51 protein-coding genes (1 of these 51 cut by a window edge) are annotated in these 56,314 nt (G+C 75.1%); 26 read left to right on the forward strand and 25 right to left on the reverse strand.

Going from position 1 to position 56,314, the window contains the following annotated elements; all coding sequences use genetic code 11:
- Positions 1-65: 65 nt before the first annotated feature.
- Positions 66-1,574 (reverse strand): HEAT repeat domain-containing protein, encoded by a 1,509-nt coding sequence (locus ACFVYI_RS32140; RefSeq protein WP_387892114.1) that lies wholly within the window; start codon positions 1,572-1,574, stop codon positions 66-68.
- Between the two features lie 300 nt (positions 1,575-1,874).
- Here ACFVYI_RS32140 and ACFVYI_RS32145 point away from each other — a divergent pair, with 300 nt between their 5' ends.
- Positions 1,875-2,327, forward strand: a complete 453-nt coding sequence (locus ACFVYI_RS32145) for a hypothetical protein (protein WP_387892116.1) — start codon at positions 1,875-1,877, stop codon at positions 2,325-2,327.
- 116 nt (positions 2,328-2,443) lie between these two features.
- On the opposite strand, the gene ACFVYI_RS32150 is transcribed toward ACFVYI_RS32145, so the two are convergent.
- Entirely contained in the window at positions 2,444-3,925 is a 1,482-nt protein-coding gene (locus tag ACFVYI_RS32150) for a hypothetical protein (RefSeq protein ID WP_387892118.1), read from the reverse strand.
- A 475-nt stretch (positions 3,926-4,400) separates the two neighbouring features.
- Between ACFVYI_RS32150 and ACFVYI_RS32155 the strand changes: the two genes are divergently transcribed.
- A complete protein-coding gene (locus ACFVYI_RS32155; RefSeq protein ID WP_387892120.1) occupies positions 4,401-5,615 on the forward strand; it encodes a phosphotransferase in 1,215 nt (404 codons plus the stop codon).
- A gap of 72 nt (positions 5,616-5,687) precedes the next feature.
- On the opposite strand, the gene ACFVYI_RS32160 is transcribed toward ACFVYI_RS32155, so the two are convergent.
- The 3 genes from ACFVYI_RS32160 to ACFVYI_RS32170 form a co-directional block, all read right to left on the reverse strand.
- Positions 5,688-6,929 carry an acyl-CoA dehydrogenase family protein gene (locus ACFVYI_RS32160; protein WP_387892122.1) on the reverse strand — a complete coding sequence of 414 codons (1,242 nt, stop codon included), beginning with the start codon at positions 6,927-6,929 and terminating at the stop codon, positions 5,688-5,690.
- Between the two features lie 337 nt (positions 6,930-7,266).
- Positions 7,267-7,761, reverse strand: a complete 495-nt coding sequence (locus ACFVYI_RS32165) for a hypothetical protein (RefSeq protein ID WP_360639615.1) — start codon at positions 7,759-7,761, stop codon at positions 7,267-7,269.
- Positions 7,762-8,532: 771 nt separating this feature from the next.
- Positions 8,533-8,772, reverse strand: a complete 240-nt coding sequence (locus ACFVYI_RS32170) for a DUF397 domain-containing protein (protein WP_387892203.1) — start codon at positions 8,770-8,772, stop codon at positions 8,533-8,535.
- Between the two features lie 334 nt (positions 8,773-9,106).
- On the opposite strand from ACFVYI_RS32170, the gene ACFVYI_RS32175 reads away from it, so the two are divergent.
- Entirely contained in the window at positions 9,107-9,646 is a 540-nt protein-coding gene (locus ACFVYI_RS32175; RefSeq protein ID WP_387892123.1) for a PTS-dependent dihydroxyacetone kinase phosphotransferase subunit DhaM, read from the forward strand.
- 119 nt (positions 9,647-9,765) lie between these two features.
- The gene (locus ACFVYI_RS32180; RefSeq protein ID WP_387892124.1) at positions 9,766-10,695 is read left to right on the forward strand and encodes an NAD-dependent epimerase/dehydratase family protein; all 930 of its coding nucleotides are present in this window, start codon (positions 9,766-9,768) and stop codon (positions 10,693-10,695) included.
- 56 nt (positions 10,696-10,751) lie between these two features.
- Here the strand turns inward: ACFVYI_RS32180 and ACFVYI_RS32185 are convergent, their stop codons facing one another.
- The 7 genes from ACFVYI_RS32185 to ACFVYI_RS32215 form a co-directional block, all read right to left on the reverse strand.
- The gene (locus ACFVYI_RS32185) at positions 10,752-11,855 is read right to left on the reverse strand and encodes a GDSL-type esterase/lipase family protein (protein WP_387892126.1); all 1,104 of its coding nucleotides are present in this window, start codon (positions 11,853-11,855) and stop codon (positions 10,752-10,754) included.
- A complete protein-coding gene (locus tag ACFVYI_RS32190; RefSeq protein ID WP_387892127.1) occupies positions 11,852-12,340 on the reverse strand; it encodes an NUDIX domain-containing protein in 489 nt (162 codons plus the stop codon). The genes ACFVYI_RS32185 and ACFVYI_RS32190 overlap by 4 nt, the downstream gene beginning before the upstream one ends.
- A gap of 55 nt (positions 12,341-12,395) precedes the next feature.
- Entirely contained in the window at positions 12,396-13,022 is a 627-nt protein-coding gene (locus ACFVYI_RS32195; RefSeq protein WP_387892129.1) for an acetyltransferase, read from the reverse strand.
- A gap of 26 nt (positions 13,023-13,048) precedes the next feature.
- Positions 13,049-13,768, reverse strand: coding sequence for a sugar transferase (locus ACFVYI_RS32200; protein WP_387892131.1), 720 nt, complete (start codon positions 13,766-13,768; stop codon positions 13,049-13,051).
- A gap of 42 nt (positions 13,769-13,810) precedes the next feature.
- Positions 13,811-15,031 (reverse strand): glycosyltransferase, encoded by a 1,221-nt coding sequence (locus ACFVYI_RS32205; protein WP_387892133.1) that lies wholly within the window; start codon positions 15,029-15,031, stop codon positions 13,811-13,813.
- On the reverse strand, positions 15,024-15,875 hold the full coding sequence (locus tag ACFVYI_RS32210) for a polysaccharide deacetylase family protein (RefSeq protein WP_387892134.1): 852 nt from the start codon (positions 15,873-15,875) through the stop codon (positions 15,024-15,026). Before ACFVYI_RS32210 ends, ACFVYI_RS32205 begins: the two co-directional genes overlap by 8 nt.
- A 274-nt stretch (positions 15,876-16,149) precedes the next feature.
- Positions 16,150-16,374 (reverse strand): hypothetical protein, encoded by a 225-nt coding sequence (locus ACFVYI_RS32215; RefSeq protein WP_329490825.1) that lies wholly within the window; start codon positions 16,372-16,374, stop codon positions 16,150-16,152.
- A 400-nt stretch (positions 16,375-16,774) separates the two neighbouring features.
- Between ACFVYI_RS32215 and ACFVYI_RS32220 the strand changes: the two genes are divergently transcribed.
- Positions 16,775-17,983 (forward strand): polysaccharide deacetylase family protein, encoded by a 1,209-nt coding sequence (locus tag ACFVYI_RS32220; RefSeq protein ID WP_387892136.1) that lies wholly within the window; start codon positions 16,775-16,777, stop codon positions 17,981-17,983.
- 178 nt (positions 17,984-18,161) lie between these two features.
- Here the strand turns inward: ACFVYI_RS32220 and ACFVYI_RS32225 are convergent, their stop codons facing one another.
- The gene (locus tag ACFVYI_RS32225) at positions 18,162-18,941 is read right to left on the reverse strand and encodes a glutamate racemase (RefSeq protein ID WP_387892138.1); all 780 of its coding nucleotides are present in this window, start codon (positions 18,939-18,941) and stop codon (positions 18,162-18,164) included.
- Between the two features lie 57 nt (positions 18,942-18,998).
- Between ACFVYI_RS32225 and ACFVYI_RS32230 the strand changes: the two genes are divergently transcribed.
- Both ACFVYI_RS32230 and ACFVYI_RS32235 read left to right on the forward strand, forming a co-directional pair.
- Positions 18,999-20,138: a glycosyltransferase gene (locus ACFVYI_RS32230; protein ID WP_387892140.1), complete on the forward strand. Its 1,140-nt coding sequence runs from the start codon at positions 18,999-19,001 to the stop codon at positions 20,136-20,138.
- Positions 20,139-20,163: 25 nt separating this feature from the next.
- Positions 20,164-20,907: an SAM-dependent methyltransferase gene (locus ACFVYI_RS32235; RefSeq protein ID WP_387892141.1), complete on the forward strand. Its 744-nt coding sequence runs from the start codon at positions 20,164-20,166 to the stop codon at positions 20,905-20,907.
- Between the two features lie 9 nt (positions 20,908-20,916).
- On the opposite strand, the gene ACFVYI_RS32240 is transcribed toward ACFVYI_RS32235, so the two are convergent.
- The 5 genes from ACFVYI_RS32240 to ACFVYI_RS32260 all read right to left on the reverse strand — a co-directional run bounded on the left by ACFVYI_RS32240 (position 20,917) and on the right by ACFVYI_RS32260 (position 26,348).
- A complete protein-coding gene (locus ACFVYI_RS32240) occupies positions 20,917-22,116 on the reverse strand; it encodes a glycosyltransferase family 4 protein (RefSeq protein WP_387892142.1) in 1,200 nt (399 codons plus the stop codon).
- Positions 22,117-22,119: 3 nt separating this feature from the next.
- Complete coding sequence (locus tag ACFVYI_RS32245) at positions 22,120-23,319, reverse strand: polysaccharide ABC transporter ATP-binding protein (protein WP_387892143.1); 1,200 nt, start codon at positions 23,317-23,319, stop codon at positions 22,120-22,122.
- Positions 23,309-24,214 (reverse strand): ABC transporter permease, encoded by a 906-nt coding sequence (locus ACFVYI_RS32250; RefSeq protein WP_387892145.1) that lies wholly within the window; start codon positions 24,212-24,214, stop codon positions 23,309-23,311. The genes ACFVYI_RS32245 and ACFVYI_RS32250 overlap by 11 nt, the downstream gene beginning before the upstream one ends.
- A gap of 156 nt (positions 24,215-24,370) precedes the next feature.
- Positions 24,371-25,048 carry a thiol:disulfide interchange protein DsbA/DsbL gene (locus tag ACFVYI_RS32255; RefSeq protein WP_387892146.1) on the reverse strand — a complete coding sequence of 226 codons (678 nt, stop codon included), beginning with the start codon at positions 25,046-25,048 and terminating at the stop codon, positions 24,371-24,373.
- Positions 25,049-25,235: 187 nt separating this feature from the next.
- On the reverse strand, positions 25,236-26,348 hold the full coding sequence (locus ACFVYI_RS32260; RefSeq protein WP_387892148.1) for a glycosyltransferase family 4 protein: 1,113 nt from the start codon (positions 26,346-26,348) through the stop codon (positions 25,236-25,238).
- 292 nt (positions 26,349-26,640) lie between these two features.
- On the opposite strand from ACFVYI_RS32260, the gene ACFVYI_RS32265 reads away from it, so the two are divergent.
- The 11 genes from ACFVYI_RS32265 (at position 26,641) to ACFVYI_RS32315 (ending at position 41,284) form a co-directional block, all read left to right on the forward strand.
- Entirely contained in the window at positions 26,641-27,780 is a 1,140-nt protein-coding gene (locus ACFVYI_RS32265) for a glycosyltransferase family 4 protein (RefSeq protein WP_387892149.1), read from the forward strand.
- 328 nt (positions 27,781-28,108) lie between these two features.
- Positions 28,109-29,950, forward strand: coding sequence for a CpsD/CapB family tyrosine-protein kinase (locus ACFVYI_RS32270; protein ID WP_387892151.1), 1,842 nt, complete (start codon positions 28,109-28,111; stop codon positions 29,948-29,950).
- A complete protein-coding gene (locus ACFVYI_RS32275; protein ID WP_387892153.1) occupies positions 29,947-31,086 on the forward strand; it encodes a glycosyltransferase in 1,140 nt (379 codons plus the stop codon). The genes ACFVYI_RS32270 and ACFVYI_RS32275 overlap by 4 nt, the downstream gene beginning before the upstream one ends.
- 68 nt (positions 31,087-31,154) lie before the next feature.
- A complete protein-coding gene (locus tag ACFVYI_RS32280) occupies positions 31,155-32,303 on the forward strand; it encodes a GNAT family N-acetyltransferase (protein ID WP_387892155.1) in 1,149 nt (382 codons plus the stop codon).
- Entirely contained in the window at positions 32,303-33,964 is a 1,662-nt protein-coding gene (locus ACFVYI_RS32285; RefSeq protein WP_387892157.1) for a hypothetical protein, read from the forward strand. The genes ACFVYI_RS32280 and ACFVYI_RS32285 overlap by 1 nt, the downstream gene beginning before the upstream one ends.
- Positions 33,961-35,154: a DegT/DnrJ/EryC1/StrS family aminotransferase gene (locus tag ACFVYI_RS32290; protein WP_387892159.1), complete on the forward strand. Its 1,194-nt coding sequence runs from the start codon at positions 33,961-33,963 to the stop codon at positions 35,152-35,154. The genes ACFVYI_RS32285 and ACFVYI_RS32290 overlap by 4 nt, the downstream gene beginning before the upstream one ends.
- A gap of 128 nt (positions 35,155-35,282) precedes the next feature.
- Positions 35,283-35,738 carry a large conductance mechanosensitive channel protein MscL gene (mscL, locus tag ACFVYI_RS32295; RefSeq protein ID WP_387892160.1) on the forward strand — a complete coding sequence of 152 codons (456 nt, stop codon included), beginning with the start codon at positions 35,283-35,285 and terminating at the stop codon, positions 35,736-35,738.
- A 354-nt stretch (positions 35,739-36,092) separates the two neighbouring features.
- Positions 36,093-36,905: a DUF6643 family protein gene (locus tag ACFVYI_RS32300; protein WP_387892162.1), complete on the forward strand. Its 813-nt coding sequence runs from the start codon at positions 36,093-36,095 to the stop codon at positions 36,903-36,905.
- A 212-nt stretch (positions 36,906-37,117) separates the two neighbouring features.
- The gene (locus ACFVYI_RS32305; RefSeq protein ID WP_387892164.1) at positions 37,118-37,996 is read left to right on the forward strand and encodes an MOSC domain-containing protein; all 879 of its coding nucleotides are present in this window, start codon (positions 37,118-37,120) and stop codon (positions 37,994-37,996) included.
- A 423-nt stretch (positions 37,997-38,419) separates the two neighbouring features.
- Positions 38,420-40,822: a right-handed parallel beta-helix repeat-containing protein gene (locus ACFVYI_RS32310; RefSeq protein ID WP_387892166.1), complete on the forward strand. Its 2,403-nt coding sequence runs from the start codon at positions 38,420-38,422 to the stop codon at positions 40,820-40,822.
- A gap of 96 nt (positions 40,823-40,918) precedes the next feature.
- On the forward strand, positions 40,919-41,284 hold the full coding sequence (locus ACFVYI_RS32315; protein WP_387892168.1) for a DUF6191 domain-containing protein: 366 nt from the start codon (positions 40,919-40,921) through the stop codon (positions 41,282-41,284).
- 29 nt (positions 41,285-41,313) lie between these two features.
- On the opposite strand, the gene ACFVYI_RS32320 is transcribed toward ACFVYI_RS32315, so the two are convergent.
- On the reverse strand, positions 41,314-41,910 hold the full coding sequence (locus ACFVYI_RS32320; RefSeq protein ID WP_387892169.1) for a TetR/AcrR family transcriptional regulator: 597 nt from the start codon (positions 41,908-41,910) through the stop codon (positions 41,314-41,316).
- A gap of 118 nt (positions 41,911-42,028) precedes the next feature.
- On the opposite strand from ACFVYI_RS32320, the gene ACFVYI_RS32325 reads away from it, so the two are divergent.
- Positions 42,029-42,514 carry a DUF4267 domain-containing protein gene (locus tag ACFVYI_RS32325; RefSeq protein ID WP_387892171.1) on the forward strand — a complete coding sequence of 162 codons (486 nt, stop codon included), beginning with the start codon at positions 42,029-42,031 and terminating at the stop codon, positions 42,512-42,514.
- Between the two features lie 72 nt (positions 42,515-42,586).
- On the opposite strand, the gene ACFVYI_RS32330 is transcribed toward ACFVYI_RS32325, so the two are convergent.
- Positions 42,587-43,705 carry a PLP-dependent cysteine synthase family protein gene (locus tag ACFVYI_RS32330; protein ID WP_387892173.1) on the reverse strand — a complete coding sequence of 373 codons (1,119 nt, stop codon included), beginning with the start codon at positions 43,703-43,705 and terminating at the stop codon, positions 42,587-42,589.
- A gap of 154 nt (positions 43,706-43,859) precedes the next feature.
- Positions 43,860-45,041 (reverse strand): ROK family protein, encoded by a 1,182-nt coding sequence (locus ACFVYI_RS32335; protein ID WP_387892204.1) that lies wholly within the window; start codon positions 45,039-45,041, stop codon positions 43,860-43,862.
- 116 nt (positions 45,042-45,157) lie between these two features.
- On the opposite strand from ACFVYI_RS32335, the gene ACFVYI_RS32340 reads away from it, so the two are divergent.
- Both ACFVYI_RS32340 and ACFVYI_RS32345 read left to right on the forward strand, forming a co-directional pair.
- The gene (locus ACFVYI_RS32340; RefSeq protein WP_387892175.1) at positions 45,158-46,459 is read left to right on the forward strand and encodes an MFS transporter; all 1,302 of its coding nucleotides are present in this window, start codon (positions 45,158-45,160) and stop codon (positions 46,457-46,459) included.
- Positions 46,460-46,592: 133 nt separating this feature from the next.
- Entirely contained in the window at positions 46,593-47,168 is a 576-nt protein-coding gene (locus ACFVYI_RS32345; RefSeq protein WP_387892177.1) for a HutD family protein, read from the forward strand.
- 140 nt (positions 47,169-47,308) lie between these two features.
- Here the strand turns inward: ACFVYI_RS32345 and ACFVYI_RS32350 are convergent, their stop codons facing one another.
- Positions 47,309-48,190, reverse strand: a complete 882-nt coding sequence (locus ACFVYI_RS32350) for an esterase/lipase family protein (RefSeq protein WP_387892205.1) — start codon at positions 48,188-48,190, stop codon at positions 47,309-47,311.
- Between the two features lie 201 nt (positions 48,191-48,391).
- Between ACFVYI_RS32350 and ACFVYI_RS32355 the strand changes: the two genes are divergently transcribed.
- On the forward strand, positions 48,392-49,669 hold the full coding sequence (locus ACFVYI_RS32355; protein WP_387892179.1) for a PucR family transcriptional regulator: 1,278 nt from the start codon (positions 48,392-48,394) through the stop codon (positions 49,667-49,669).
- Positions 49,670-49,788: 119 nt separating this feature from the next.
- Here the strand turns inward: ACFVYI_RS32355 and ACFVYI_RS32360 are convergent, their stop codons facing one another.
- A complete protein-coding gene (locus tag ACFVYI_RS32360) occupies positions 49,789-50,547 on the reverse strand; it encodes an acyltransferase (protein ID WP_387892181.1) in 759 nt (252 codons plus the stop codon).
- 120 nt (positions 50,548-50,667) lie between these two features.
- Here ACFVYI_RS32360 and ACFVYI_RS32365 point away from each other — a divergent pair, with 120 nt between their 5' ends.
- Entirely contained in the window at positions 50,668-51,480 is an 813-nt protein-coding gene (locus tag ACFVYI_RS32365) for a maleylpyruvate isomerase N-terminal domain-containing protein (protein WP_387892183.1), read from the forward strand.
- A gap of 57 nt (positions 51,481-51,537) precedes the next feature.
- Here the strand turns inward: ACFVYI_RS32365 and ACFVYI_RS32370 are convergent, their stop codons facing one another.
- On the reverse strand, positions 51,538-52,311 hold the full coding sequence (locus ACFVYI_RS32370) for an enoyl-CoA hydratase family protein (RefSeq protein ID WP_387892185.1): 774 nt from the start codon (positions 52,309-52,311) through the stop codon (positions 51,538-51,540).
- A gap of 222 nt (positions 52,312-52,533) precedes the next feature.
- Between ACFVYI_RS32370 and ACFVYI_RS32375 the strand changes: the two genes are divergently transcribed.
- Entirely contained in the window at positions 52,534-53,331 is a 798-nt protein-coding gene (locus ACFVYI_RS32375) for an ATP-grasp domain-containing protein (protein ID WP_387892186.1), read from the forward strand.
- Between the two features lie 58 nt (positions 53,332-53,389).
- A complete protein-coding gene (locus ACFVYI_RS32380; RefSeq protein ID WP_387892187.1) occupies positions 53,390-53,806 on the forward strand; it encodes a RidA family protein in 417 nt (138 codons plus the stop codon).
- Positions 53,807-53,843: 37 nt separating this feature from the next.
- On the opposite strand, the gene ACFVYI_RS32385 is transcribed toward ACFVYI_RS32380, so the two are convergent.
- A complete protein-coding gene (locus ACFVYI_RS32385) occupies positions 53,844-55,280 on the reverse strand; it encodes an MFS transporter (protein WP_387892189.1) in 1,437 nt (478 codons plus the stop codon).
- A gap of 82 nt (positions 55,281-55,362) precedes the next feature.
- Here ACFVYI_RS32385 and ACFVYI_RS32390 point away from each other — a divergent pair, with 82 nt between their 5' ends.
- A protein-coding gene (locus ACFVYI_RS32390) for an ArsR/SmtB family transcription factor (RefSeq protein ID WP_387892190.1) crosses the window boundary here: on the forward strand, positions 55,363-56,314 show its 5' portion. It continues 41 nt past the right edge of the window; only the first 952 of its 993 coding nucleotides appear in the window; it begins with the start codon at positions 55,363-55,365; the stop codon falls past the right edge of the window.

Genomic DNA, 56,314 nt, shown 5'->3' on the forward strand with positions numbered 1-56,314 from the left:
GCACCTGATCAGGTGCCCGGCCCGCTTCGTCGTACCGGAGTATCGGTGTACCGGAGTACCGGGGTCTACCGGCTTCGCTCGCGGGCGGCGGTCAGCCGGCCGCGCACGGCGGCGTGGACCTCGGCCTCCTCGGCCGGGTCGGCCGCGAGGCGGCGCAGGCGCTCCAGCACGCGGGCGTCGCCGGTGGTGGCGACGTGCCTCGCGGCGAGCTCCCGGGTCGACTCCTCGCAGTCCCAGAGGCACTCGACGGCCGGGCCCTCGGGGAAGGCCACGTCGGTCGCGGCGAGCGCGCGGGCCGCACGGCCGCGCAGCTCGGACGAGGCGGCCTCGCCGTAGATGTGACGCAGGACGGGGACGGCCTCGGCGGCGGCCAGCCGCCCCGCACCGTCGACCAACGATCCGAGCCCGGGGCCGCCGACCCCGCGGACCGAGATCCAACGGCGCAGCCCGGCCACCACCAGCGCCTCGTCGCCGGGCTCCCCGGCGTCGGCGAGCAGCTGGACGGCGGCCTCGCCGAGGGCGCTGTCGGCGCCACCCGTCGCCGGGTCGGCCCAGCGACGGGCGTGGGCCAGGGCCTCGGGGCCGCGCATCCGGCCGAGCAGCTCCAGGGCCGCGCGCACCGTCCGGTCGTCGACATCGGCGGCGGCGGCCTCGATCAGGCCGGCGGCGGCCGGGTCCTGTTGGTCGACCAGGTAGCGCAGGGCGGCCCGGCGGGCGCCGGGCAGTCCGCCGCGGGCGGCCTCCAGCACGGCGGGGCGGTCCTCGGGGCGCACCACGGCGGCCAGGCAGCGGGCGGCCGCGGCGGCCCGGCGGTCCACGGCGTCGGGGCCGGCGGGATCGCCCGCGTCGCGGGCGGGCTCCGGGCGGTCGGGCCGGCCGGCGAAGGCGGCGGCACCGAGGCCGCCGAGCTCGCCCTGGTCGGCCCAGGCGAGGACGTCGGCGGTGGACCAGCCCGGGGTCACACCGCTGCGGTTCAGCTGGCGCTGCCAGAGGTCGAACGGGGACTGCTCGCTCGCCGCGGCGACCCGTGGGTGGTAGGCCGCCCAGAGCCGCCAGGGCCGTGGCTCGTACGCGCCGCGGATGAACTCACGCAGCTCGGCGTCGCCCTCGGGGCCCGGCGGGAAGTGGTCCAGCACGGCGGTACCGAGCAGCAGCAGGCCGCGGTCGTCGTCGCGCAGCGCGAGCTCGTCCAGCGCCCAGGCCCAGTTGGTGCCGGTGGCGGCGTACTCGCGCAGCATCAGCAGCGCGTCGCGCCGGCCGTACGCGGCGAGGTGGCCCAGTACCGAGAGGGCGAGACCGGTGCGGTACTCGTCGTCGTCGAGGAGGTCCTCCGGGTCGTGGAGGTGGTCCTCGATGCCGTCGAGCGGCGCCTCCAGTTCCATGTAGAGGCGCGCGTAGTAGAGGGAGCGGTTCTCGAGCTGCCAGTCGGCTCTCGGGTCCCTGGTGACGCACTCCTCGAGCGCGGCGAGGGCTTCGGTTCGGTCGGCGGCCAGCGCATGGAGCTGCCCGTCACCGCGGCCTCGCTGGAGGAGGCCGAGGAGGCTGGCACTGGGTGCTATCACTGGCTCGAACATGAGGTCAGCATCCGTTGCGGCGGTCGTAGTGGCAACGGGATTTCCGTCGCCGGGGTCACTGGTCGGTACTGCGGTGGGCGCCCGGGCGCCGGAATCACCGAAGGTTACCGCCTCGGACACCTCGCCGCACACAGGGCAATCGGCCCTCCTGCCGCACTGGCATATGCCGGAGGAATTTTGCCAGAGATCTGCCCAAATCCCCCACAGGGGTGACTCCGCTGTGCGACAGTCTTCTCACTGATTCGACAGTCTCCCACCCCACGACCACCCCCTCCGCCCACCTCGACCGATGGGTTCGCCATGAGCATGCCTGCCCCCACCGCCCGCCGGGCCGTGCGCCCCCGCGACGCCCGACGGACGGACGCCGGGGCGGACGACGGCTCGGTGGGCGGCAGAGTGGACGGCACGGCACAGGCGCCGTCCGGCCCCGTGGTCGGCTCCGCCGAGTGGGATCTGCTCACCGACGACGTCCGGTGGTCCGCCGAGATGTTCCGCCTGCTCGGCTGCGACCCCGGGCACGGCCCGCTCAGCCTCGACCGGCTGCCCGACCGGCTCGCCGAGGCGGACCGGCCGCAGCTGCGCCGGATGATGACCGACGCGCTGGTGCACGGACGGCACGCCTTCGGCACCCTCCAGGTCTGCCACCCCGACGGCGGGCGCGGCACGGTCGAGTGTGCGGGCGAGCCCGTCCTCGGGACGGACGGCACCGTGACGGCGCTGCGCATGCTGCTGCGCCCCGCCGACCCCGCCTGACGGCGGAACCGGACGACGGCGAACCCGGACGGACCGGACGAACCCGGCAGACCCGGCAGACCCGGCAGACCCGCACGAGGTGACCGGACAGGTCGGCGGACCCCGAACCGACCGGCTCAGGCGAGCTTCGGCCGGTTCTTGGCGTCCGCCTGCCGCAGCTCCCGCCCGAGCTGCGCGCGCAGCTCGTCCACCACCGGCAGACCCCGGTAGCGGGCGGTCAGCCGGTACATCTCGCGCAGCCGGTCCCAGGTGCGGTGCGAGGAGTTCTGGCCGATCAGGTTCATCACCATCTTGGCCTGGAACTCCGCCGCGTCGGGCTCCCCGGTGAGCCAGTGCACCGAAGCGAGCGTGATCCGGTCGAACAGCGCCGAGCGCAGCTGGCCGGTGCCCTCGCGCAGACTGATCACCCGCTCGGCCTGACGGCGCGCCTGCGGGGCCGCCGTCGGATCGTGCTCCGCGAGAGTGCGCAGCACCAGTGCCTGCATCCCGCGCAGCTCTGCCTCGTCGAAGACCTGCATCCACGACGGCGGCGGCTCGGACACGTCCTCGGCGAAGAGGTCCTCGGCCTCGCCGAGCAGTCGCCAGGTGTCCTGCGAGTGCCCGATCGAGGCGTGCGCCCAGGCCTCCACCGTGTTCAGCATCGCCCGGGTTCTGGGCAGCACCCGGCCGCCGCTCGCCCTGGCCGCCGACATCAGGTCGAGCGCGTCGTCGGCCCGGCCCAGGTGCACCATCTGCCGGGCGGCCCGGGAGATCGCCTCGCCGGCCCTGGGGCGGTCGCCGGCCTCCTTGGCCGACTCGGCGGCGATCATGAAGTACTTCTGCGCGGTCGGCTCCAGGCCGACGTCGTGCGACATCCAGCCCGCCAGCACCGCGAGGTTGGCCGCGACCAGCCACAGCCGCTGCTCCGCCGCCGGGTCGTGGCGGTGCGTCAACAGACCGCCCACCTCGTTGAGCTGGCCGACCACCGCCTTGCGCTGGAGGCCGCCGCCGCGCGCCGCGTCCCAGGCGCGGAACACCTGCACCGAGCGCTCCAGCGCCTCCACTTCGTCGAGCCCGACCGGGCCCGCGTCGTACACGTCCACCACCGGGCGGGCACCGCCCTGGGTGACGACCTGTCGGGGTCCGGGTGCGGACGCCGCGTACGCGACGGCGTCCCCGCCCAGCCAGCCTTTGAGAGTGTCGGCGATGACCGCCCCGGCCGTGAGCGCGGCGCCCGCACCCACCAATCCACGTCGGTTGAGCATGAGGTCCATTCCCGTGAACTCGGTGAGGACCGCGGCCGTACGATCCGGCTCCCATGGAGGTGCTGCGGGCTGCGCCGCTCCGGTCCTGGTGGGCCGGTGTCGTTCCAGACCGAGGTCCTCAGTGGTGACGACACGGCCGAGCCGCTCCGTGAACACGGACGCCAGTACCCTCGGCACCGGATCGCGCGGGATCTCTCCCTGCTCGATCCACCGCCGGACCCGCGAGGTGTCGGTGGACAACTGCTGCTGTCCCATCGCGGCACCACGCCGGTTGACCAGCCGCGCGAGCTCGCCCTTCGACCATCCGGTCAGGACGAACAGATCGGCGAGTCGGGTGTTGGGTCCCCTGCTCACGTGAAGCCCCCAGGTTCCTCGGCTGGTTCGAGGCTAGAGGCTCCGTCATGTGCCAGGCGAGCATTCGCCAGGCTTCGCCAGGGTCCGCCACATTACCAACCAGTGCCGTCCGGGTGTGATGTAGAGGTGCGCCACCTCGCCCCTCGGGTCGGGCGGCGCACCGGGCAGGTCGGAGGCACTCCCCCGACCGTGTCACGGGGCGTCCCCGGTCCTCACCCGAGGGGGTGGCGCGGCCGGGTGGCGCGGGGGCGCCGGGCACGGCCACGGCAGTCCGGTCGTCCGCATTCCCCAGGGTGCGGACGGCCGGAGCACCGCCGTAGCAAGGGGCTCCGGCCCCCGCGTCCGTGCCCGGCGCCCGCGCTCCACCCACCGCACCGAGACAGGGCCGCCGTCACGCCAGGAAGCACGCGGCACCGGCCCTCCCCGCACCGCGGGGCGCACCCGCCGACGGACAGAAAGGGACCACCCTCACCCCATGTACTCATCAGCGACCTCCCCCACGCCCACCGCGACCCGCACCGCGCTGCGCCCCCCGGGCGCGGCCGCCGGCCGTCCCGGTCCGAAGCAGGTGCCGGCGCCGAGCCGCCCCGCGGTGCCGCGCGGCGCCGACGGCCGGACCACGGACGCGCGGGGCCAGGCCGCCCGGACGGCGCTGGGGCTGCGCGGCCCCGAGTCCGTCCTGCCGGTGGGCGCCCGGATCCCGGGTGTCCGGCCGGGCGACGGCCGGCTGCTGCGCCCGCCGATGCGGCCGGGCCAGCCCGGCGCCCCCGAGCGGATCGACCCGGCGGCGCTGCAGACCCCCGCGGTACGGGCCGCGCTGGCGGGTGTCGCCCGGATATGCCCCGCGTTCACCCCGCGCCAGGTGCTGCGCGAGGGGAGCCGCCACATCCTGGTGGCGGGCACCATCGGGCGGGCGCCGGTGGTCGCCAAGTGCCTGGCCCCGCAGGCCGTGCGCAGTGAGTACTTCGAGCAGCTGGTGGCCGACTTCCACCACGAGGTCGCGGTCTACCGGGCCTTCGTCCGGCACCGCCCGCCGGTGCGGCTGCCCCGGCTGGTCGCGGCCGACCACGACCGCTGCGTGCTCGTCATGGAGCGCGTCCCCGGCCGGCCCGCCGCCCGGGAGCGGCACCCCGTCAACGCGCCCACCCCGGGCGAGGTGCGGGCGCTGCTCACCGCCGTCCGCACCCTCAACCTGTGGCGGCCGCCGACCGACGTGTTCCAGCCGCGGATGGACTACCAGCTGGAGATCGCCCGCTACCACTCGGTGGGCCAGCTCACCGACCGGGACGCCGGCGATCTGCGCGGCCTGCTGCACGGCCTGAGCCACACCCCGCTCCAGCTCTGCCACGGCGACGCCCTGCTCAGCAACATGCTGCTGGCGCCGTCCGGCCCGGTGCTGGTCGACTGGGAGCAGGCCGGGTGGTACCTGCCGGGCTACGACCTGGCGGTGCTCTGGAGCGTGCTCTCCGGGGACACCGCGGCCCGCCGGCAGATCAGCCAACTCGCCCAGAGCGGCGGCACGCTGGCCCGGGACGCGTTCCTGGTGAACCTGGTGCTGGTGCTGATGCGGGAGATCCGGCTGTACGACGTGCCCGGTGCGGGCGAGGAGCAGCGGATCATGATCCGCCGGCTGTACGACGACGCGGCCCTGGCCCGCCGGGCCGTCCGCGCCGCCGTCGGCACCCGCTGAGTCGTCGCCACCCGCCGAGCAGGAGTACGGCGTCGGACCGGCCGGACGGACGCAGCGCCCCTGACCGGCCGGTCAGGGGCGTCGTCCGCGCTCCAGGGCGGCCCGACCGGCGGCGTCCAGGACGGACTCGTCCGGAGCGAAGTGGACGCGGCTGCTGAGGACGTCGCGCAGGTAGCGCTCCAGCGGGTGACGACGGCTCAGGCCGGGGCTGCCGGTGAGCGAGACCGCCTGCTGGACGGCCGCTATCGCCGCACGGGTGGCGAGCAGTTGCGCGGGCCCGGTCCGGGCGACGGCGTCCGGCTCGGCCCGGTCCACCCGCGGCGCCAGTCCGTTGACCAGCTCCTCGGCACCGATCAGCTGGGCCTCGATCTCGCCCAGCGCGCAGCGGTAGCGGGGCAGGCTGCCGAGCGGCTCGGTGAGGTTCGCGGGGGTGCGCTGGTTCAGGAAGCGGACCAGCCACTGTTCGGCCGAGCGGGCCACCCCGAGGGCGACGGCGGACAGCGCCAGGTCGTGCCAGGCGCGGGTGAGTTCGGCGGCGGACACCGGATTCTCCGGGGCACTGCCGGTGACGGCCGCCCCGGGCGGCGCCGCCGGGTCGCGGGCGGGCCCACCGGCTCGGCCACTCCTCGGGGCGGTGAGGCCGAGCGCGAGTTCGCTCGGCACCCGGACGGCGTCCAGCACCACGTCGTGGCTGGCGCTGGCCCGCAGGCCGAGCTGGTCCCAGGTCGGGTCGACCTCGATGCCCTCGCTCTCGCCCCGGACCAGGAAGGTGCCGACCCGCGGCACCGGCTCGTCGGTCCGCGCGGTGACCGCCATCCAGGCCAGCGCCTCGGCGCCGGCGCAGTACGTCTTTCGGCCACTGAGCAGCCAGCCGTCGCCGTCCCGCCGGGCCACCGTGGCGGGCGGTGCGCCGGCCTGGCCGCCGGGCTCGGCGCGCAGGGTGTTGACCAGGGCCGGTCCCCGGCGGGACTCGGTGAGCAGCCGTCGGTAGCCGGCCGTCGGCCAGCCCGCCACCCGGGCCTGCTCGGCGTGCTGCAACAGGGTGAAGGCGGTGACCACGGCCACCGAGGCGTCCCCCCGGCCGAGTTGGGCGAGCACCCGGACGGTGTCGGCGAGCGTGCCGCCGGGGCCGCCGTACCGCTGGGCGACGGTGAGGGTGAGCAGGCCGGCCTCGTGCACCGCCTCGATGCCCTGGTAGGGGAAGGTGGCGTCGCGGTCGTGTTCCTCGGCGCGGGCCGCCAGCAGGTCGACGACCCGGGGCAGCCCGGCGAGGGCGGCGGCGACGGGCGACTGGTCGGCAGCGATGGTGGTCATGGTGCTGGTGCCTCCGGGCGGCAGCGTGGGCTCGGCAAGTGCGGGCGGCACGCCGGACGGGCGCGCAGTACCGGTTGGCGACCCCGGAGGTCAGCGGAACGACCGCCCCCGGATCGGCGCCGGCCACTCGGCCGACCACCCGCCGCCTCGGGGACGAATCCCCCTCAGTGGCCCCGACACACCGCGCTCGCGGTGCGCCGCAGGTCCAGGTAGCTGCGACGGGTCAGCAGCGGGAGACGGCACGACATGTTCGCGACTGTACGAAGCGTTGATCGAAACCGTCAAGCAGCGCCCGGAGCGCGGACCGGCCCCGACCGGGACGCGGCCGGGGTGCCCGTCAGCCCTGCTGGAACATGTCCGCCGGAAGCGGCTTGAGCAGTTGGTAGAGGTCGTCCGAAATCGGTCGGTCCCAGGAGGCGATGGTGACCTGGACGCCGTCGCTGCGCCCGAACTGGGAGCAGAACACCCGGCCCTCGCTGACCTTGACCTTCTTCACGATCAGCAGATCATCCCCGAGCATCACCGGGAAGTCCTCCGCCGAGACGAACTCGACCGGTTCTTCGTTCTCCAGCGCCGCGAGCAGTTGCCGGACCTCGAAGGGCACCTCGTCCCCGGTCTCGCGGGCCGGCGAGCCGTCGGGGAGGTTGCCGATGAACATCGCCGGGCCTCTGCCTCCGAACAGGTCGTAGCGGAGGAAAATCCCCTGGCAGGAGCCGTCCGGGCCGGTCATCATGGCCGCACCGAAGTCGCCGGGCCAGTCGCCCGGGTCCATCGCGAGCACGTCGAAGTCCGGGCCGGCGGGCTGTCCGGAGCGACGGCGGAGAAAAGACATGGGAACATCGTACGTGCCCGGCACACCACTCTCGCGGGGTGGGTGGGGCCCTGGACGGAGATCCACGCTCAGAGACCAATGTTGACTCTGAGCAACCGTCCGGGCTACGTTCGGTTCAGCACGACAGCCGTTCTGGGTTTCACCCTCCGGGGGGACGGCATGTCGCAACGCGGCCCTACACGCGTATCCCTCACTGTGCACATTGTCGTGCCGAACCGCCGAGCACCCAGCTTCGTCGTCGCACACAGCACAGCACACAAGCCAACAGTTCCACCTCACACAAGCAAGGTCCGCGGGGCCCCGGCCCGTCGCTCCCGCGGATCTGCTCGGGACGCCGCCGCGTGGGGGCGTGCGGGTCCCGAGCACCCGGCACCGACGTCGAGTCGCTCTCGGCTCCGGTGTCAGCCTCCCGGCGACTGCCGGCCCCTTGTGGGCCGGGACCGGCCAACGCACCCCCGGTGCGCAGGGGATGACTGGGAGGCAGGTCCGGCATCGCTGCCGGGCTGCACAGCAGGCGCCGTGTCTGGCCGCGTGGGGGCGGTGGGCACGGCGTCTGCCTGTGCTCATACTCTGAGCTGCGCTTGTCTAACAGTCAACAGAATTTATGACCGGGTACGCTCAAAACTGATCAAAAGATGGAAACGGGCCCCTCACAGGGCCCGTTTCGGCACTCTTCTCCCGGCTCTCCGGCCGGCTCCGCCGGTGAGATCTCCCACAGAGATCTCCGACGGAAAACTCCGATGAGGGCTCCGACCGGATCTCCGGCGGGCCTCAGGTGAGGTCGAACTCGCCGTCCCGGGCACCGAGCACGAAGGCGCGCCACTCCCCCGGCGTGAACACCAGGACCGGCCCGTCCTCCTGGCGGCCGTCCCGCATGCCGATGTAGCCGTCCACGAACGCGATCTGGACGTCCCCGACCCCCTGGCTGCTGCACAGCCAGGTCGCCCCGGTGAAGTCCACCTTCGGCTTCCCGCTCGGCGCGAGCTCCGGCGCCGCCGCAGCCACCTCCACGGCCGCGTCCACGGCCGAATCCACGTCAGTCCCGATATTGGCTGCCACTGCTGGTCTCCTCCCGACGGCTTTGCGAGGCCAGCCTAGTCACCGCCGCCGCCCGGGTCAGCGGGTTGCCGAGGACTCCCCCGACCGGGGCCGGCGCTCCGCCCGCGGGCCCCGCGGGCCGCCGCCCCGCGCCGGGAGGCGGCCGGCCGGACAGCGCCCGCGCACACCCCTCGCACCCCCGGGATCGGGCCGGGCGCCGCACCGAGAGCGTGTCCCGCCCCGCCGGGCGGCGGCCGAGCTGCCAGAGTGTGGAAGGCCCTCACCCCGACGCCCCCAGGAGCAGCCGATGAGCCGCCGGGACGGCACCAGCGCCGATGTCATCCCCATCTCCGAGGCCCCCTCGGCCCACCCCCCGGCGCCCCGCACCCCACCCGCGCGCACCCCGCTGCCCCGGCCGGCGCCCGGCCGGCCGCCCCTCCACGGGCGGGTCGGGATCGTCCTGGTCTCGCACAGCCAGGAGTTGGCCGCCGCGGTACGCGCCCTGGCGCTCGCGCTGGCCGGCTCCGACTCCCCCGCCCCGGTCGCCGCGACCGGCGGCGACCTGCTCTCCGGCCCGGGGATCAGCGCGGTGCTGGTGGCCGCCGCCACCCGCCGGGTCGACCAGGGGCACGGCGTGGTGGTGCTCGCCGACCTCGGCAGCGCGGTGTCCACCGTCCGGGCCCTGCTCTCCGACGCGGACGAGCACGGGCTGCCGTTCCCCGTCCGGTTCGCCGACGCCCCCTTCGTGGAGGGCGCGGTGGCCGCGGTCGCCACCGCGACGGCCGGCGGCGACCTCGCGGCGGTGCTGGACGCGGCCGAGGAGGCGTACCGCCAGCAGAAGGACTGAGCCGGCGCCGGCCGCCGGGCCCTTCTCGGCGTTCCGCCCCACCGCGGGTGACCGCCCGGCTACCATCGGCACAGGGCCGGGCCGAGCGGGCCGGGCGGTGCGGAGGGGGAGCCTCAGCCATGCGCGTGGTCGTCACCGGCGGAGCCGGATTCATCGGAGCCAACCTGGTCCGGGCCCTGCTGGCCCGCCCCGAGGTGGCCCAGGTCCGGGTGGTGGACGACCTGTCCACCGGCAGGAAGGCGAACCTGGCCGGCGTCGACGCCACGCTGTACGAGGGCAGCATCCTCGACCGCGCCCTGCTGGACGAGGCGTTCGCGGGGGCCGACGCCGTGGTGCACCTGGCCGCGCTGCCGTCCGTCCCGCGCTCCGTCGCGGACCCGCTGGCCAGCCACCACGCCAACGCGACCGGCACCCTGGAGGTGCTGGAGGCGGCCCGCCGGGCCGGCGGGCCGTACGTGGCCGCCGCCTCCTCGTCCTCGGTCTACGGCGCCAACCGCGAGCTGCCCAAGCGCGAGACCATGCGCACCGCGCCGATGAGCCCGTACGCGGTCAGCAAGCTGGCCACCGAGTCCTACCTGGCCGCCTACCACCACTGCTACGGGCTGGGGGTGCTGCCGCTGCGGTTCTTCAACGTCTTCGGCCCGCTCCAGCCCGCCGGGCACGCGTACGCGGCCGTGGTGCCGGCCTTCCTGGACGCGGCCCTGGCCGGGCGGCCGGTGACGGTGCACGGGGACGGCGGCCAGAGCCGGGACTTCACCTACGTCGGCACCGTCACCCAGGTGATCACCGAGGCGGTGCTGCGCCGGGTGGTGCACCCCGACCCGGTCAACCTGGCCTTCGGCACCCGGACGTCGCTGCTGGAGCTGGTCACCACGATGGAGTCGGTGCTGGGACACCCGGTCACGGTGGCCCACACCGATCCCCGGCCCGGCGACGTCCGGGACTCGCAGGCCGACAACGCGCGGCTGCGCGAACTGTTCCCGGAGGTCCGGCCGGTGCCGCTGCGCGAGGGGCTGGAGCGTACCGCGGAGTGGTTCCGCACGCTCTGAGGACCGGCCGGGCCCGCACGGGGTCAGGCCCGCGCAAGGCCCGGCCCCGTGCCGGGTCAGGCCGGCGCGAAGGCACCGCCGGGGCCGAAGGCCAGCGCGGCGAACCGCTCGCCGATCAGCCGGTGCCCGGCCGGGTTCGGGTGCAGCAGGTCGGCGAGCCCGTCGGCGTCCCGCGGCCCGAGCAGCGCCAGCCCGTCCAGGTAGTGCAGGTGGGGATCGGCGACCGACCGCGCGGCGGTGATCCGGGCCAGTTCGGCGCGGACCGTCTCCAGGGTGAGCGCCCCGGCCGGGACGTCCGCGGGGTCGCCGAGCGAGGCGAACCGGGGGCCGTCGGCCGTCTGCTCGTACCGCCCCGGCCCGGGCGTGCGTTCGAACGGCGGGCTGAGCACCGGGGAGACCACCAGCACCGGGGTGTCCGGATGGCCCTCGCGAACGGTGTCCAGGAAGCCGTGCACGGCCGGTCCGAAGGTGCGCCGCCGGAACGAGGCCGCGGTCAGGACGTTGATGCCGATCTTGAGGCTGATCAGGTCGGCCGGCTGGTCCCGTACCGTCCGGGCGGTGAACGGGTCCAGGTGGGCGTTGCCGGCCAGCGAGAGGTTCACCAGGTCCGCGCCGGCCCGGTCGGCGGCGATCCAGGGCCAGGTCTCCGCGGCCGAATCGGCCTCCGGGGCCTGGCTGATCGAGCTGCCGTGGTGCAGCCAGCGGCGGCGGCCGCTCGGGCGGGGCGCCAGCACGGGCGCGTCCGCGCGCAGGGCGACCAACTCGACGGAGGTCCACTGCGGCAGCCACAGCTCCACCTCCCGCTCGGCGTCGCCGGCCGCTCCCGCCGTGAAGCGCAGCACCGCGGGCCCGCCGGCCGCCGGCAGCTCGGCCCGGTCGGTCCGCAGGCGGTCCAGCACCAGCTCGACCGCGCCCGGGCGCGGGGGCTCCGGCGGCGCCTGGAGGGCGAGTTCGAGCACCGTCGCCGCCGTCCGGAAGGCCAGCCGCACACCGGAGGGCATCTGGGCCACCCGGCGCAGCGCCTCGTCCGGGAACTGCGCGGCCGTCCAGGCCGGCAGCCGCCAGGGCCGCAGACCGTGGGCGGTGCGCTCCAGGTGCAGGGCGCCGCGAACCTCCACCGGCCCGTCCAGCAGGGGGATGTCGGCCAGCCGTCCGGTCACGGTCGCTCCGTGCCCTCCCACTCGAAGCGCGCCGTACCCCGGCACTCCCGGGCCTGACGCAGCGCCTTGTGCTCCGCCTCGACCATCGGCGGCAGCTCGTCCGGGGCGAACCAGCCGACCGCGAGCGACTCGTCGTCGTTGACCCTGGCCTCGCCGCCCACCGGGCGGCAGCGGAAGACGAGGACCAGGTACTGGGTCATGTCGCCGTTGGGGTAGGTGACTTCGGGCGAGACGTCGACCGAGGCGAGCGCCTCGGGGACGACCACCACACCGGTCTCCTCCAGGCACTCGCGCACCGCGCCGTCGGCGGGCTGCTCCCCCGGGTCGAGGATGCCGCCGGGCAGGGCCCAACGCCCGTCGTCGGCCCGCCGGACGAGCAGTACCCGGTCGTCGTCGTCGAGGACGACCGAGGCCGCGGCGCTGAGCCAGAGCGGGCGGGTACCGACCACGGCGCGGAGTTCGGCGAGGAACGCGGGGATAGCCATGGTCCGCACCCTATCCGGCGCGGCGCGGGCCCCGGGGCACCGAACCGAAGGGCGCCTAGGGTCGCGTCCTGACCAGCGGTCTGGCCGGCGAGCCGACCACCACCTCACCGGCCGGGACGTCCCTGGTCACCACCGCGGCCGCGCCGACGAAGGCGTTCGCGCCGATCCTGCGGCCCTGCAGCACCACGGCGTTGCTGCCGACGGTGGCGCCGTCGGCGAGCTGCACGGCGCCGGAGACGTTGCCGCCCGGGTAGAGCGTCACCCGCTCTCCGAACACGCTGTCGTGGCCGACGGTCGCGTTGTAGTGGACCTGGCTGTGCGCGCCGAGGCGCACGCTGCTGGACACGTACGCGCCACCCATCACCAGGCAGCCGGGGCCGAGTTCGGTGTCGGGAGCGATCAGGGCCCGGGGGTGGACGAGGGTGGCGGGCACCGCGCCCCGGCCGTCCAGCAGCGCGGCGAGCCGCTGCCGGACCGCCGGGTCGGCGATCCCGACCAGGTAGCGCGCCCCGGCCGGGACGTCGTCGGGCCGGCGGACGGGCAGGCCGCGGACGGCGCCGCCGTGCCCGCGGTCGTCCAGGAAGCCGGCGACCGGGACGCCGGCCGCGAGCGCGGTGTCCAACGCCTCGCGGCCGACGCCGCCCGCGCCGGCGATCCAGAGTTCTCGGTGTTCGGTGGCCATGGCGGCCATCCTGCCCGTTCCCGGGGTCAGGACGCCTCCTCGACGGCCGCGTGGACGGGCTGCGCCAGCCGGGACGCGGTGGCCTGCCGGGGCAGGCTGATCGTGGTGAGCGGGCGGACGACGGGCTCGGGGGCGGTGGTCGAGGGCTCGTGAGCCGTGCTCACGGGCTCGGTGGGCGCCGGGAAGCCCGGGTTGACCCCGCCGGCGGCGGTGATGCCGCTGGGGCGCAGCAGCACCCCGACGGTGAGCACCAGGATGCGCAGGTCCAGCAGGAGCGAGCGGTGCGCGACGTACCAGAGGTCGAGCTCGATCCGCTCGGGCCAGGTGATGGAGTTGCGGCCCCGGACCTGGGCCCAGCCGGTCAGGCCCGGCCGGACGTCGAGCCGGCCGCGCTGGCGGCGGGAGTAGTGGACGACCTGTTCGGGCAGGGTGGGCCGGGGCCCGATCACGCCCATCTCGCCGCGGGCGACGTTCCACAGCTGCGGCAGCTCGTCCAGGCTGGTCTTGCGGAGCAGCGCGCCGAGCCGGGTGATCCGGGGTGCGTCCGGCTCCTCGGGAAAGCGTTTGTCCCGCATGGTGCGGAACTTGAGGATCTCGAACTCCTTTCCGCGCCATCCGGTCCTGGTCTGGCGGAAGAGCGCCGGTCCGCCCATCGTGCGGCGGATCAGCAGGGCGATCAGCAGGCCCAGCGGGATCGCGACGATCCCGGCCAGGACGGTGACCGCGAGGTCCCCCCCTCGCTTCATGACGGTCCTTCCCCCTGATGCGGTGTGTGGGAGTACGTGGACTCAGTCGACCGTCCAGGGCAGTGCCTTGGCGCGGGCGACGGCCGCGTAGGTCTCCAGCGAGACCCCGGCGACGGCGCGCTGGTCGAAGTGCGCCGTGGCGCGGCGCCGTGCTGCGGCGCCGAGCCGTTCGCGCAGGCCGGGCTCGGTGAGAAGCCGGTCCAGCGCGCTGGTGAGGGCCCGGGCGTCCCCGGGCGGGGCGAGGAGCAGGTGCTCGTCGTGGGTGCCGATCTCGCGGCAGCCGCGGATGTCGCTGAGCACCATCGGCAGGCCGCCGGCGGCGGCCTCCATGGCGGAACGGGAGAACCCCTCCCGGTAGGAGGGGAGGACGAAGACGTCGAGGGCGGCGTACACCGCGGGCATGTCGCTGCGCGGGCCCGGGAACTCGACCCCGGACTCGGCGCCGTGGGCGTCGGGCTTGTCGGGGTCGTCCGGGCCGATCCAGACGAACCGGGCCTTCCCGGCCAGCGCGCGAGCCGCCGCGGCGTACTCGCCGATGCCCTTCTCGGCGACCCTCCGACCGACGCCGCCGACCAGCAGTTCGTCCGGACCGACACCGAGTTCGGCGCGCACCCGGGCCCTGGTGCGGGCCCGGTCGCCGGGCGCGGTGGCGAACCGGGTGAGGTCGACGCCGTTGCCGACGACGCGTGAGCGGCGGCCCGGGACGGCCCCGGCCAGGGTGCGGCGGTCCTCGCCGTTCTGGTACAGCTCGGCGTGCGAGAACCGGGCGGCGAAGGCCTCCGCGCCGAGCACGAACGCCCGCTTGGCGAGCGGGTCGTGGGCCTGCGCCCAGAGACCGTGGCAGGTGTTGACGACGACCGGGACCCGGGCCAGCCGGCCGAGGACGCGGCCGAGGACGCCGGTCTTGGGGTTGTGGGTGTGCAGCACGTCGGGGCGCAGCCGGTTCAGCACGGCGAGCAGTTCGCGGGCGGCGGCGGCGTCGGCGCGCGGCCGCCAGGCCCGGGTGAGGGCGTGCAGCGGCTCGTGCCGGACGCCGATCGCCTCGATGTCGGGGACGTACGGGCCGGGCGCGCTGATGCCGTAGGTCTCGAAGCCCGCCTCCAGGTCCACCTTGAGCTCGGTGGCGAGCAGCAGGTGCAAGCTCATGTCGACGGTGGTGAGGTGGGCGACGCGCAGTGGCCGGCCGCCGGGGCCGCGCAGCCGCGGGGCGGGCCCGCGGGGCGCGGGAGCGGGTGTCCCGGGCGCGGCGGCGGACTCAGGCACGGGCGCCCACCGCCTTGGCGGTGGCGACGATCCGGGCGTAGGCACGCTCGGGGATCAGCCGGCCGTAGAGCTTGGCGCGGAAGAAGTCGATCGGGTCGGTGCGGCGGACGGGCACCCGGCGCAGCCGGACCGGGTCGACGCCGGGCACGTTGCGCCCGACCTCACCGGTGGCGGCGGACCGGAACCTGGCGCGCAGCGCCGCCTCCATGAGGGGCACCGGAACGCCCCAGGTGTAGGCGTAGTGCCGGGGGCGGACGCCGAGGTGCTGTTCGACGTCGTCGTTGCAGGCGTCCAGCTCGGCGGTGGTGAGCAGCTCGGGGCGGGCGTGGCTGCGGGTGTGGTTGGCGACGGTGCACAGACCGGAGGCGGTCATCTCCCGCAGCTGTTCCCAGCTGAGCGCGGGAGCGCCCGCGGCCTTGGCGGTCGATCCCTCCCAGCGCATCTCGCCGCCGACGTGGCCGCTGGCGAGGTAGACGGTGAACGGGAGGGCGCGCTCGCGCAGCAGCGGCCAGGCGTTCTCGTACACGTCGGCGAAGCCGTCGTCGAAGGTGAGCACGGCGGCGGGGGTGCGGCGGCCGGCCTCGATCCGGTCCACGGCCTCGTCGAGGGGGACCACCCGGCCCGGCGGCAGCTCGGCGAGCAGGTCGACCTGGGCGGTGAAGTCGGCGGTGGTGACGTCGAGTTCGTCCGGGCTGCCGCCGCCGACGCGGTGGTAGATCAGGACGGTGACACCCTCGCCGGGTCGGGCCCCGACCCGGCGGGCCAGCTGGCGCTTGACCCTGGTGCGGATGCCTTCGGCCGGTCCGGCCGCCTCGGACGCCCCGGGCACGGCGGTGCCGCTCATCGCTCCCCCCTCTGCGGCACCCTCCCCGGCGCCGTCAAGTGGCCACGCATCCGGCGCAGTTGGCTGCCGGACGGAATTCACAGTAGGGGGAACTGTGGGGCTGATGGCCCGGAATTGTGAAAGAAGCGAGAAGGAGTCGGCAGATGGGCCGAAACCGGCCGATCCGACCGGTCGGACTCGATCGGCCGTTCAGCCGGCGACCGGTGGCGGACGCACCGCCCAGGGGGTCGGCCGGGCCGAGTCGCGCGGGCGCCGGCCGCCGCGCCCGAGAGCCTCAGAGGGTCGCGCCGCGCCGGTAGCGCAGCAGGGCGAACGCGATCCGGCCGAGCAGCAGCACACCGGCCGCGAGGCAGCCGGCCACCGCCATCGCCCACGCCGGACCGTCACTGTCCGGAACCGCCACGGCGACCACGATGCCGAGCGCCAGACAGGCCAGACCGACCACGGCCAGCGGGAGCTGGTGGGTGACCAGCGCGCCACCGCTCCACACGCGCGCCATCCGGGTCGCACCATGGGGGTGCAAATGATCACGTTCCGCATCTGCCATGAGGCCAAGGTACCCCGGAGCAGCGCCGGAGGCAGCCCGCAGGACGCTGTTTTCCGACTACTCTGCGCAACCAAGGCCCGGCGCGGCGCGGGCGCCGTCAGCGCTCCGGCGTGCACTCGGGGGCGCCTGTTTTCGGCCCGCGAAAAATCCTCGGCTGTCCGGTACAACCATCTACGCGGCGTATCCGTCTCCACTACATTGAGCGATCCAGGAGCCGTCCGCGGTGCGGGTTGGGAGTCCCCGCCGAGGACCGGAAAACACCAGGGGGCGGAGCCGCCGCGCCCTGGAGTCGGAGGCCGGGCTCCATCCTCCGGCGGTACCGCCACGCCGCACCGGCGACCGAGGGGGAACCGTGCCGCAGTCCAAGTCCACGACGTCGACCTCCATGGCCCGGATCGGGTCCGTCATCAGCACCCTGCCGAGCGCGAACGTGCGCTCGTTGCCGCAGGCGGCCGCCGGGCAGCCGGCCGCTCGGCAACGGGCGACCGGCCGCTCGGCGGCCGCACCACCGATGACCTCACCGCCCACGACCGCGCCACCCGCACCCGGCCGGCCGACGGCCACCCAGGCGGTGAGCGCGGTCCCCCAGCCACTGCCACGCGGCCGGCAGCCCGCCCGACGGCACGCCGCGCGGCCCGGGACGGGTCGGCCGGAGGAGCGGGGCGACTGGTTGCGCTTCGCCCCCGTCCAACCACTCTTCCGGGCCAGGGCCGCGCAGCGGCTCGCCGTGCTCGCCTACCACGGCGTGACCGATCCGCGCTCCTTCGGCGCCCAGCTCGACCGGCTCCGAAGACTCGCCACGCCCGTCTCGCTGGCGGCCGTCCAGCAGGCCGTCGCCGAGCGGCGGCCGCTGCCCGCCCGCAGCGTGCTGGTCACCTTCGACGACGCCGACCGCAGCGTTCTCACGCACGCCCTGCCGGCCCTCAACGACCGGGGCATCCCGGCGGCCGCGTTCGTCATCTCCGAGCTGATCGGCACGGAGCGGCCGTTCTGGTGGCACGAGGCCGACTTCCTGGCCCGGCACGGCGGGCGCGCCCGGTCGCTGGACTGCGGGCACCCCTCGCAGTTGCTGCGCCGGCTCAAGGCCATGCCCGATCCCGACCGGCGGCGCAGCCTCCAGGAGCTGCGGGTCAGCGCGGACCGGCGACCGCCCCGGCAGGAGCAGCTCACCCCGGCCGACCTGATCGCCCTGCGCGAGGGCGGCGTCGCCATCGGCAACCACACCCAGGGGCACCCCTGCCTCGGGCGCTGCGACGACGCCACCGTCCGGGCCGAGATCACCGGCGCCCACGAGGCGCTGACCCGCTGGCTGGGCGAGCCGCCGATCGCGTTCGCCTACCCCGACGGGGGTCACGACCCGCGCGCCGAAACCGTCCTGCAGGAGCTGGGGTACCGGCTCGGGTTCCTCTCCGACCACCGGCTCGGCCCCCGCCTCCCCGACCATCCGCTCCAGATCAGCCGGCTCCAGGTCGACTCGACCACCAGCACGCGCCGCTTCGACACCATCCTGTCCGGGCTGGAACCGGCCTACCGGCGCTGGCGCGGGCAGGCGGTGGCGTAGCGGCCGGGGGAGCCGACGGCGCGGTGCACGCACCGGTGCGCAGGAAGTCGGCCGGTCCGACTTCCTGCGCCGGCGCCGGCAGGCGGTTGCCGCGGGCGGAGTGCGGGCCGGGCGGGCGCGCGAGTGTTCGTGCGGGCCCGTCCCGCACCCCTGCGGGTTCGGACCCGGGCGCGCGAGGTCAGGCCGCCGGGGCGGCGGGGGCGGTGAGGTCGAGGCCCTGGGGGTAGAGGAGGACCGCGGCGGGGAGGGTGGCACCGCGGCCCGCGTGCAGGACGGTGAGCGTGCCGTTGCCCCGGCGGGCGGGGTCGGCGACCCGGCGCAGCGCCTGGGCGGCGACGGCGCCGGCCGAGCCGTGCAGGGTGAGGTGCGGGGCGGCGACGGGCGCGACGGCGGTGCGGATGCGGTCGGCGACCAGTTCGTAGTGGGTACAGCCGAGCACGAGGGCAGCCGTGCCCGCCGGGGTCCGGGCCGCCGCATCGGCGACGGCCGCGTCGATCGCGGCCTCGTCGCCGTACTCGACGGCGTCCGCCAGGCCCGGGCAGGCGACCTCGGTGACGGCCGCCGGGCCGGCGAAGTCGCGGATCAGGCCGCGCTGGTAGGCGCTGCCCGTGGTGGCCGGGGTGGCCCAGATCGCGACCGGCCCGCCGAGCGCGGCGGCCGGCTTGATGGCCGGGACGGTGGCGATGACCGGCAGCGCGGGCTCCAGCTCGGCCCGGAGCGTGTCGAGCGCGTGGACGGAGGCGGTGTTGCAGGCGATCACCAGCGCGTCCGGTTCGAGGGCTGCCGCCGCCCGCGCGCAACCGAGCGCGAGCTCCGTGATCTCCTCGGGCGTGTGCGGGCCCCAGGGCATCGAGGCCGGGTCGGAGGAGAGCACCAGGTCCGCGTCCGGGCGCAGGTGCCGGACAGCGGCGGCGGCGGCCAGCAGGCCGATTCCCGAGTCCATCAGTGCGATCTTCACAGGGCAAGACTTTAGTCGATCCACCGTCGCGGGCCCTTGGTGCGGCAGACTGCCCGGGTGACCGTCCTGCTGTGGATCGCCGTCCTCTCCCTGCTGGTCTGGCTCTGGCTGGCCTGCTGCCACGGGTTGTTCTGGCGCACCGACGTGCGGCTGCCGCCCCGCCGCCCGCCGGCCCGGTGGCCGCAGGTCGCGGTGGTGGTACCGGCCCGGGACGAGGCGGAGGTGCTGCCGCTCAGCCTGCCGAGCCTGCTCGCGCAGAAGTACCCGGGGCGGGCCCGGGTGATCCTGGTGGACGACCACAGCTCGGACGGGACGGGCGCGCTGGCGGCCGCGCTCGGCAGGCCCGAGGGCCTGGAGCTGACCGTCACCACCCCTCCCCCGCTGCCGCCCGGCTGGACCGGCAAGCTGTGGGCGCTGCGGCACGGGGTCGAGCTGGCCGGCCCGGACGCCGAGTACCTGCTGCTCACGGACGCGGACATCGCGCACGGCCCGGACTCGCTCGCCGAGCTGGTGGCCGCCGCCGAGAGCGACCGGCGCGACCTGGTCTCCCAGATGGCCCGGCTGCGGGTGGAGAGCGGCTGGGAGCGGCTGATCGTGCCCGCCTTCGTCTACTTCTTCGCCCAGCTGTACCCGTTCCGCCGCAGCAACCGGCCCGGGGCCCGGACGGCCGCCGCGGCGGGCGGCTGCTCGCTGGTGCGGCGGGAGGCGCTGGAGCGGGCGGGCGGGGTGGCGGCGATCCGGGGCGCGGTGATCGACGACGTGTCGCTGGCCCGCGCGGTGAAGGCGGCCGGCGGCCGGATCTGGCTGGGCCTGGCCGAGCAGGTGGACAGCGTCCGCCCCTACCCACGGCTCGCCCAGCTCTGGCGGATGGTCTCGCGCAGCGCCTACGCCCAACTGCGGCACTCCCCGCCGCTGCTGGCCGGGACGGTGCTGGGGCTGGGGCTGGTCTACCTGGTACCACCGGCGGCCACCGTGGCCGGGCTGGTCGCCGGACACGGCGCGGTGGCCGCGGCCGGCGGTGCGGCGTGGGCGCTGATGGCGGGCACCTTCCTGCCGATGCTGCGCTACTACCGGCAACCGGCGCCGGCCGCGCTGCTGCTGCCGTTCACGGCCTCGCTGTACCTGCTGATGACGGTGGACTCGGCGGTGCAGCACTGGCGGGGCCGCGGAGCGGCGTGGAAGGGCCGCACGTACTGAGGTGTCCATGGTCCACAATGACCGGATGGATCGTCAGACAATCTCCCGCCTCGCCCATGCCCACCACCCGATCGCCGCGCCGATCACCGACGAGTCCGTGGCCCGGCTGCTGGCCCGTGCCACCGAGCACACCGACGCCGGCCGGGCGCTGGACCTCGGTTGCGGGGAAGGCGGCTGGCTGGTGCGGGCGTTGACCGCGCGCCCGCACTGGCAGGCGGTCGGGGTGGACCTCGACGCCGCGGCACTGACCCGGGCCCGGCAGACGGCGGAGGCGCTCGGTGTGGAGCGCCGGCTCGGCCTGCACCACCAGAAGGCGGAGGAGTTCAGCTCGCGCGAGCCGTTCGACCTGGTACTGAACATCGGGGCGACGCACGCCTTCGGCGGGCTGCTGCCGACCCTCGCGGCGGCCCGCGAGCACCTGGCGCCGGGTGGCCTGGTCATGGTCGGCGACGGATTCTGGGAGCGCGAGCCCACCCGGGCCGCGCTGGACGGCCTGGGCGCGACCCGGGACGAGTTCGCGGACCTGGCGACCACCACGGACCGGGTCATCGCGGAGGGCTGGACCCCGGTGTACGGCTACGTCAGCAGCCTCCAGGAGTGGGACGACTACGAGTTCTCCTGGACGGGCTCGCTCGCGCAGTGGGCACTGGACCACCCGGACCACCCGGACGCGGCGGCCGCCCGCGAGGCCGTCGACCGGCACCGCGCCGAGTGGCTGCACGGCTACCGGGGCACGCTCGGGTTCGTCACCCTGCTGCTGCGGGGCTAGAGTCCGCCCTCAGCGCCCCAGCAGCCGTAGCGCGGCCGGCTTGGTGAACTCGTACCTGGTCATCTGCTCCAGGTCCTTCAACCAGCCGGTCACCCGCGCCGGGCGGGCCAGTACCCGGGTGTACAGGTCCTCGAAGGCGGTGGTGACGCTGTCCAGCGAGAAACGCCCGACCACCCACTCCCGCCCCCAGGCACCCAGCCGGGCGCGGCGGGCGGGGTCGTCGAGCAGGTCGCGGAGCTGGGCCGCCAGCGGCTCGGGCACGCGCGAGCCGTCGCCGAAGCCGTACATGCAGCGCGAGGCGTGCGGTTCGACCAGCGGGCCCGGCTCGTGGACGGCGGTGTAGCCGGCGGCGCCGTGGACGACGACCGGCTTGGCGAAGGCGAGGCCGCGCAGGGCCGAGCCGCCCATCCCGAGCACGATGTCGGCGGCGTCGTAGGCCGGTCTCGGGTCGGCCAACTGCCCGGGCACCAGGACCGCTTGGCGGCCCAGCGCGGCATTGGCCGAAGCGGCGCGGGCGCGCAGCCGCTCCAGGCTGGGGCCGGTGCCGACGACGACGAGCCGCACGCGCGGGTCGTCGAGCTGCCGGACGGCCTCGACGGTGAGCTCGGCACCCGCGTCCTTCTCCAGCGCGGGCACCAGCCGGGTGACGATGACGAGCAGCAACTCGCCGTCCCGGATGCCGTGTTCGCGTCGGAACGCGGCGCCGTCCACCCGGCCCGGCGCGTCGGTGGCGGTGTTGACCGGCGGCTCGATCAGGCTGACGTCCTGGTGGCCGAAGGCCCGGCCGTCCCCCAGCAGCGCGCCGAGGCCCAGCACCAGCGGCTGGTGCCGGGGGAGGCCGCGCAGCATCCGGATGCCGTAGAAGGTGGTGACCACCGGCAGCCGGCCGTAACGCCCGGGCCCGAAGTAGGAGTTGCGGGCCGCCCGGACCTCCCAGGCGTGCAGCAGCTGGCTGCCGTGCTCGGCGGCGAGGCGGCCGAGCCGGCGACGGACGTCCGCACGCGGGGTGTCGGGCCCGCCGGCGACCACCACGTCGAGGCCGTGGCCGGCCGCGACGTCGAGCAGGGGAGCCGGGCCCGCCACCCCCTGGGCGAACAGCACCGGATCGTGCCCGCGGTCGCGCAGGGTGCGGGCGATGTCGACCGCGTTGAGCTGGGCGCCGCCCAGGGCGAGGTTGTTGAGGTGGACCAGCACCCGGACAGGGCTCACGGGTCACTCCTCCCAGTGGTGCGGGACGAACACCGGCGCGGCCAGGACGACCGCGCGCGGCGGCGAGTCCAGCATCGGTCCGAACACGTCGAACTGGCCGACCGAGTGCCAGCTCATCAGCGTGCCGCCGTCGGTCCGGCCGATGCTGTAGACGCCCGCCCAGAGCGTGTAGCGGCCGCGCGGCAGCGGCAGTCGGGGAATCACGCAGGCGACCTGGTGGTCCTCCCCGGTGAGCCGGACTTCGTGGCTGATCTGGAAGATCGGACTGGAGGTGCCCTCGCTGACGCCCAGGTGCAGGGTGGCGTCGCCCCGGTAGTCGCCGCCGAGGGTCAGCTCGACCGTCATCGGCTCGTCGGTGGTGAGGCTGTCGCGGTCCTCCCCCCGGACGGCGTGCTTGAGCAGTTGCAGCGGTTCGCCGGTGCGGCCGCCGGTCTCCGACTGCGCCTCGATGGAGTCCCGGTAGCCGGCCATCGCCTCCTTGATGCCCGCGTCCACCCGTACCGAGCCCTGCTCCAGCCAGATCCCGCGCCGGCAGATGGACTCCACGGCGGGCAGGTCGTGGGAGACGAAGACGATGGTGGTGCCCTGCTCGGCGACCTCGCGCATCCGGTCCAGGCAGCGCTGCTGGAAGACGGCGTCGCCGACCGCCAACACCTCGTCCACCAGCAGCACATGGGGCTCCAGGTAGGCGGCGACGGCGAAGCCGAGGCGCATCTGCATGCCGGAGGAGTAGAACTTCACCTGCCGGTCGATCGCGCCGCCGAGCCGGGCGAACTCGACGATGTCGTCGAACCGGGTGGCCACCTCGCGACGCCGCAGGCCGAGCAACGCGCCGAACAGGTAGATGTTCTCACGGCCCGTCAGATCCGGGTGGATGCCGGCCCGGATCTCGATCAGGGCACCGATCCGGCCGCGCACGTCGATCACGCCGCCGTACGGGTACATCACCCGGGTCAGCATCTTCAGCAGCGTGGACTTGCCGGAGCCGTTGGAACCGATCAGACCGACCGACTCGCCCGGCTCGATGTGCAGGGTGATGTCGCGCAGCGCCCAGCGCCACTCCTCGCCCTTCTCGCCGCGCAGCCGGCGGGCCATCGAGTCGACCTTGTCACGCAGCAGCATCCGCTGCTGGTCGGCCTTGAAGCGCTTCCACACCTGGTCGGTGCGGATGGTGCCCAGGGGGTGCGCGGGACTAGGCGACATCGGCGATCCCCGTCTCCAGCTTCTTGAACAGCAGGTAGCCGCCGACCAGGAACACCAGCGAGGAGACCGCGGCGATCGAGGTGAGCGCGACGTCCGGCGCGTCGCCGTACAGCAGGGCGCCGCGGTAGCCCTCGATGACGGCGCCCAGCGGGTTGAAGCCGACGTAGATCTCCTGCAGGCGCTGCGGGATCTGCGCCAGCGGGTACGCGACGGGGGTGGCGAACACGCCCATCTGCGTGATGATCGGCAGCAGGTGGCGGACGTCGCGCAGGTAGACGACGGCGACCGAGAGGATCAGCGCGACGCCGTAGGTGAAGGCGAACTGGATGGCCAGCAGCGGCAGCACCCAGAGGAAGGTGGCGGCCGGGGCGGTCCAGAAGATCAGGAAGAGCAGGCCGAGGACGCCGACGCCGATCACCATGTCCACGCTGGCGACCAGCATGGTGGCCAGCGGGAAGACCTCGCGCGGGCAGTACACCTTGTTCAGCAGGCTGAGGTTGTTGGCCAGGCTCAGCGCGCCCTGGTTCATGGTGTTGCTGAAGAACTGCCAGACGATCAGGCCGACGTAGGCGAAGAGCGGGTAGTCCACCGAGCCGGTGTCGATCTTCACGGCACGGTGGAAGACCAGGGTGAAGATGGCGCAGAGCGCCAGCGGGGTCAGCACCGCCCAGGCGAAGCCGAGCACCGCCTGCTTGTAGCGGGCGCGCAGGTCGCGCTCGGCCAGGGCACGCACCAGCTCCCGCGCGCCCCACAGCTCCCGGGCCACCTGCGCGGGGCGCAGCCGGCGTTTGAAGACCAGCTCGGGTGGCGGCCCGTCGGCGACCGCGGGCCGCCTCGACGCGGCCGATGTCTGGCTGTCGCGCTCGTCGACGAGCTGCGCGCGTTGTCCCCCCACGGACCCCTGCCCTCTCCGGTACCGCCGGTATCGAGAAGTGGGCCTGCCACCATGGCAGTTCTCGACCCCGGCGGTGCGGCCCGGCGTCCACTCTGGCACACAGTGTGGTCGCCGGGGGTCGGTTCGGTGAAGGTGATCGGTCGGACCGGAGAGGGGTCAGTGCCGGGGGTTGCGCTGCTGGTCCTGCTCGACCAGCCGGTCGAGGACATCGGGCATCGCCTCGACGCCGCCGGCCCTGGTCGGCGAGGTCCGCTCCTCGCCCTGGACGACCACCGTGGGCAGCTCGTTGATCTGGTACTGGACGAACAGCGCGACGGCGTCCTCGACGCTCCGCTGCACGTCGGCGGAGCGGTAGGCGTCGCGGAAGGCCTGCGGCTCGATGCCCTGGCGCACCGCCCAGTCGGCCGTGGTCTCCTCGGTGGTGAGGTCCTGCTCGTTGGAGTGGATGGCACGGAAGGCGCTGGTCTGCAGGCGCTCGACCAGGCCGAGGCGCTCCAGCGTGTAGTAGAGGCGCGCATGGCCGCGCTGCGCGCGCTCCTCGGGGCTGCCCTGCCAGATCGCGGGCACCCGGCGCAGGTTGACGTCGGCCCGGTGCTTCTCGGCCCAGGCCTGGAGCGGCTGCTCCAGCTGCTGGGAGTGGCCGCAGTCGTACCAGAAGAACTCGACGGCCTCGGTACGGGCGCTCTCGCGCACCGGCTTCAGCTGGTCGACGCGAACGGCCTGAGAGCCCTCGCGGGACGGTTGGTGGGTGGTGGCCGCGCCGGCCTGGACGGGGGACGCGGCGATCCCGGTGGCGACGGCCAGCAGGACGGTGGACCTCAGCAGGGATTTCACACCGCGCAGTGTGACCGTGACGGATCGTCATCGGCCACTCGCCCCGAGGGGGCCGGGCCGGGATTCGCCCGATCGGCGCAGCCCGGCCCGGCGGCCCCGCGCGGGTGCGTGCCCCGGCGGCTCGGCCCGTGCCCGGCTGCGGGCCCGGCTGCGGGCCCGGACGGCTCCGGCCCGTGCGCACCTCCGGTCAGCGGCCCCACAGCTCGGTGAAGAGCCGCTGCCAGGCGTCGGTCACCACGCCGAGTTCGCAGTGCTCCAGCACGTGCTCGCGGGCGGCCGCGCCGAGCGCCGCCCGGTCACCGGCCAGCACCTTGGCCAGCGCCTCGGCGAGCGCGATCGGGTCGCCGGGGGCGACCAGCGCGCCGGTGACGCCGTCGCGAACCACCGAGCGGACCCAGCCGACGTCGGTGGCGACGGCGGGCAGCCCGGCCAGCGCCGCCTCGATCAGGACGCCGGGCACGCCCTCGCTGTCGCTGGTGAGCAGCAGGGCGTCGGCGGCCCGGTAGAGCGGGGCCGGGTCGGCGAGGGTGCCGAGGAACTGGGCCCGGGCGGCGGCCGGATGCCCTTCCAGGGCGGCGCGCCGCGGACCGTCACCGGCCACCGCGAGCCGGACGTCGGGCAGCCGGTCCAGTGCGTCGAGGGCGAGGTCGAGCCGCTTCTCGGGGGCGATCGCGCCGATCCAGGCGACCAGCAGGCCGTCGACGGGCAGGCCGAGCGCCTGGCGCGCGGCGCGCCGGTCGGCCTCGCCCTGCGCGGGCGGGTAGCGGTCGGCGGAGCGGGCGTTGGGGATGGTGCGGACCTTGCCGGCGGGCAGCCTGAAGTGCTCCTGCAGGAGGGTGCGGGCCTCGTCGGCGAGCGCGGTGACCGCGGCCGCGCGGTGCAGCAGGGCGCCGGTGCGCAGCCGGCGCAGCGGGCTCGCCGTCCAGTGCCGGGGGTCGCCGATGGAGACGTAGACGAACGGGGTGCGGGTGCCGGCCAGGGCGAGGGCACAGGCGGGGAGGGTGGCGGAGCCGTGCGCGACGACCAGGTCGGCGGTGCGGGCGGCGGAGCGGAGGGCGCGCAGGGTGGCGGGGTGCAGGCGGGCGGGGCCGAGCACCGTGGTGGCGAGGGTGTCGGGCGCGTCGGGGGCGGCGTCGGGGTGCGGGGCGAGGGCGCGCAGGGCGGAGGCCTGGCCCCGGCGGCGCAGTTCCCGGTGGAGGTCCCGGGCGAGGTTCTGGGCGCCGCGGCGGCGCGGGTCGGTTATCACGTGCAGGATGCGGGGGCGGGTTCCGGCCGTCTTCGCCGGCGTCGCGTCGGGCATGGGGACGACCTTGGCACAGGGGGAAGCGCGGGGCAGCCCCTTCGCGCAACCCGGCGGTGGCCCGTGCGCCAGCGCGGGTACCCCTGTCGGGCTCCGGACGGGCGCCGTCGTACGCCGCCCGCGTCGGTCGCGCGCCCCGGTACGCGCCCCCGGCCGCTCCGGGCGGCGGGAGGGCTCCTGGCCGAATACCTGGCGGTCGGGCGCCGCCACCTGCGATGCTGATCGGCAGTCAGGGTGCCGGCCGTCATGGGAGACCGGCCGCGCCCAGGAGGGCGGGGGTTGGCCTGTGCATGTGCTCTATGTGATCGACAGCGTGAGCCGGGTCGGCGGGGCCGAGCAGGGTCTGGTGGCGATGGCCCCCCAACTGGTGCGGGCCGGGGTGAAGCTGGACGTCGCGTACCTCAAGGACTCGCCCGGCGGCTTCCAGCCGGAGCTGACCGAAGCCGGTGCCGACGTGTTCGGGGTCGGCCGGGCCACCCGGGGGCGGACCGTCACCGCGCTGCGCAGGCTGGTCCGCGAGCGCCGCCCGGATCTCGTCCACACCACCCTGTACGAGTCGGACGTGCTCGGCCGGGCGGCCGCGCTGTCGGCCCGTACGCCGGTGGTCTCCAGTCTGGTCAACTCGGCGTACGGGCCCGAGCACCTCAACGCGCGCGGCCTCAGCCCCTGGAAGGTGCGGGCCGCGCAGGCGGTGGACGCCGCGACCGCCCAGGGCACCCGCCGGTTCCACGCGCTGACCCGGCACGTCGCCGGCGCGATGGCGCAGCGGCTGCGGGTGCCGCGGGAGCGGATCGACGTGGTGCCGCGCGGGCGCGACCCGGAGCTGCTGGGCGTCGTCACCCCGGAGCGCCGGGCCGCCGTCCGGGCCGCGCTGGGCCTGCCGCAGGACGCGCCGGTGGTGCTCGCGGCGGCTCGCCAGCAGTACCAGAAGGGCCTGGACGTGCTGCTGGAGGCGTGGCCGGCGGTCCTGCGGGCCGAGCCGGACGCGGTCCTGCTGCTGGCCGGCAGCGAGGGCACCGAGACGGACCGGCTGACGGCGCTCGCCGGGGCGACGGGCAGCGTGCGCTTCCTCGGGCCGCGCGGCGACGTCTTCGACCTGATGGCCGCGTCCGACGCGTTCGCCGTGCCGTCCCGCTGGGAGGGGCTGGGCAGCGCGGCGATGGAGGCGATGGGTGTCGGCGTGCCGCTGGTCTGCGCGGACGTCCCGGCACTGCGCGAGACGGTGGGTTCGGAGGACTACGCCCGGCTGGTGCCGGCGGAGCAGCCGGGCGCGTTGGCGACGGCCCTCGTCGACACCCTGGAGGACCGGGCGTCGGCCCGGGTGCGGGCGAAGGCCGCGCGGGCGCGGTTCCTGACCTCGTTCACCCTGCATCAGGTGTCGGCCCAGATGGTCGAGTTCTACGAACGCTCGCTGCGGCTGAGGACGATCTGACGGGATCCGACCGCTCACGGCCGACTCCCGGTCACCGGGCGGGCCCAGTATCGCCAAAGCGGTTGCGCCGCACGTCGCGGCTCGGCAAGCATCGCAGGGAGACCGGCGGGCGGGGGCCGGTGCGCGGGCGTGGCCGGGCCGTTGCACCCCGGCCGGCGCCGCCCCGCCGCGGGGAAGCGAGTCGTCAGGGGGGCGAGTTGCGACATCGGGCGAGGGATTCCACCGGGCCGAGAGCGCGGCGCGGGACAGACAGCAGCACCCGGACCGCCGCGCTCCCGACGGGAGCCCAACAGCACCACCGCACCACGAACGCGAGGGGATCCGACCGGTGGAACCGGCAAACCACTTCACCGTCCTGCGGCGGTACTGGCGGCTGCTCGTCGGCTGCACGCTCGCCGCACTCGTCGTCGGCTGGCTGCTGACCCCCACCGGTGACACGGTGGACAACGCCAAATGGAAGTGCAAGGTCGCCATCACGCCGGTCGCGGGGGCCGGCGACACCGTGCGGGCCGACCAGGTGCTCTCCTACGCGCAGGGCTCGGACGTCGCGACGGCGGCGGCCCGGCAACTCGGCATCGCCGACGCGGCGGCGGTGATCGCCCGCCGGACCGTGACGGCCGACAGCGCCCAGATGCTCTCGATCGCCACCACCGGGCCGACCCAGCAGTCCTGCTCCGACCTGGCGGCCGCCTACTCGGCCGCGATCATCAAGGGTTTCAGCGACGAGTCCGCCAAGAGCGCCGCCGAGACCGTCAAGAAGCTGCAGGCCCAGGCGGACGCCCAGCAGAAGCAGCTCGACGACATCCAGCAGCAGTTCAACCGTTCCTCGGCCGGCGACCAGCCCAAGCTCCAGCCCAAACTGACCGCCGCGTCCACCTCGCTGACCGCGACGCTCACCGCGATCAGCAAGCTGCAGAACGGCGCCCAGACCGACGCCATCCAGCAATGGGGCAGCATCGACGCCCGGCAGAGCGCCGGCAACCTCCTCTCCTCCCCCAGCCGGAGCGTGCGGCTGGGCCTGGCGGTCGCGCTCGGGCTCGGCCTCGGCGTCGTCGCCGCGCTGATGCTCAGCCGGATGGACACCCGGCTGCGCACCCGCAACGCCGTCGAGGAGGGGTTCAACCTGCCGGTGATCGGCGAGGTGCCGCAACTCTCGCGCCGGCTGCGGCGGTTGCGGGAGCCGCTGGTCCGCGCCCGCCCCTCGGACCCGGCCGCCGAGGCGTACCGGTCGCTGCGCTCCACGCTGCTGCTCACCGGTCCGGACGCGCTCGGGCGCTCGGCCGCCGGCCGCACCGAATGGGAGCGCGCGGAGCTCGCCCCGCGCCGACTCGCCGATCCGGCACCGGTGGTCCTGGTCGCTTCCGGCAGCAGCGGTGACGGGCGGACCACCACCGTCGCCAACCTGGCCGCCGCGCTCGCCGAGACCGGGCGCGAAGTCCTCGTCCTGGACTGCGACTTCCGCCACCCGCAGCTGCACGCCCACCTCGGCGTGGGCGGCGGCCCCGGGATGGCCGAACTGCTCAGCGGCGAGCAGCTCGGCGAGCTGGACGAGCTGATCCGGCCGACCAACGTCGCGGGCGTCTCGCTGATCACCGGCGGCAACACCACCGCCTACCCGGCCGCGCTGGTGCTGCGCGCCGCCGAAGTCCTGCGCCGGGCCCGCCGGTACGCCGACGTCATCCTGGTGGACACCTCGCCGCTGCTGCACGCCAACGACGCGTACGACCTCGTCCAGCACGCCGACGCGGTGCTGGTCACCGTGCGCAGCGGCAATGTGACCCCCGAACAGGCCGACCGGGTGGCCGAGTTGCTCTCCCGGACCGGCGTGCCGGTGGCCGGGGTGGCGCTGCTCGCCAGCTTCGGACCGGCCGGGCGGCGACGGCGCTCCACGGCGGGCGGCGGTCCGGCGGCACCGGGCGGCCGGGCGGCCCTGCCGCGCGCGGCCGCACCCCTGTCGCCGTCCCCGCCCCCGTCCCCGGACCGGGGCACCGAGCGGGGCGCGGAGCGGACAGCGCCGAGCTGGGCCCGGCGCGACGCCCTCGCCCCGGGGCGCAACGGCACCGGCGCCGCCGGACCGGGCCTCCACGGCCACGGCCACGGCCCCGATGCCGGCGCGGCCGACGGCGACCCGACCGGAGCCGCCCTGCTGCGCGAGGCGGAGGAGCGATGACCGGGCGTACCCGGGTGCTCTGGCTGGCCAAGGGCCTCGGCCGCGGGGGCGCCGAACAGCTGCTGCTCAACTGCGCCCGCCACGTGGACGGTTCACGCTACGAGGTCGAGGTCGCGTACGTGCTGCCCTGGAAGGACGCGCTCGCCCCGGCGCTCACCGAGGCCGGGGTGCGGGTGCACTGCCTGGGCGGCGCGCCGGGCACTCCCGGCCGGGCCGACCCGCGCTGGCCGCTGCGCCTGCGCCGGCTGCTCGCCGAGCGTCGCTACGGCCTGGTGCACACCCACATGCCCGTTCCGGCCACCGCCGCCCGGCTGCTCTCGTACGGGCTCGGCGGCGCGGGATCGCCACGGCTGGTCCACACCGAGCACAACGTCTGGGACCGCTACCGCCCGGCCACCCGCTGGGCCAACGCGCTGACGTACCGGCGCAACGACGCGGTGGTCGCGGTCTCGCACGCCGTCGAGCGGACCATCCCGGCCGCCCGCCGCCGCCCCGGCGCCTGGGTGCACGTGGTGCACCACGGGCCGGACCTGGCCGGCGCCCCGCAGGGGCCGGAAGCCCGGGCCGCCGCCCGGGCCGAACTCGGGCTGCCGCATGACGCGTTCGTGGTCGGCACCGTCGGCAACCTGACACCGAAGAAGGACCAGGCCACGCTGCTCGCCGCCCACGCCCGGCTGCGCCCGCACCACCCGCGGGCCCGGCTGGTGCTGATCGGCGCCGGACCGCTGGAGAGCCGACTGCGCGCCCACGCGGACGAGTTGGGCGTGACCGACAGCGTCCTGTTCGCCGGCTCGCGCCCGGACGTCCCGGCGCTGCTGCCCGGCCTGGACGTCTTCACCCTGAGCTCCCGCCAGGAGGGCCTGCCGGTCGCCCTGATGGAGGCGATGACCAGCGGTCTGCCGGCCGTCGTCACCCGGGTGGGCGGCATGCCGGAGGTGCTGGACGACGGCGACCAGGGCCTCCTGGTGGAGCCGGGCGATCCGGCCGCCCTGGCCGCCGCCCTCGGCCGGCTGGCCGACGACCGGGAGCTGCGCGAGCGCCTCGGCGCGGCGGCCCGGGAGCGCGCCGCCCGCTTCGACGTCGCGGGCGCCCAACGGGCCGTCGAGGCGGTGTACGAGCAGGTCCTGCGGCGCTGAGGCGCCGTGTCGACACCCCCGTCGATCCCCCGAAGGCTCCTATCACCGAACGGAGAGCGAGTCCGGACGTGAGTGCCCTGCCCGCCCCTGCCGAGCTGACCTTCCGCCCGCTCGCGGAGGCCGACCTCCCGGCGGTGCTCGACCTGCTGACCGCCTCCCTGGCCGGCGGCCCGACCGGCACCCGCACCGCCGACTTCTTCACCTGGAAGCACCGTCTGGGGCCCTTCGGCGCCAGCCCCGGCCTGGTCGCCGAGACCCCGGACGGGCGGCTCGCGGGCGTGCGGCTCTTCCTGCGCTGGCAGTGGCACGAGGGCCTCACCGGCCGCACCGTCACCGCCGTCCGGCCGGTGGACACCGCCACCCACCCGGACTTCCAGGGCCGCGGGATCTTCCGCCGACTCACCCTGGACCTACTCGAACAGATCTCCGGTCAGGCCGAGTTGGTGTTCAACACGCCCAACGGCAACAGCCTGCCCGGGTACCGGAAGATGGGGTGGCAGGAGCTCGGCCGGGTGCCGGTGGCACTGCGCCCGGTCCGCCCTGCCGCCTTCGCCCGCGGGGTGCGGGCGGCGTTGGCCCGCACCCCGGCCGGCGCGGCCGCACCACCGGTCTGCGAGCTGCCGACCGCCCGGTCGTGGTTCGCCGACCAACCGGCGGACGCCGGCCCGACCGACGACCCGACCGGGGCCCCGAACGGCTCGAACAGCTTGATCGACGGCTCGACCGGCACGGCCGGCCCGACGACCGACGGCCCTGTAGCCGAGCTGCTGCGCGAGCGGGCCGCCGCCGACCGGGCCGATCCACGGCTGGCCGTCCTGCGCACCCCGGAGTTCCTGCGCTGGCGCTACGGCGAGGCCCCCGGCCTGGACTACCGGGTCCTCACCTGCCACCGGGGCGGCGAGCTGACCGGTCTGGCCATCGGCCGGCCACGCCGGCGCGGCCCGCTCGCCGAGTTCACCCTCGCCGACGTGCTGGTCCGCCCCGGCGACCGGGACAGCGCGGCCCGGCTGCTGCGCGCCGCCGCCCGCGAGTCCGGCTGCGACCACGTCGCGACCCACCTCTCCCCCGGCACCGAGGCCGCCGCCGCGGCGCTGCGCGCCGGCTATCTGCGGGCCCCCCGCACCGGGCTGACACTGGCCGCCCGCACCCCGGCGGGCCGGACCGAACTGGCACTGTCCGACTGGCGGTTCACCCTCGGCGACCTGGAGGTCTTCTGATGGCCCGGTCGGCTCCGGCCCGGGCCGCACGGAGCCGTGCGCCGGCGCGGCCGTCCGCCGTCGCGGCCCTCCGGGACCGGGTTCCCTGGCCGTCCGCCGTCGCCGCCACGCTGGTGACGGGCTACGTCACACTCTTCGTCGTCGCCATGGTGCACACCTCGTACGACACCTGGGGCGCGCTGCTGATCCTGCCGGTGCTGATGGCCGTCGGCACCCCGCTCCTGGCCCGGATCGCCGCCGCCAACCCCGAGCGGGACGTGTTCCGCCTGCTGATGCTGGCCATGACCGCCAAGCTGCTCTGCGCCTTCCCCCGCTACCTGATGGCCTTCGTGCTGTACGGCGGGGCGGCCGACGCCAAGATGTACCACCAGAAGGGCGCCGAGCTCGCCGCCTACCTGGACCAGGCCGACCTCCTCGCCGGCGTCCACTACGACCTCGGGATGAAGGTCGCCGGCACCGGCTTCGTCATCATCGTGACCGGTGTGGTCTACGCGATCACCGGTCCGTCGCTGATCGGCGGCTTCCTGGTCTTCTCCTGGCTGGGCTTCTGGGGCCTGCTGCTGTTCTGGCGGGCCCTGCAGATCGCCTTCCCCGAGGCGGACACCCGCAAGTACGCCAAGCTGGTCTTCTTCCTGCCCTCGCTGCTGTTCTGGCCGTCCAGCATCGGCAAGGACGCCTGGATGATGTTCTGCCTGGGCCTGACCACCTACGGCACCGCCCGGCTGCTGGACCGCCGGTTCGGCGCCTTCGCCTGCATCGCGCTCGGCTCGCTCGGCACCGCGATGGTCCGCCCGCACGTCACCGCGCTCGCCGGGGCCGGGCTGATGGTCGCCTACGTGCTGCGCAAGCGCCCGCAGCAGGCCAGCGCGCTCGGGCCGCTGCGGACCATCCTGACCGCGGTGGTGCTGGGCGCGATGGCGGTGCTGATGCTCCAACAGGTCTCCACCTTCTTCGGCACCGACGGCACCGGCGGGGACGCCGTCAACCAGGTGCTCTCGGAGACCTCGCGGCGCACCAGCCAGGGCAACTCGATGATCAGCGCGACCGCCCCCGAGGACGCCGCGCCCAAGTTCAGCCTGAATCCGGCGGGGCTGCCGGTCGCCGTGGTCAGCGTGCTCTTCCGGCCGTTCCCGTTCGAGGCGTCCAACATCCAGAACCTGATCCAGTCGGTGGAGTGCTTCGCGCTGCTGGTGATGTTCATCCGCAGCTGGCCGCGGCTGACCCGGCTGCCCCGGCTGTTCGTGCAGCGCTCGTACCTCGCCTTCACCGCCGTCTACACCCTGCTGTTCTGCTGGGCCTTCTCGACCATCAACAACATGGGCATCCTGTCGCGCGAGCGCGTCCAGGTCCTGCCCCTGGTCCTGGTCCTGCTGGTCGTCCCGGCCGCCTCCACCGCCCGAGGGGCCCCCGAGCGCCGGCCGCCGCCGGTCTGGCGGGTCGCGCCGGGCCAGTGGGGCGGGCGCCGGCGGCCGCCCGAAGCCCACCCCGTCCGCACCGGCGGGCCGGGATCCGACGGAGCGTCACCGATCCGGTCGCCCGTCCGGTCACCGGCACAGTCACCGGCCCGGTCACCGGCCCGGTCACCGGCCCGGTCACCGGTCCAGTCGCCGACGCAGTCACCGACCCAGTCACCGACCCAGGGGGGATCCACCACGCCATGACCACCGACACCCTTGCCCTGCCCGCCGCCCTCGGCGGCACGCCCGCCTTCCCGGAGGGCCTGCCGCTCACCCGCGTCCAGGTCCCCGACCGCGCCGCCCTGCTGGAGCGGCTCGGCACCGTACTGGACAGCGGGCAGCTGACCAACGGCCGGACCGTCGCCGAGCTGGAGGAGACCGCCGCCAAGCTGCTGGACGTGCCGCACGTGGTGGCCGTCTCCAACTGCACCGCCGGCCTGATGCTGGTGCTCCAGGCGGCCGGCGTCGCCGACGGCCGGCCGGTGGTGATGCCCGGTTTCACCTTCTCCGCCACCGCCCACGCCGCGCACTGGGCCGGCGGCACCCCGGTGTTCGCCGAGGCCCGCGAGCAGGACATCACCCTGGACCCGGAGGACGCCGCCGCCCGGCTCGCCGCCGCCGACCGCCCGGCCGCGCTGATGGCCACTCATGTGTACGGCACGCCCTGCCAGGTGGAGCGCCTCCAGGAGGTCGCAGACGCGGCCGGCGTCCCCCTGGTGTACGACTCGGCGCACGGGTTCGGCAGCAGCCGGCGCGGCGTGCCGATCGGCAACTTCGGCTACGCCGAGGTGTTCTCGATGAGCCCCACCAAGGTCGCGGTGGCCGGCGAGGGCGGCCTGGTCGCCACCCGGGACGCCGCCCTCGCGGCACGGTTGCGCACCGCCCGCGACTACGGCAACCCGGGCGACTACGACACACTCTTCCCCGGTCTGAATGCCCGAATGAGCGAGCTGCACGCCGCCGTCGGTCTCAACTGGCTGGGCGGCCTGCCCGAAAGGGTGGCCCGGCGGGGCACACTCGTCGCCGAGTTCGCCGCCGCGACCGCCGGGCTGCCGGGGCTGCGCCTGGCCCTGCCGGAGGAGGGCGACGTCTCCACCTTCAAGGACCTCACGCTCATCCTGGATGCCGCGGCCTTCGGGCTCACCGCTCGCCAACTCGCGGACGCACTGCGGGCGGAGGGCATCGACTCGCGTCGCTACTTCCACCCGCCGGTGCAGCGCCAGCGGGCGTACGCCCACCTCGGCCAGGCCGAGTCGCTCCCGCTGACCGACCGGCTGGCGGACTCGGTGCTGACGGTGCCGCTCTGGACCCAGATGGACGCGCCCACGGTGCGTCGGATCGCCGGGGCGGTGGTCCGGATCCAGCCGTACGCGGAGCGTCTGCGCGCCGCCTGACCGGACCCCGCCCCGTTAGGCAGATCGGGTGAACGCGGTTGGACCGCGGGCACGCCCGGTCGGCAGGATGTCCGGCCGGGGCCCGCGGTCCCATCTCACCCTCCCCCGTACGGATTTGGAGTCACCCGGTGCTCAAGGGATTCCGCAGCTTCCTGCTGCGCGGAAACGTCGTGGACCTCGCGGTCGGCATCGTCATCGGTGCGGCGTTCACCGCTGTCGTCACCGGATTCGTCACGGCCTTCCTGACCCCGCTCATCGGGGTCGCGACCGGCGCCGTCGGCGACTTCACCCAGAAGACCTTCGCGGTGGCCGGCACCAACTTCCCGTACGGCGTCTTCGTGAACGCGCTGATCAGCTTCGTGCTGGTGGCCGCGGTGATCTACTTCATCGTGGTGGTCCCGGTCAGCCGACTGCAGTCGAGGCTGGACGGCGCCAAGCCCGCCCCGGTGGCCAAGGCGGACTGCCCGGAGTGCCTGAGCCCGATCCCGGTGGCGGCGGTACGCTGCTCGTTCTGCACCTCGGAGGTGGCCGGTCGCCCGGGCTTCCCGGCGCAGGCCGTGCCGACCCCGGCACAGGCGCGCTGACCTCGGGTTCTGTCGCCCCGAGCAGCCTCACGGGAACTTTATCCCCGAAACATTCACGAGCCCTCGCCGCTCCGTCGGCGGGGGCTCGAATGCGCCAGCGCACGCCCTGACGGCAAAAGTTTCTTCGGCCGTCCCCGAACCGTCCACCGGCCCGTCATCGCAAGGGGCTTCACCCGCCCAGTCCGGGCTCCGTTCGAGCGCGTACCCCCGCCCGGCGCTGGCCTGAAGTCGCCGCCGGAATGTCCGTTCTTCATACTTTCGAAACTTTTGTGCGAGCGAAGACTGTGTAAACACTCGAACTGCTCGGCCTCCCACTCTCCTCAGCAGGCGCATTGTGGGCTTACCGTATGCCCCATGACCTCGCCCCGCTCCTACGACGGAGTCGGCTACCCCCCTCCGTCCTTCTCCTCCGGCACGCCCATCTACGACAGCCTCGTCGCAGAGCGCGGTGTTCCGCAGATCGCACCCATCAACGTGCCGGCCGCCCTGCCGCCGGCTCTCTCGTCCGGTTACGGATCCGGCCTCGGCCCGTCCTACGAGAACCGGTACGCGCCCGGGTACGACACCCCCGGCAGCAACCTCCCCGCGCTGCCGCCCGCGCGCCTCGCCCTGGGCCCCGGCCCGAGCAGCGCTCCCTCCGCCGGCCCCTCCACGGCGTACATCCCGGCGCAGCCCGCGCCGGCGTACGCTGCCGCGCCGCAGCCTCCCGCCCCCGGCTACGGCGGCCCCCAGCCGTACCTGTCCGGGCAGCGGCCGCAGGCTCCCGCCCCCGGCTTCTCGCAGGCCACCGGCGGCGGCTACCAGCCCTCCGGCGGCCAGAGCTTTGGCGGCCAGAACACCTTCGTCGGCGCCGGCCAAGGCGGCCAGCAGACCTTCGGCGCGCAGCCGCTGGGCACCCCCGGCTCCTTCGGCGGCCAGCCGAACGCCGCCGGCCAGCAGCACGGCGGTCCGCAGAGCTTCGGCGGCCAGCAGTCCTTCGGCGGCCCGGGCCAGGCCGGTTCCGGCTTCCAGGGCCACGGCGGCGAGCAGGGCTTCGGCGGCGCCCAGCTGCGCCCGGCCGTCGCCCCGGTCGCGCCGATCCGCCCGATGCAGCCGCAGCGCCCGGGCCCGTACGGCGAGCCCGGCCAGTTCCAGCAGGGCTACCAGCCGCAGGGGCAGGGCTACTGACCGACACCTCCGGGCCGGCCCCACCCGGCCCCACCCACAGCACCTGAGCACCACCCCGACGCCATCCCGCGCCGGGCGTACGGAGAAACGGGTCATCCACGGACCGCCCGGACCGCCACCCCCACGGCGGCCGGGCGGTCCGTGCGCGTACGGGGTCCGGCGGAGCCGGGGCGGGGGCCAGGTCGTCCGCGGAGAGCTGGCAGGATGGAAGCATGCTGCTCACCGGACTCCACGTCTACCCCGTCAAGTCGATGTACCGCCTGAGCCCCGAGCACGCCCAGGTCGAGCCGTGGGGACTGGCCGGTGACCGGCGCTGGATGCTGGCGGACGCCACCGGACGCTTCGTCAGCCAGCGCGACCGCACCGCCCTCGGCCAGATCCGCGTCGAACCCACCGCCGACGGCGGGCTTGCGCTCACCGCCCCCGGCGGCTCCCGGATCGAGGTCCCGGCCCCCGCCGTCGCCGTCGGCGACCAGCTCGCCGAGGTCGAGGTCTGGGGCACCCGGTTCCACGCCGCCGAAGCCGTCAAGGAGGCCCAGCTCTGGATCGCCGAGCACGTGGGCGACTACCGGCTGGTGCACCTGGACGACCCCCGGGCGCGCCCGGTCGACCCGTCCTTCGGCGCGCCCGGCGACACCGTCTCGATGGCCGACGGCTTCCCGCTGCTGCTCACCACCACCGCCTCGCTGGACCGGCTCAACGCCCTGATCGCGCAGGAGCACCCCGAGAGCCACGAGACGCTCCCGATGGACCGGTTCCGCCCCAACGTGATCGTCTCCGGCAGCGAGCCGTGGGCCGAGGACGGCTGGCGCCGGATCCGGATCGGCGAGCTGACCTTCAGGGTGGTCAAGCCCTGCGGGCGCTGCGTGGTCACCACCACCGACCAGGAGAGCGGCGAACGGCGCGGCCCCGAACCGCTGCGCACGCTGGCCCGGCACCACCGGCTGCTGAAGAAGGCGGCGTTCGGGCAGAACCTGATCCCCGAGCGCCCGGCCGGTGTCGAGGGCGACGTGCTCGGCACGCTCCGCCTCGGCGACGAGGTCGAGGTGCTGGAGGGCGGCGCGCACTGGCCGGCGGACGAGCGGGTGTGAGCCGGGGGCGCCCGCGTACGGTGGGCGCCCCCCTGCCGCTGTCGCCGGCGGGCCGTCGGTACGCGGACCGTCGTCGCCTCCACCGACCGCTCCTGGGCGCTCGGCAGGCCTGGTCCGGGGCGGCCGCCGCAGGGATCCGACCTCCTCGGGTGCGTCGGGTGCCGCGGCCGTCGCCACCTGCGCCGCCGTGTCCACCAGCGCGTACGGCGCTGTCCCGGCAGGCGAGTGCGGCGCCGCGTTCGGAACCCGAACTGTGCGCGCTCGTTGAAACATGTGGTGAACACGAAACGGTCCCCGGCCGGGCCCGACGGGCGGCGGCCGGACCACCCGCGCGAGCGCGCTACGGTGGGCGGGCCGCCCGCGCACCCCGCGCGTACGGCCCGTTGATCGCCGGCTCGACGAAGGTGGGGACGACAGACCGTCATGGCTGAGCACAGGGTCCGAGTCACCCAGGACAGCGCATCCCGCTGGCGTCGCCGCGCCGGTGAGTACGACACCCTCGCGGAAGCCCTCGCGGCCGCCGAACCGGGTGACACCGTGACCGTCCGGCCGGGCACCTTCCGGGAGAACCTGGTCCTGGACAAACCGGTCACGGTCATCCCGGCGCAGGGCCCCGGCACGGTCCGGATCGACCCGCCGAGCGGGGTACCGCTGACCGTCACGGCCGCCGCCACCGTCCGCGACCTGGTGATCGAGGGCAGCGACAGCTCCCTCCCGGCCGTGCTGGTCACCGGCCCGGAGGCGACGCCCGCGCTCAGCGGCTGCCGGGTGGAAACCCGCTCGGCCACCGGGATCGAGGTCACCGACGGGGCCCGGCCCACCCTGCGCGGGTGCGTGGTCAGCAACCCCACCGGGCTGGGCCTGCGGCTGCGCGGCGAGGGCACCGCCGCGGCCTTCGAGGACTGCGAGGTCGCCGCCGCCGGACAGGCCGGGCTGGCCGTGCTCGGCGGCGCCACCGCCGCGCTGGAACGCTGCCGGGTCCACCACGCGACCGGCGCCGGGGTGCTCCTCACCGACCCGGGCAGCGCCGCCGAGCTGACCGGCTGCGAGATCTACGAGATCCGCGGCAGCGGCGTCCAGGCCGAGGCCCATGCCGGCGGGCGGCTGGTCGACTGCGACATCCACCGGGTCACCGGCAACGGGATCACCCTGGACGGCGAGGCCGAACTCGTCCTGACCGGCTGCCGGGTGCACGACCTGCCGGAGAACGGCGCCGACCTGCGCGGCCGGGCCCGGCTCACCCTGGCCAACAGCACCGTGCGGGACTTCGGGCGCGGCGCGCTCTCGGTCTGGGACCAGGGCACCGAGGCCACCGCCGAGTCCTGCGAGATCCACAGCTCGACCGGCGAGTACCCGGCGCTGTGGGTCAGCGACGGCGCCCGGCTCACCCTCACCGACTGCTCGCTGCACGACCTGCCGGACGCGCTCTTCGTGCTGGACCGCGACTCCGCCGCCACCGCCGAGGGCTGTTCGTTCAGCCGGATCCGCAGTTCGGCCGTCTCGGTCAGCGGCGGCGCCGGGGTGACGCTGAGCGGCTGCCGGGTCCAGGAGGCGGGCACCGGGCTCTGGTTCCGCGACCACGGCAGCGGCGGGCTGCTCACCGACTGCGAGATCTCCGACGTCGCCACCGGCGTGATCGTCACCAAGGGCGCCGACCCCGTCCTGCGCGACTGCACCGTCCGGGCCAGCTCGGACGCCGGCGTCTACGTCTCGGCCCAGGGCCGGGGCACCTTCGAGGACTGCCGGGTCTCGCACGGCAAGGGCTTCGGCTTCCACATCATCGACGGCTGCCGGACCGTCCTGACCCGCTGCCGGGCCGAGCAGAACGAACGGGCCGGCTTCGAGTTCTCCGAGCCCGGCCCGGTGGTGGAGGCCTGCACCTCGGACGACGTCGTCCCGGCCGCCCCCGCGGCCGACCTGCCGGCCCCCCGGTCCGCCCGGGCCGCCCAACTGACCACCACGGCACCGGCGTTGACCGCACCCTCGGCGATCGGGCCGATCCCGGACTGCCGACCCGCCGACGAGGCGCTGGCCGAACTCGACGCGCTGGTGGGCCTGGCCACCGTCAAGCAGGAGGTCCGGACCCTGATCGACCTGATCGCGGTCGGGCGCCGCCGCCGGCAGGCCGGGCTGAAGGCCCCCTCGCTCCGCCGCCACCTCGTCTTCACCGGCGCCCCCGGCACCGGAAAGACCACGGTGGCCCGGCTCTACGGCGAGATCCTGGCCTCGCTCGGAGTGCTCCAGCGCGGACACCTGGTCGAGGTGGCCCGGGTCGACCTGGTCGGCGAGCACATCGGATCCACCGCGATCCGCACCGCGGCCGCCTTCGACCGGGCGCGCGGCGGGGTGCTCTTCATCGACGAGGCGTACGCGCTGGCACCCGAGGACGGCGCCCGGGACTTCGGCCGCGAGGCGATCGACACCCTGGTCAAACTGATGGAGGACCACCGGGACGAAGTGGTGGTCATCGTGGCCGGTTACACCGTCGAGATGGAACGCTTCCTCTCCGCCAACCCCGGTGTGTCCTCCCGCTTCTCCCGCACCGTCACCTTTCCCGACTACACCGCGGACGAGCTGCTGGAGATCGCCCGCGCGCAGTGCGCCGAACACGAGTACGCGCTGGCCGAGGCCACCGAGGGCGCGCTGCTCCAGCACTTCGGCACCCTGGAGCGCGGCCCCAACTTCGGCAACGGGCGCACCGCCCGACAGGTCTTCGAGACCATGGTGGAACGGCACGCCATGCGGGTCGCCCAGCTCGCGGATCCGTCCACCGAGGAGCTCCAACTGCTCGTGCCCGCCGACCTGCCGGGGGCCCGGCTGCCCTGACCGGGGCGGGGCAGGAACGGGACCGCCGGAGGGGGCGGGGCCGGGGCGGCGGCGCGGACGGGGAACTCACGCCCGGCCGAGGGCCGTTGGGCCGGCATGAGCATGCTTCTCACCGGCGCTGCGGGCGGCCTGCTGCTGCCGGCCGGCCTGGTCGTGGCGTTCTTCCTCGGCGCGGTCACCCGCCGGCTGCTCGCCCGGCCCGCAGGTGGGCCGGGCGCCCTTCACCCGGGCCGCGGTCGCCCCCGCCCCGGCGAACGGGGCGCCGGAGCGACGGCCACCGAGGAACTGCACGCGCTGCTCTATCCGAGCAAGCGCGTGCAGTTGGAACAGCGCCGGATCGAGCTGGTGCTGCGGGACGACCAGCACGACGGCGCACCGAAACGCACCGGCATCGACCTCGCGGGCGGCACGGCGGTGATCCGCCGGGCGGGCGGCGAGGGCGCGGACCGGGCGGGCGGCTGAGCCGGTACCGCCGGGCTGCCGGTACGCCCTCAGCGGCGCTCCGGGGCCGCCTCCTTCCCCAGCATCCGCTCCACCAGCAGCTCCAGGCGGTACTCCGCGTGCTCCGGTCGGAGCCGACCGCTCCGACCGAGGGTGGCCAGGCCGTGCAGGGCCGCCCAGACCACCTCGGTGAAGGGTTCCGGATCCTCGGCCCCGGCCACCTCGGCGACCGGTCCGGCGAGGGCGGCGAAGCCCTCCTTCAGCGGGGCGGGTGAGTCCGGGCGCCCGAACGGCAGGTCCGTCGCCAGGGTGAACATGGCGTCGTAGAGCGCCGGGTTGACCGCCGCGAACGCCAGGTAGCGTCCCGCGACAGCACGGAAGGCCTCGACCGGCCCGTCCGTCTTCCGGGTGGCCGCCCGCAGGTCGGCGGCGAGCTCCGCGAAGCCCTCCAGCGCGACGGCGGCCACGATCGCGTCCTTGCCGGCGAAATGGCTGTAGAGCACGGGCTGGCTGTACTCGATCCGCTCGGCCAGCCGACGGGTCGTCACCGCCTCCCAGCCCTCGGCCTCCGCCAGCTCACGGGCAATTCGAATGATCAGCTGATGCCGCTCGGCGCGTTCGCGCTCGCGGCGCTCCTGGATTGACATGCCATCGATCCTAGCAGCGCTAGACAGACGAGCAGTGAACGCGCTAGCTTCGTTCCCGTTCCTAGCAGCGCTAGCAGTCAGTGCAGCGCAAGCCTCACGGATCCAAGGGGGATTCACCATGTCCGGCACCAGCACCGCAGCCACCGCCAGCACCGCAGCCATCGCCCGCCCGTCCGCCGCCCCGGCGGCCACCGGCTCCGTCCGTCGACGGATCGCCACCGGCCTGACCGTGCTGATCGCACTCGGGATCGGCTACGTGGGCGTCAGCTACCTGTTCGCCCCGGAGAGCACCGCCTCCGGTTTCGGCCTGCCCGAGTGGCCGCGCGGCGAGGCCGCCGAGTTCCTCTCCACCAAGGGCATCCGGGACCTCGCCTCCGGCATCGCCCCGCTCGTCCTGCTCGTCACCGGCCGGCGGCGGGCCCTCGGCTGGCTGCTGCTGGTCGACGCGCTCATCCCGCTGAACGACGCCGTCACCGTGCTGACCCACCACGGCTCGACGGCCACCGCCTTCGGCGTCCACGGCGCGGCGGCCGCCGTCGTCGCGGTGACCGCCGCACTGCTGCTGACCGAGCGCCGGCCCGCCCCGCACGCCCTCACCGCCTGACCGCCCAGGCCCGGCACCCGGCGCCGGAAGCGGCACCGGGCCGTGAACGGTCGACCTCCGGCGCGGGCCGGGTCAGCCGGTCCAGGCCGCGCCGGCCAGGAACGACTCCAGGTGGGCGCGGTAGGGCGCGATGTCGATCCGCTCACCGGCCAGCCAGTCGTCCGAGTAGTACTTGTCGAGGTACCGGTCCCCCGGGTCGCAGATCAGGGTGACCACGCTGCCCCGCTCCCCCGCCGCCCGCATCTCGGCGACGATCTTCAGCGCGCTCCACAGCCCCGTCCCGGTGGAGGCGCCGGCCTTCTTGCCGAGCATCTGCTCCAGCACCCGCACGGCGGCGACCGAGGCGGCGTCCGGGACCTTCATCATCCGGTCGATCGCCCCGGGCACGAAGCTCGGCTCCATCCGGGGCCGCCCGATCCCCTCGATCCGCGACCCGCTCTCGCAGACCGCGTCCGGATCGTGGCCGACCCAGCCCTCGAAGAAGCAGGAGTTCTCCGGGTCGGCGACGCAGATCCGGGTGTCGTACTGCATGTAGTGCACGTACCGGGCGATGGTCGCCGAGGTGCCGCCCGTCCCGGCGGTGGCGACGATCCAGGCCGGCTCGGGGTGCGGCTCCAGGCGCAGCTGCGCGAACATCGACTCGGCGATGTTGTTGTTGCCCCGCCAGTCGGTGGCCCGCTCGGCGTAGGTGAACTGGTCCATGTAGTGGCCACCGGTCTCCTCGGCGAGCCGGGCGGAGGCCGCGTACACCTCGTCGGAGCGCTCGACCAGATGACACTCGCCGCCGTGGAACTCGATCAGGTCGATCTTGGCCTGGCTGGTGGACTTGGCCATCACGGCGATGAACGGCACGCCGATCAGCTGGGCGAAGTAGGCCTCGGAGACGGCGGTGGAGCCGCTGGACGCCTCGATCACCGGCTTGCCGGGGCGGATCCAGCCGTTGCAGAGCCCGTACAGGAACAGCGAGCGGGCCAGCCGGTGCTTCAACGAGCCGGTGGGGTGGGTGGATTCGTCCTTGAGGTACAGGTCGATGCCCCAGTCGACGGGGAGCGGGAAGCGGAGCAGGTGGGTGTCGGCCGAGCGGTTGGCGTCGGCGTGGACCTTGCGCACCGCCTCCTTGAGCCAGCTCCGGTAGGCCGCGTCGGAGCGGTCCACATCGTCGGTCCGTTCGGCACTCAGCTGGGCACCCATGGTCACTCTCCTCGCTCGAACCCCCCTCTTGCTCACTACGAGTGTATGAGAGTCACGATAAGTGACGGTTTTCGCAGCCCCAGCTTCCGCTTATCCGCCGGTCCGGCGATCGCCCCGGCCGTCGGCGGACCGCCCCGGCCGGCACCCCGCGCCGCTACGCGCCCGCCTGCACCGACTGCGGGTCCGCCAGGTACGGCCGCCAGGCGAGTTCGGCCGCACCCGCCAGCGCGCTGTGCGCCAGCTCGGCGCCGATGATCGGCACCCGGCCGCTGCGCCCCCAGAGGCTGCGCTCGGCGACCACCGCGCGCAACCGGTCCGGCGCGGCCTCCAGCAGGTCCAGGTGCAGTCCGCTGAGCACCACCCGGTCCGGGTTGAGGATGTTGGCGACACCGGCCAGTCCGAGGCCGAGCCGGTCGATGACGTGCTCGACGGCCGCCCGCGCCCGCTCGTCGGTGGCGGCGGCGTGGCAGAGCTCGCGGGCCTGGTCGAGCAGCGGGCGGTCCGGCGCGGGGGTGATCCCGGCCGCGGCGAACAGCGCGTCCGGGTCGGTCTCGGAGTTGAGGCAGCCCCGGTTGCCGCACTGGCAGGGGCGGCCCTGCGGGTCGACGGTGAGGTGGCCGACCTCCAGCGCGAGCCCGGCGCTGCCGGTGTGCAGCCGGCCGTCGATCACCAGCGCGCCACCGACGCCGCGGTGACCGGAGGTGACCAGCAGCAGGTGGCGGGCGCCCCGGCCGGCGCCGTGCCGGTACTCGGCGAGGGCGGCGAGGTTGGCGTCGTTGGCGATGGAGGTGGGCAGCGGGTCGAGCGCGAGCGGTCCGTTGTCCGCGCGGCCGACCTCGACGTCGTACAGGTCGGCGACGGGCGTGCCGCTGGGCCAGGCGAAGTGCAGGGCGGCGAGCGCGGTGCCGTCCGGTTCGGTGACCGGATTGGGCAGCGCGAGGGCGGCACCGAGGCAGCGGCGGCCGCCCTCGCGGGCCAGTTCGGCGCCGGCCTCGGCGACGGCGCGCAGCATCCGGACCGGGTCGGTGGCGGCGGGCAGCGGCCGGTGCACCGGCGGTTCGAGCAGTCCGCCGAGCCCGGCGAGGGTGACGCTCAGTCCGTCGGCGTGGATCTGGCCGGCGATCACGACCGGGCCCGCGGGGTCGATGGCCAGCCGGTGCGACGGGCGTCCCCGGCCGCCGCCGGCCGGCCTGGAGTCGACGGTGATCAGGCCGAGCGCCTCCAGCTCCGCGGTGACCGCGCCGGCCGTGGCCCGGGTGACGTCCAGCGCGCGGGTGAGCGCCGAACGGGTGGGGGTCTGGCCGGTGTGGATGAGCGAGAGCGCCGGGCCGAGCAGCGTGCGGCCGCGGTCGGGGGCCGAGCGGCGGTGGGCGTCGCGCTGGGCGTCGTGGTCGGCCGCGGCGCCGGGCTTCGGACTTGATGGAGTGAGCTGCACGCCCCTATTGTTACTTTGTGCCGCTCCGAAACAAAATCCGCGCCCATGACCGACTCGACCGGCCGTCCTCCCAGTCTCGCAGCACTCCGGGTGCGTCCGACACCCCTTGGGGTGCCGCGCGGCTCGCGCTCACCGCTTTCTTCGCCGTCGACGGCTTCCTCTTCGCCGCCTGGGTGGTCCGCATCCCGGACATCCGCAGCCAGGTCAGCGCCTCCCACAGCGCGCTCGGGCTCGCACTGCTCTGCGTCTCGGCCGGCGCCGTCGCCACCATGCCCCTGGTCGGCCGGCTCTGCCTCCGCTACGGCTCGCGGCCGGTCACCGTCGGCTCGCTGGCGCTGCTCGCCCTCGCCGTCCCGCTGCCCGCCCACGCCCACTCGGTGGCGGCGCTCGGCGGCGTCCTACTGCTCTTCGGGGCGGGGTACGGCGGCGCCAACGTCGCGATGAACAGCGCCGCCGTCGACCTGGTGGCCCAGCTCCGACGCCCGGTGATGCCCAGCTTCCACGCCGGGTACAGCCTCGGCGGCCTGGTCGGCGCGGGCGTCGGCGGACTGCTCGCCGGCACCCTGACCACCGCGTGGGCCCTGGGTCTGAGCGGCCTGCTGGGCCTGGCCGTCACGGTGGGCGCCGGCGTCGTCCTGCTCCGCGGCCCGGCCGCGCCGGTCGTCGCGCCCGGCCGCGCGGCCGCCTCCTCCACCGCCTCCGACGGTCCGCCCTCCACCGCCGCCTCCACTGCCTCCGACGCGCCCTCCCCCGTCGCGCGCACGGAGTCGGCCCGGGTGCCGCACGCCCGGGTGCTCGTCCTGCTGCTCGGCCTCACCGCGCTCTGCTGCGCCTACGGCGAGGGCGCCATCGCGGACTGGACCACCCTGCACCTCACCGACGACGTCCACGCCAGTGCCGGCACCGCGGCCGCCGGCTACGCCGCGTACGCCTTCGCGATGACCAGCGGCCGGGTCGGTGGCACCTGGCTCTCCATCAGGCTGGGGCAGACCCGGGTGATGGTCGTCGGAGGCCTCACCGCCGCGGCCGGCATGCTGCTCGCCGCCCTCGCGCCGTCGGCCCCGCTCGCGCTGACCGGGTTCGTGCTGGTCGGCCTCGGCCTGGCCAACATCTTCCCGCTGGCCATCGCCCGGGCCGGCGCCGCCGGCGGCCCGCAGGGCGTCGCCCTCGCCTCCACCCTCGGCTACGGCGGCATGCTGATCGGCCCACCGGTGATCGGCTTCCTCGCCGACGCCGTCGGCCTCCCGCTCGCGCTCACCACGGTCGCCCTCGCCGCCGTGCTCGCCGCGCTCCTCCCCCTCACCGCCCGCAGGCGCTGACGACCCGCGTCCCCCGTCGAGGCACCCCGGTCCGCCTCGCCCGTCCACCCACCGCACCGGAGGTCCTCCGGGAGCGCCGGATCGAGGTGGTCCTGCTCCGCTGCCCCGCCCGACGCCGTGGCAGGATGCCGCCATGACGACGAGCGGGCGGATCCAGGTACTGCGGGCGGGTGAGCGCCCGGCGACGGCGTGGCTCAACGGGGGCGGGGTGACCAGGGAGGTCGCCGGGTTCCCCACCGGGGCCGGGCTGGACGCCTTCGACTGGCGGGTCAGCCTCGCCGACGTCGCCTCCGCCGGGCCGTTCTCCGCGTTCCCCGGTGTCGACCGGGTGATCACCCTGGTCGACGGCCCCGGCATGGCCCTGACCGTCGACGGTGTCGAGCACCTCGTCGACACCCCGTTCCGCCCGTTCGCGTTCTCCGGCGAAGCCGACACCGGGTGCCGGCTGCTCGACGGTCCGGTGGTGGACTTCAACGTGATGACCCGGCGCGGGCGCACCACCGCCGAGCTCGCGCTGGCCACCGGACCGCGCGAGGTGGACGTCCCGGCCGGCGGCACCGTCCTGCTGGTCTGCCTGGCCGGCGGCGCCGTCGTCGGCGACACCGCCCTGGAGCGCTACGACGCCGCCCTGCTGGACGAGCCCGGCCCGTACGAGCTGCGGCCCGACGGCGTGACCGCCACCGTCACCTTCCGCACGCCGCACGCCTGACGCCACGCCCGTACACCCGCCAGCGCGCCCGCCCGTCACCGCGCCTGCCCGTCACCACGCTTCGCCCGCCGAAACGCCGCTGCACAGGAAGTCGGACCCGCCGACTTCCTGTGCAGCCCTCGGCCACCCGCGACCGGGTGTCAGCCGCAGTACACCGGGGACGCGTGGGCCGGGTCGAGTGCGTTGGCGACCAGGTGCAGCGCGGTCGGCGAGAACGCGATGGCCACGTGCTCGGCGAGCGAGAGCGGGCAACGGTCCTGCAGGACGACGTTGTTCACTTTCGCCCCGCTGAGGAACTGCGTCCGGTACGGCGTGACGACCTCGTCGTACACGGTCGCGATCACCGTGTAGGTGACGCCGGGCACGGTGTCCGCCGCCGTGGCCATCTTCCGGTTGAAGTCGGAGTCCACCACCTGGTCCTTGCACGCCGCGCAGACCGTGTAGATCAGATCGGCCACCCCGGGGAAGTACGGGGCGAGGTTGGCGATGCCGGAGAGCGTCGTCCCGTGGTTGGAGGGCGCCAGACCGATCAACTTGTCGACCTTCGCCGCTCCCCCGAGGAACTTCACGTAGTAGTTCGGGAGCATGCCGCCCTGGGAGTGGCCGACCAGGTCGACCTTGGCCGCGCCGGTCGCGCCGCGCACCAGGTCCACGAAGCGGCCGAGCTGGGCGGCGGACTCGGCGGCCGGGCCGAGACCGCCGATCGGCAGCAGCAGACCGCTGCCGGAGGAGGTGATGCCGGGGACCATGCCGTAGTCCAGGGCGAAGACGCAGTAGCCCTGGCTCTTCAGCAGTGGCGAGAGCGCGAGCCAGTTCTCGTAGCGGTTGGCGAAGGTGCCGTGCACCAGGACCACCGGGTTGGGGTGCGCCGCCGTCGGCTTGCAGGACCAGTCGTTGGCTCCCGGCGGCGAGGCCACCGAGTCACCGTCCGGGGGCAGTTGAGCCGCCGTACCGGACGCGGTGGGGGTCGCGTCCGGTGCGGCGGCGGCGTGCGCGGCGGCGGCTGGAGCACCGGCGAGCAGCGCGCCGGCCAGCAGGGCCGAGCCGAGCGCTCCGAGGAGTCTGCGGCGCAGCGGCCCTGCGGAGTAGCGGAGAAGTGGGGTTCTCAACTGTTGCCTCCACAGCGGAAGTTTGTTACCAACAGGTAACCCGAGTGCCTCCATCATGCGGTCGCCCCTCCGACCCGGCCCTTGGGTGTCCCCCAGACCTGGACGGTGTTTTCTGTGACCGGTCACAATTCACCCGCATGCGCCCCCGGTTGGCGGATCCCGGTGATCGGCGGGGTACCCGCCGACCACCGGCTGCTCGGCGCCGTACCCGAGTTGGTCGAGGCCGTCATCGCCACCCTGCTGGCGCGGGTGCCGACCTACCGCCGGCTGCCGCACGAACAGGTGGCGGGCGAGCTCAGCCAGGTCACCGAACGCCGGATCCGCGCCCTCGCCCAGGCCGTCCGCACCGGACTGCCCGCCGACGAGGACGAGTTCAGCTCCGTCCGCGAGGCCGCCGCCCGGCGCGCCGAGGAGGGGCTGCCGCTGGACGCCGTCCTGCTCGCCCACCACCTCGGGATGGAGGTCTGCTGGGAGCTGGTCACCCGGGACGCCCGCGACGACGACGCCGCCGACCTGCTGATCCTCAACCGACTGCTGCTCGACCAGCTCCGCCAGGCCACCTCCGCCGCCGGGGCCGGCTACGTCGAGGAGCGCCGCACCATGGCCGACGAGCAGCAGGCGGCCCGCCACGCCCTGCTCACCGCACTGCTCGACGGCGCCCCCGCCGAGGAGACCGCCACCAGGGCCGGGATCCGGCTGCCGCCCTGCTACGCCGTCCTGTGTCTCGCCGTCGCCGACCACCCCGACGAACGGTCGCCCGGCATCGACCGGACCGTGGCGGGCCACCGCAAGCTTCGCCGGCTGCGCACCGAACTCGACCACCGCACCCGGCGGTCGGCGCTCTCGGCGCTCTCCTCCTCCGGCGGGCCGGTGCTGATCCCACTGGACCACCGGGCGGACGGCGTCCCGGCCGGCGCGTGGCAGCGCCTCGCGGACACCGTGAACGGCACGGCCCGGGCCGCCGGCGTCCCCGTCCAGGCCGGGGCGGCCGTCGCCGCGCCCGCCGGGGTGGCCGCGGCCGCCGCTCTCGCGGCCGAAGTGCTGGGGGTCGCCCGGGCGTTCGGCCGCCCGCCCGGGCTGCACCGCCTGGACGACGTCCTGTTGGAGTACCAGCTCAGCCGCCCGAGCCAGGCGAGATCCCGACTCGCCTCGCTGCTCGCCCCGCTGGAGGACGGCGGCGAACTGCTCGCCACCCTCCGCACCCACCTGGCCGGCGGCCTCAACCGCCGCCACACGGCCCGCGCCCTGCACCTGCACCCGAACACCGTCGACTACCGGCTGCGCCGGGTGGCCGTTCTCACCGGCCTCGACCCGACCCGTCCGGCCGACCTGCTCCGGATCACCGCCGCCATCGCCGCCCGGGACGCCGAGCGCGCCCAGGAGCCGGCCTGACCGGCCGCGCCCCACAGCTCGCCGCCCCCGCCTGCCTCACCCCGACGCCCGCCTCACGCCCGCGTCGCACTGCGCTGCCGCCGGCACCACCGTCACCCCCGCGCCTCACACCCCGTGCCTCAGACCCCCGTCTCGCCGGGGAGCCGCAGGTCCCAGCCCGCGAGGGCGCGCAGCTGGTCGGCGGTGATGCCGTCGGGGAGCGGACTGGGCGGGTCGGTGCGGAACGGCGGCTGCCAGCCCTCCTCGGCGGTCCAGCGCCGGACGATCTTCGCGGGGGCGCCGGCCACCACACAGTGGGCGGGCACCTCTCCGCGCACCACCGAGCCTGCCGCGACCACCACGTTGCGGCCGAGCCGGGCGCCGGGGAGGATCACCGCGCCGGTGCCGATCCAGCTGCCGGCGCCGATCTCGATCGGCTCGTTGCGCGGCCACTGCTTGCCGATCGGCAGGTCGGTGGCCCGGTACTCGTGCGCCTGGTCCGATATGTAGACGCCGGGACCGGTCCAGACGTCGTCGCCCAGGACGATCGACTGGTGGCCGACGATGTGGCTGTCCCGGCCGATCACGCAGCCGCCGCCGATCCGCACGATCGGCTCCGGCCCGAGGTCGAGGCCGGGCAGGAACCCCGCACTGATGGTGACGCGCTCGCCGATGATCGAGAACGGGCCGATCGTGATCCACTGCTCGTTGAAGATCGCGCCGAGCGGGAAGGTCAGCTTCGTCCCCGCGCCCAGCTCGCCGAACCGGTACGGGCCGGGACTCTCGCTGGACACCGCGCCGACTCGCTGAACCCACGTCCAGCCCCGGTGGACGAGGCGGCCCGCAACGCGTCGGCTGCCGGACCGGACGCCGGAGAGCAGGGAACTGGTGATCGACATGCGGGCCACGCTACCCGTCGCCCCGGCGCCGCCACCGGGGAGGCGGCCAACATCACACCCGCCCCGGGCGCCCTCGGCCGCCGTGTCCGAAACCCGCGAACGGTGCCACACTCGTCGACCATGGAGATCACCGAGCACATCGACGCACTGCGCCGAGAGGGCGCCCTGCTTGCCGACGCCGCCGCCCGCACCGACCTCGCCGCACCGGTCCCCACCTGCCCCGACTGGCGGCTGCGCGACCTCGTGCTGCACACCGGCCAGGTGCACCGCTGGGCCACCGCGTACGTGCGCGACGGACACCGGGCGCCGCTGGACGCCGACGGCGAGCGTGCCGCCTGGGGGCCGGAGCCGTCGGACACGGCCCTGGTCGACTGGTTCCGCGCGGGCCACAGCGCCCTGGTGGAGGCGCTCACGGCGGCGCCGGCCGACCTGGAGTGCTGGAGCTTCCTGCCCGCGCCGACCCCGCAGGCGTTCTGGGCCCGCCGCCAGGCGCACGAGACGGCGGTGCACCGCTTCGACGCCGACGCGGCCGCCGGGGCCGAGGGCCCCCGGGTGGCCACCGGCCTGGCACTGGACGGGATCGACGAACTGCTGCGCGGGTTCATGGCCCGCGGCCGCTCCCGGGTGCGCAGCGAGCGGCCGCGCACCGTCCTGGTCCGGGCCACCGACGCCGCGCCCACCGACGGGCCGGGCGACTGGCTGCTCACCATCAGCCGGGAGCCACTCGCCGTCGTCCGCCGCGGCAGCACGGCCGACGAGGCCGTGGGCCCGGTCGACCTCACGCTCGGCGGCCCGGCCCGCGACCTCTACCTGCTGCTCTGGAACCGCCTGCCGGCGAGCGAGGCCGGACAGGTCGAGCAGGCCGGACAGGTCGAAGTCACCGGTGACCGGGCCCTGCTGGACCTCTGGCGGGAGACGGCCGTCGTCCGCTGAAGCCGAGGCCGATGAAGCCGAGGCCGAGCCGGAGCCGGAGCCCGAGCCCGGACGGCCTCAGCGCGCCCAGGGCGCGGGCCGCTTCTCCAGGAACGCCCGCATGCCCTGCTGCGCCTCGTCCGAACCGAACAGCCGCGCCGAGAGCCGGACCAGCTCGTCCGCGTCCCGTTCGAAGGACCGCACCACCTCGGCGTTGGCCAGCCGCTTGGACTGCGCGAGGCCCTGCGGCGACCCGAGCCGCAGGGCGTCCAGCAGACCCTTCAGCGCGGTGCCGGTGGACTCCGCGGAGTCCGTGGCCTCGGTGATCAGGCCGATCCGGGCGGCCTCGGTGGCGTCGAAGACCTCGCCGGTCAGGTAGTAGCGGGAGGCCGCGCGCGGGTCCAGCTTGGGGCGCAGCGGCAGCGAGATGACGGCGGGTGCCAGACCGAGCCGCACCTCGGTGAACGCGAAGGTGGCGGCCGGGCCGGCCAGCGCGAGGTCGGCCGCGCCGACCAGCCCGAGGCCGCCCGCCCGGACGTGCCCGTCGATCACCGCGATCACCGGCTTCGCGCAGTCCACGATGGCCCGCTGGAGGTCCACCAGGCCGCGCGGGCCGACCGTCGGGTCCGTGCCGGTCGCCTCGGAGAGGTCCGCGCCGGCGCAGAACACCTTGCCGGTGTGGCCGAGCACCACCGCGCGGACGTCCGGGTCGGCCGCGGCGGCGGCCAGGCCGGCGGTCAGCTCGGCCATCAGCCGGGTGGAGAGCGCATTGCGGTTGTGCGGCGAGTCGAGGGTCAGGGTGGTGACGGCATCGGTGGTGGCGACACGGACGAAGGGCACTTCGCGGGTCATCGGTGCGGGCCTGCTTTCCGGCTGAGGGTGGGTCGGATTGCGCGGCGTCCGCCCAGGGTCCGGTCCGGCCGATCGTGCCGGGCAGGACCTTCTCGGACGGCGCCCGGACGACTCTGACATGCCCACCCGCCGCTCGGCCAGAGCCACCCGCCGCGAAACCCGTCACCTCTTCGCCCCGAAAACCGGTGGTCGGCCCGCCGCCCGCCACGGGAGCATCGGGCCATGACCACCGACACCGTCCTGCTGCTCGCACCGCGGATCAACGACACCGGCCTGCAGCTGCGCACCGCCGCCGGCCGCCGCGGCCTGCGCGCGCACACCGCGACGGCCTGGCGCGCCCCGGAGGAGCTGCTCGGCTCGCCGGTGCACCTCTACGGCGGCCCGCTGTTCGCCGACGCGGTCGGCGGCGCGTTCGACCTGGCCCTGCTGGAGCCGCCGGCCGACTGGCCGGCCCGGCTGCCGGCGGAGCTGACCGGCCGCTCGCTCACCCTCACCACCCTGGCCGAGGCCCGCCGGCTGCGCCGCCCGATGTTCCTCAAGCCGCCGGGCGACAAGCTGTTCCCCGCCAAGGTCTACCCGGACGGCTCCGGCCTGCCCGGTCCGGACGCGCTGGACGACGACACCCCGGTGCTGACGAGCGAGGTGGTGCGGTTCCACCGCGAGTACCGGCTGTTCGTCCTGGACGGCGAGGTGCGCACCGCCTCGCGCTACGCGGTCGACGGCGACCTGGACATCGCGCCGCTCGACGAGGACCGCCACCGCGCCGAGGTGACCGCCTTCGCCGCGGACGTGCTGGCCGCCTCGGCCGGGGCGCTGCCGAGCGCCGTCGTGATCGACGTCGGCCCGCTGGACGGCGGTCGCTGGGCGGTGGTGGAGGCCAACTCGGCCTGGGCCAGCGGCGGGTACGCCTGTGACCCGGCGGCGGTGCTGGACGTGGTGCTGCGGGCCGGCGGACCAGCCGCCGACCTCCCGGAGGCGGACCGGCGGTACTGCCGGGAGCTGCCCGAGGTGGTCCGCTGACCTGCGGCGGGGCGAAAGGCGCTGGTGCGGTGATCATCCGTCGGCCACGATGGGACGCATGACCTCCCACGCCCCGCACCTCACCCACATCGCCGAGCCGCCGGGGGTCGCCCCCGCCACCGGCTACACCCAGGTCGTCACCGGCACCGGTCGCCTGGTGGCCGTCTCCGGCCAGGTCGCGTTCGACGAGCAGCGGCAGTTGGTCGGGGTCGGCGACCCGAAGGCGCAGGCTCGGCAGGTGTTCGAGAACCTGAGCCGCTGCCTGGCCGCCGCCGGGGCCGGCTTCGCCGACGTCGTCAAGCTGACCTACTTCGTCACCGACATCGCGTTCATGCCCGCCGTGCGCGAGGCGCGGGACGAGTACTTCGGCGCCACGCCGCTCCCGGCCAGTTCGGCGATGCAGGTCGCCGCGCTGTTCCTGCCCGAGGTGCTGATCGAGATCGAGGCGCTCGCCCTGGTCCCCGCCCGGTCCTGACCGGTACGGCGCCGCGCGGTCCCGGGCCACCGGGCTACTACCCGGTGGCCGTGGCCCGGCCCTGGCGACGGGCCCACCGGACGGCGGGGCCCATGGCCAGCCCGGCCGCGGCGAGCAGCACGCCGAGGGCGACCCAGCCGAACAGACCCCACCCGACGACGGCGGTGCTGACCACGGCCGGCCCGATCATCAGCGAGGCGGCCGACCCGGCGTTGTAGACGCCCTGGTAGGCGCCGTGGTCACGCTCGCCGGCCAGGTCGTAGCTGAGTGCCCACCCGCCGGCCTGGCTCAGCACCTCGCCGAACGCCTGGAGCGCCACCCCGACGAGCACCACCACGGCGGCGACGGCGGCGGGCAGGCCGTGGGCGAGGGCGAGCACCAGGCAGGAGGCGGCGAGGATCAACCCGGCCCGGCCGCAGACCCGGGCGGCCGTGGCCGGATCCTCGGTGCCCCGGGTGGCCCGGACCTGCAGGGTGATCACCAGCAGGGTGTTGACGATCAGGGTGCCGGCCACGGTGATCCGGGGCGCCTCGGTGTGCTGGACGACCCAGAGCGGCACGCCGACCTCCAGCATCGCGAACTGCAGGCAGAGCAGCGCGTTCAGCACCGTCACCACCAGGAAGGGCCCGTCCCGCAGGGCGGGGTTGCGCCGCCGGCCGGGCCGCCCGCCCGGTTCGGCCCCGGCCGGATCGCTCTCCCCGGCTGGCCGTCCCGACACCGACCCTGCCGACGCCGCCGACGCTGTCGACCGAGCCGACGCCGGGACGGCCAGCCGGTGGAAGAGCACCGCGACCACCAGGTAGGAGACGGCGTCGGCCAGGATCGCCGTCAGATAGGCCGGCCGGCTGTCCACCTGGAGCGCGACGGCGCCGAGCGCCGTCCCCAGGCACAGCCCGGCGTTGGTCACCACCCGCAGGTAGGCCCGGCCCGCCACCCGGCGGTCGGCGGGCAGCACCTCGGCGTAGAGCGCGTTGCGCACGGCGGCCGCGCCGCGGTCGACGGCGCTCACCACGCAGGCCAGCGCCAGGAAGGCCGGGTAACTGTGCACCAGGGCGTAGCCGGCGGTGGCCACCGCGTTCACCGCGATCAGCACCACCAGCACCGGCCGCGCTCCCCAGCGGTCGGCGGCCCGCCCGGCCGGCACGCTGGCGACCACTCCGCAGAGACCGGCGGCGGTGAGCCCGAAGCCGAGCTGGGAGGCGCTCAGCCCGAGGACGCGGGTGAAGAAGAGCACGCCGACGGCGAGGGAGAGCCCGCTGCCGACGGTGTTGACGAGGGTGATCCCGGCGAGCCGGCGCACCATCGGGTCGGGGTGCAGCAGCCGCCGGCCCCGGGCCGGACCGTCAGCGGGCAGACCGGCGGGGCCGACCGGGTCGGCGGGGCCGGTGGGGCCGGTGGGGCCGTGCGGATCCGAGGATCCGGGCGGGCCGGCGGCAGGCGAAGGCACGGCGGTTTGCGCCGGTGAGGTGGTCATGTCCACGATCCCACCGCGTTCCCGCCGCCCGCAGTACTGATTTAGGCTCTGCCTCAAAGCAGCTGGGCAGGTGGGGGAAGAAATGCACCGATTCAGGCTGGACCTCGCCGATCTCGCCACCACCTGGTTCGCCTGCTCGCCGATCCAGGAGGCCGCGCTCAGCCTGCGGATGTGGACCCACCCGGGCGTCTACCCGCTGCAGTCCGCCGCCTTCGAGCGGCTGCGCCCGAGCTTCGAGCGGCTGGACTCCTCGCTGCTGCTCTCGCTGGTCGCCGCCAACCGGTGGATCCCCGACTTCCTGACGCCCCGCCCGTCCGGCCCCGTGCCCGACTTCCGTGCCGAGCTGGCCGTGGTCCGGGCGCTGCCACCGGAGCAGCTGCGCCCCGAGCTGGAGCAGACCTTCCTGCCGCACGGCCGGCCGCTGCCCGCCCCGTTGGCGGCCGGACTCGCCGATCCGGCCCGGTTGCTGGCCCGGATCGCCGACGCGCTGGAGGAGTACTGGGAGGTCTGCCTGGCCCCCGGCTGGTGGCCGCAGGCCCGTACCGCCCTGGAGGCGGACCTCGTGTACCGGGCGCGGGTGCTGGCCCAGCAGGGCGCCGCGGCGCTCTTCGCCGATCTGGACCACCGGCTGCACTGGGCGGACGGCCTGCTCTCGATCAACCGCCGCTGGACGGACTGGGACGGCGAGATCACCGTGGACGGCCGCGGGCTGGTCCTGGTCCCGACGTTCTTCGCCCGCGGCGCGATCACGATGATCAGCCACGACCGGCCACCGCAGATCAGTTACCCGGCGCGCGGCCGGGCGGGGATGGCCGGGCCGGCCGCACCGGTCACCCCGCGCGCCCTGGAGCTGCTGCTCGGCGCACCGAAGGCCCGGCTGCTGGCGCTGCTCGCCGAACCGGCCTCCACCACCGACCTGGCCTACCGCCTGGGCGTCACCCCGGGCGCCGTCAGCCAGCACCTGGCGGTGCTGCACCGGACCGGCCTGGTCACCCGGGCCCGGCACGGCCGTTCGGTGCTCTACCACCGCAGCC

This window comes from Kitasatospora sp. NPDC058218 (assembly GCF_042882445.1).
In the GTDB taxonomy this organism is placed as follows: domain Bacteria; phylum Actinomycetota; class Actinomycetes; order Streptomycetales; family Streptomycetaceae; genus Kitasatospora.

Bases quoted from the DNA above. Each gene is read 5' to 3' on its own strand.
- ACFVYI_RS32215 (WP_329490825.1), bottom strand. From the start codon at position 16,374: ATGGCGCGCGTGTGGAGCGGTGGCGCGCTGGTCACCCACCAGCTCCCG.
- ACFVYI_RS32320 (WP_387892169.1), bottom strand. From the start codon at position 41,910: ATGTCAATCCAGGAGCGCCGCGAGCGCGAACGCGCCGAGCGGCATCAG.
- ACFVYI_RS32345 (WP_387892177.1), top strand. From the start codon at position 46,593: ATGACGACGAGCGGGCGGATCCAGGTACTGCGGGCGGGTGAGCGCCCG.
- ACFVYI_RS32285 (WP_387892157.1), top strand. From the start codon at position 32,303: ATGGCCCGGTCGGCTCCGGCCCGGGCCGCACGGAGCCGTGCGCCGGCG.
- ACFVYI_RS32200 (WP_387892131.1), bottom strand. From the start codon at position 13,768: ATGAAGCGAGGGGGGGACCTCGCGGTCACCGTCCTGGCCGGGATCGTC.
- ACFVYI_RS32175 (WP_387892123.1), top strand. From the start codon at position 9,107: ATGAGCCGCCGGGACGGCACCAGCGCCGATGTCATCCCCATCTCCGAG.
- ACFVYI_RS32210 (WP_387892134.1), bottom strand. From the start codon at position 15,875: ATGAGCGGCACCGCCGTGCCCGGGGCGTCCGAGGCGGCCGGACCGGCC.
- ACFVYI_RS32190 (WP_387892127.1), bottom strand. From the start codon at position 12,340: ATGGCTATCCCCGCGTTCCTCGCCGAACTCCGCGCCGTGGTCGGTACC.
- ACFVYI_RS32140 (WP_387892114.1), bottom strand. From the start codon at position 1,574: ATGTTCGAGCCAGTGATAGCACCCAGTGCCAGCCTCCTCGGCCTCCTC.
- ACFVYI_RS32300 (WP_387892162.1), top strand. From the start codon at position 36,093: ATGACCTCGCCCCGCTCCTACGACGGAGTCGGCTACCCCCCTCCGTCC.
- ACFVYI_RS32160 (WP_387892122.1), bottom strand. From the start codon at position 6,929: ATGACCACCATCGCTGCCGACCAGTCGCCCGTCGCCGCCGCCCTCGCC.
- ACFVYI_RS32260 (WP_387892148.1), bottom strand. From the start codon at position 26,348: ATGCCCGACGCGACGCCGGCGAAGACGGCCGGAACCCGCCCCCGCATC.
- ACFVYI_RS32375 (WP_387892186.1), top strand. From the start codon at position 52,534: ATGACCACCGACACCGTCCTGCTGCTCGCACCGCGGATCAACGACACC.
- ACFVYI_RS32365 (WP_387892183.1), top strand. From the start codon at position 50,668: ATGGAGATCACCGAGCACATCGACGCACTGCGCCGAGAGGGCGCCCTG.
- ACFVYI_RS32330 (WP_387892173.1), bottom strand. From the start codon at position 43,705: ATGGGTGCCCAGCTGAGTGCCGAACGGACCGACGATGTGGACCGCTCC.
- ACFVYI_RS32235 (WP_387892141.1), top strand. From the start codon at position 20,164: ATGGATCGTCAGACAATCTCCCGCCTCGCCCATGCCCACCACCCGATC.
- ACFVYI_RS32385 (WP_387892189.1), bottom strand. From the start codon at position 55,280: ATGACCACCTCACCGGCGCAAACCGCCGTGCCTTCGCCTGCCGCCGGC.
- ACFVYI_RS32245 (WP_387892143.1), bottom strand. From the start codon at position 23,319: ATGTCGCCTAGTCCCGCGCACCCCCTGGGCACCATCCGCACCGACCAG.
- ACFVYI_RS32155 (WP_387892120.1), top strand. From the start codon at position 4,401: ATGTACTCATCAGCGACCTCCCCCACGCCCACCGCGACCCGCACCGCG.
- ACFVYI_RS32165 (WP_360639615.1), bottom strand. From the start codon at position 7,761: ATGTCTTTTCTCCGCCGTCGCTCCGGACAGCCCGCCGGCCCGGACTTC.
- ACFVYI_RS32315 (WP_387892168.1), top strand. From the start codon at position 40,919: ATGAGCATGCTTCTCACCGGCGCTGCGGGCGGCCTGCTGCTGCCGGCC.
- ACFVYI_RS32360 (WP_387892181.1), bottom strand. From the start codon at position 50,547: ATGTCGATCACCAGTTCCCTGCTCTCCGGCGTCCGGTCCGGCAGCCGA.
- ACFVYI_RS32325 (WP_387892171.1), top strand. From the start codon at position 42,029: ATGTCCGGCACCAGCACCGCAGCCACCGCCAGCACCGCAGCCATCGCC.
- ACFVYI_RS32180 (WP_387892124.1), top strand. From the start codon at position 9,766: ATGCGCGTGGTCGTCACCGGCGGAGCCGGATTCATCGGAGCCAACCTG.
- ACFVYI_RS32305 (WP_387892164.1), top strand. From the start codon at position 37,118: ATGCTGCTCACCGGACTCCACGTCTACCCCGTCAAGTCGATGTACCGC.
- ACFVYI_RS32290 (WP_387892159.1), top strand. From the start codon at position 33,961: ATGACCACCGACACCCTTGCCCTGCCCGCCGCCCTCGGCGGCACGCCC.
- ACFVYI_RS32380 (WP_387892187.1), top strand. From the start codon at position 53,390: ATGACCTCCCACGCCCCGCACCTCACCCACATCGCCGAGCCGCCGGGG.
- ACFVYI_RS32195 (WP_387892129.1), bottom strand. From the start codon at position 13,022: ATGGCCACCGAACACCGAGAACTCTGGATCGCCGGCGCGGGCGGCGTC.
- ACFVYI_RS32370 (WP_387892185.1), bottom strand. From the start codon at position 52,311: ATGACCCGCGAAGTGCCCTTCGTCCGTGTCGCCACCACCGATGCCGTC.
- ACFVYI_RS32310 (WP_387892166.1), top strand. From the start codon at position 38,420: ATGGCTGAGCACAGGGTCCGAGTCACCCAGGACAGCGCATCCCGCTGG.
- ACFVYI_RS32145 (WP_387892116.1), top strand. From the start codon at position 1,875: ATGAGCATGCCTGCCCCCACCGCCCGCCGGGCCGTGCGCCCCCGCGAC.
- ACFVYI_RS32275 (WP_387892153.1), top strand. From the start codon at position 29,947: ATGACCGGGCGTACCCGGGTGCTCTGGCTGGCCAAGGGCCTCGGCCGC.